The sequence below is a fragment of the Pantoea sp. RSPAM1 genome, assembly GCF_038816185.1.
Lineage (GTDB): Bacteria > Pseudomonadota > Gammaproteobacteria > Enterobacterales > Enterobacteriaceae > Pantoea > Pantoea ananatis.
This window is the reverse complement of sequence record NZ_CP046138.1, coordinates 115,343-173,013: the sequence shown is the minus strand read 5'-3', so window position 1 is coordinate 173,013 and position 57,671 is coordinate 115,343. Positions and strand designations below refer to the sequence as shown.

The 57,671-nt window shown below is 52.7% G+C and carries 46 protein-coding genes and 4 pseudogenes (2 of these 50 running past the window's edge); 25 read left to right on the top strand and 25 right to left on the bottom strand.

What is annotated here, in order from left to right; all coding sequences use genetic code 11:
- Positions 1-472, bottom strand: the 5' portion of a protein-coding gene (locus GKC68_RS22895) for a sugar dehydrogenase complex small subunit (RefSeq protein ID WP_028722672.1). It extends 32 nt beyond the left edge of the window; the window shows 472 of its 504 coding nt (coding positions 1-472); it begins with the start codon at positions 470-472; its stop codon lies beyond the left edge, outside the window.
- 465 nt (positions 473-937) lie between these two features.
- Between GKC68_RS22895 and GKC68_RS22890 the strand changes: the two genes are divergently transcribed.
- Positions 938-1,954: a lipoate--protein ligase A gene (locus GKC68_RS22890; protein WP_342656918.1), complete on the top strand. Its 1,017-nt coding sequence runs from the start codon at positions 938-940 to the stop codon at positions 1,952-1,954.
- Between the two features lie 87 nt (positions 1,955-2,041).
- Here GKC68_RS22890 and GKC68_RS22885 read toward each other — a convergent pair whose 3' ends face one another.
- Complete coding sequence (locus GKC68_RS22885; protein WP_342656951.1) at positions 2,042-2,932, bottom strand: ABC transporter six-transmembrane domain-containing protein; 891 nt, start codon at positions 2,930-2,932, stop codon at positions 2,042-2,044.
- A 94-nt stretch (positions 2,933-3,026) separates the two neighbouring features.
- Between GKC68_RS22885 and GKC68_RS22880 the strand changes: the two genes are divergently transcribed.
- From GKC68_RS22880 to GKC68_RS22860, 5 genes are all read left to right on the top strand, one after another.
- Entirely contained in the window at positions 3,027-3,611 is a 585-nt protein-coding gene (locus GKC68_RS22880; RefSeq protein WP_047713629.1) for a TetR/AcrR family transcriptional regulator, read from the top strand.
- A gap of 466 nt (positions 3,612-4,077) precedes the next feature.
- Positions 4,078-5,460: a diaminobutyrate--2-oxoglutarate transaminase gene (locus tag GKC68_RS22875; RefSeq protein ID WP_028722668.1), complete on the top strand. Its 1,383-nt coding sequence runs from the start codon at positions 4,078-4,080 to the stop codon at positions 5,458-5,460.
- 14 nt (positions 5,461-5,474) lie between these two features.
- Positions 5,475-6,941, top strand: a complete 1,467-nt coding sequence (locus GKC68_RS22870; protein ID WP_047713747.1) for an aspartate aminotransferase family protein — start codon at positions 5,475-5,477, stop codon at positions 6,939-6,941.
- A gap of 306 nt (positions 6,942-7,247) precedes the next feature.
- On the top strand, positions 7,248-7,682 hold the full coding sequence (locus GKC68_RS22865; protein ID WP_342656917.1) for a DUF1203 domain-containing protein: 435 nt from the start codon (positions 7,248-7,250) through the stop codon (positions 7,680-7,682).
- 255 nt (positions 7,683-7,937) lie between these two features.
- Complete coding sequence (locus tag GKC68_RS22860; RefSeq protein ID WP_047713750.1) at positions 7,938-8,225, top strand: VF530 family protein; 288 nt, start codon at positions 7,938-7,940, stop codon at positions 8,223-8,225.
- 78 nt (positions 8,226-8,303) lie between these two features.
- Here the strand turns inward: GKC68_RS22860 and mqo are convergent, their stop codons facing one another.
- Together mqo and GKC68_RS22850 are read right to left on the bottom strand one after the other, a co-directional pair.
- On the bottom strand, positions 8,304-9,953 hold the full coding sequence (gene mqo, locus GKC68_RS22855) for a malate dehydrogenase (quinone) (RefSeq protein ID WP_028722664.1): 1,650 nt from the start codon (positions 9,951-9,953) through the stop codon (positions 8,304-8,306).
- A 381-nt stretch (positions 9,954-10,334) separates the two neighbouring features.
- Complete coding sequence (locus tag GKC68_RS22850) at positions 10,335-11,279, bottom strand: Rpn family recombination-promoting nuclease/putative transposase (protein WP_013027946.1); 945 nt, start codon at positions 11,277-11,279, stop codon at positions 10,335-10,337.
- Positions 11,280-11,538: 259 nt separating this feature from the next.
- On the opposite strand from GKC68_RS22850, the gene GKC68_RS22845 reads away from it, so the two are divergent.
- Both GKC68_RS22845 and dcuR read left to right on the top strand, forming a co-directional pair.
- Positions 11,539-13,179, top strand: coding sequence for a sensor histidine kinase (locus GKC68_RS22845; RefSeq protein ID WP_252295158.1), 1,641 nt, complete (start codon positions 11,539-11,541; stop codon positions 13,177-13,179).
- Positions 13,176-13,894, top strand: a pseudogene (gene dcuR / locus GKC68_RS22840) (two-component system response regulator DcuR). The gene GKC68_RS22845 and the pseudogene dcuR overlap by 4 nt, the downstream one beginning before the upstream one ends.
- On the opposite strand, the gene GKC68_RS22835 reads toward dcuR, so the two are convergent.
- Together GKC68_RS22835 and GKC68_RS22830 are read right to left on the bottom strand one after the other, a co-directional pair.
- On the bottom strand, positions 13,888-14,856 hold the full coding sequence (locus GKC68_RS22835) for an FAD:protein FMN transferase (protein ID WP_047713753.1): 969 nt from the start codon (positions 14,854-14,856) through the stop codon (positions 13,888-13,890). The pseudogene dcuR and the gene GKC68_RS22835 sit on opposite strands and share 7 nt — an antisense overlap.
- A gap of 66 nt (positions 14,857-14,922) precedes the next feature.
- Complete coding sequence (locus tag GKC68_RS22830; RefSeq protein WP_028722660.1) at positions 14,923-17,700, bottom strand: flavocytochrome c; 2,778 nt, start codon at positions 17,698-17,700, stop codon at positions 14,923-14,925.
- A 589-nt stretch (positions 17,701-18,289) separates the two neighbouring features.
- Between GKC68_RS22830 and GKC68_RS22825 the strand changes: the two are divergent.
- Together GKC68_RS22825 and fumA are read left to right on the top strand one after the other, a co-directional pair.
- A pseudogene (locus tag GKC68_RS22825) lies at positions 18,290-19,797 on the top strand (DASS family sodium-coupled anion symporter).
- A 156-nt stretch (positions 19,798-19,953) separates the two neighbouring features.
- Positions 19,954-21,600, top strand: coding sequence for a class I fumarate hydratase FumA (fumA, locus tag GKC68_RS22820; RefSeq protein WP_014598272.1), 1,647 nt, complete (start codon positions 19,954-19,956; stop codon positions 21,598-21,600).
- Between the two features lie 53 nt (positions 21,601-21,653).
- On the opposite strand, the gene GKC68_RS22815 is transcribed toward fumA, so the two are convergent.
- Both GKC68_RS22815 and GKC68_RS22810 read right to left on the bottom strand, forming a co-directional pair.
- Positions 21,654-22,307, bottom strand: coding sequence for an SDR family oxidoreductase (locus GKC68_RS22815; RefSeq protein WP_342656916.1), 654 nt, complete (start codon positions 22,305-22,307; stop codon positions 21,654-21,656).
- Positions 22,308-22,394: 87 nt separating this feature from the next.
- Complete coding sequence (locus tag GKC68_RS22810; RefSeq protein ID WP_028722657.1) at positions 22,395-23,459, bottom strand: SDR family oxidoreductase; 1,065 nt, start codon at positions 23,457-23,459, stop codon at positions 22,395-22,397.
- A gap of 99 nt (positions 23,460-23,558) precedes the next feature.
- Between GKC68_RS22810 and GKC68_RS22805 the strand changes: the two genes are divergently transcribed.
- The 4 genes from GKC68_RS22805 to proP all read left to right on the top strand — a co-directional run bounded on the left by GKC68_RS22805 (position 23,559) and on the right by proP (position 28,896).
- Positions 23,559-24,461, top strand: coding sequence for a LysR family transcriptional regulator (locus GKC68_RS22805; RefSeq protein ID WP_028722656.1), 903 nt, complete (start codon positions 23,559-23,561; stop codon positions 24,459-24,461).
- Positions 24,462-24,757: 296 nt separating this feature from the next.
- Positions 24,758-25,540 carry a CDP-diacylglycerol diphosphatase gene (locus GKC68_RS22800; protein ID WP_206116433.1) on the top strand — a complete coding sequence of 261 codons (783 nt, stop codon included), beginning with the start codon at positions 24,758-24,760 and terminating at the stop codon, positions 25,538-25,540.
- A 315-nt stretch (positions 25,541-25,855) separates the two neighbouring features.
- On the top strand, positions 25,856-27,058 hold the full coding sequence (locus tag GKC68_RS22795) for an MFS transporter (protein WP_047713675.1): 1,203 nt from the start codon (positions 25,856-25,858) through the stop codon (positions 27,056-27,058).
- Between the two features lie 362 nt (positions 27,059-27,420).
- The gene (proP, locus tag GKC68_RS22790) at positions 27,421-28,896 is read left to right on the top strand and encodes a glycine betaine/L-proline transporter ProP (RefSeq protein ID WP_047713676.1); all 1,476 of its coding nucleotides are present in this window, start codon (positions 27,421-27,423) and stop codon (positions 28,894-28,896) included.
- A 60-nt stretch (positions 28,897-28,956) separates the two neighbouring features.
- Here the strand turns inward: proP and GKC68_RS22785 are convergent, their stop codons facing one another.
- Positions 28,957-29,493: a YbhB/YbcL family Raf kinase inhibitor-like protein gene (locus GKC68_RS22785; RefSeq protein WP_052177093.1), complete on the bottom strand. Its 537-nt coding sequence runs from the start codon at positions 29,491-29,493 to the stop codon at positions 28,957-28,959.
- A 366-nt stretch (positions 29,494-29,859) separates the two neighbouring features.
- Between GKC68_RS22785 and GKC68_RS22780 the strand changes: the two genes are divergently transcribed.
- On the top strand, positions 29,860-30,033 hold the full coding sequence (locus GKC68_RS22780) for a GhoT/OrtT family toxin (RefSeq protein WP_014333244.1): 174 nt from the start codon (positions 29,860-29,862) through the stop codon (positions 30,031-30,033).
- A gap of 327 nt (positions 30,034-30,360) precedes the next feature.
- Here the strand turns inward: GKC68_RS22780 and GKC68_RS22775 are convergent, their stop codons facing one another.
- From GKC68_RS22775 to clcA, 11 genes and pseudogenes are all read right to left on the bottom strand, one after another.
- Positions 30,361-31,752, bottom strand: a complete 1,392-nt coding sequence (locus GKC68_RS22775) for a VasL domain-containing protein (protein ID WP_342656915.1) — start codon at positions 31,750-31,752, stop codon at positions 30,361-30,363.
- Positions 31,753-32,091: 339 nt separating this feature from the next.
- The gene (gene tssE / locus GKC68_RS22770; protein ID WP_110146465.1) at positions 32,092-32,532 is read right to left on the bottom strand and encodes a type VI secretion system baseplate subunit TssE; all 441 of its coding nucleotides are present in this window, start codon (positions 32,530-32,532) and stop codon (positions 32,092-32,094) included.
- Positions 32,532-33,038, bottom strand: coding sequence for a type VI secretion system lipoprotein TssJ (gene tssJ / locus GKC68_RS22765; RefSeq protein WP_342656914.1), 507 nt, complete (start codon positions 33,036-33,038; stop codon positions 32,532-32,534). The genes tssE and tssJ overlap by 1 nt, the downstream gene beginning before the upstream one ends.
- A pseudogene (locus GKC68_RS22760) lies at positions 33,022-34,437 on the bottom strand (AAA family ATPase); the annotation flags it as partial. The gene tssJ and the pseudogene GKC68_RS22760, both read right to left, overlap by 17 nt.
- Before the next feature lie 173 nt (positions 34,438-34,610).
- Complete coding sequence (hcp, locus tag GKC68_RS22755) at positions 34,611-35,102, bottom strand: type VI secretion system effector Hcp (protein WP_089528446.1); 492 nt, start codon at positions 35,100-35,102, stop codon at positions 34,611-34,613.
- 4 nt (positions 35,103-35,106) lie between these two features.
- Positions 35,107-36,831, bottom strand: coding sequence for an OmpA family protein (locus tag GKC68_RS22750; protein ID WP_264238827.1), 1,725 nt, complete (start codon positions 36,829-36,831; stop codon positions 35,107-35,109).
- The gene (gene tssL / locus GKC68_RS22745; RefSeq protein WP_047713659.1) at positions 36,828-37,517 is read right to left on the bottom strand and encodes a type VI secretion system protein TssL, short form; all 690 of its coding nucleotides are present in this window, start codon (positions 37,515-37,517) and stop codon (positions 36,828-36,830) included. The genes GKC68_RS22750 and tssL overlap by 4 nt, the downstream gene beginning before the upstream one ends.
- Complete coding sequence (gene tssK / locus GKC68_RS22740) at positions 37,514-38,854, bottom strand: type VI secretion system baseplate subunit TssK (protein WP_047713658.1); 1,341 nt, start codon at positions 38,852-38,854, stop codon at positions 37,514-37,516. The genes tssL and tssK overlap by 4 nt, the downstream gene beginning before the upstream one ends.
- Positions 38,855-38,871: 17 nt before the next feature.
- On the bottom strand, positions 38,872-40,419 hold the full coding sequence (tssC, locus tag GKC68_RS22735; RefSeq protein ID WP_342656913.1) for a type VI secretion system contractile sheath large subunit: 1,548 nt from the start codon (positions 40,417-40,419) through the stop codon (positions 38,872-38,874).
- A 33-nt stretch (positions 40,420-40,452) separates the two neighbouring features.
- Positions 40,453-40,950: a type VI secretion system contractile sheath small subunit gene (gene tssB, locus GKC68_RS22730; RefSeq protein WP_047713656.1), complete on the bottom strand. Its 498-nt coding sequence runs from the start codon at positions 40,948-40,950 to the stop codon at positions 40,453-40,455.
- 1,095 nt (positions 40,951-42,045) lie between these two features.
- A pseudogene (gene clcA, locus GKC68_RS22725) lies at positions 42,046-43,451 on the bottom strand (H(+)/Cl(-) exchange transporter ClcA).
- Positions 43,452-43,718: 267 nt separating this feature from the next.
- Between clcA and glsB the strand changes: the two are divergent.
- Entirely contained in the window at positions 43,719-44,639 is a 921-nt protein-coding gene (gene glsB / locus GKC68_RS22720; RefSeq protein ID WP_342656950.1) for a glutaminase B, read from the top strand.
- 1 nt (position 44,640) lies between these two features.
- Here the strand turns inward: glsB and GKC68_RS22715 are convergent, their stop codons facing one another.
- The gene (locus tag GKC68_RS22715) at positions 44,641-45,582 is read right to left on the bottom strand and encodes a D-2-hydroxyacid dehydrogenase (RefSeq protein ID WP_028722647.1); all 942 of its coding nucleotides are present in this window, start codon (positions 45,580-45,582) and stop codon (positions 44,641-44,643) included.
- A 185-nt stretch (positions 45,583-45,767) separates the two neighbouring features.
- Here GKC68_RS22715 and GKC68_RS22710 point away from each other — a divergent pair, with 185 nt between their 5' ends.
- A complete protein-coding gene (locus tag GKC68_RS22710; RefSeq protein WP_028722646.1) occupies positions 45,768-46,196 on the top strand; it encodes a DUF2946 domain-containing protein in 429 nt (142 codons plus the stop codon).
- A 63-nt stretch (positions 46,197-46,259) separates the two neighbouring features.
- Positions 46,260-47,996 carry a DUF2534 family protein gene (locus GKC68_RS22705; RefSeq protein ID WP_221612089.1) on the top strand — a complete coding sequence of 579 codons (1,737 nt, stop codon included), beginning with the start codon at positions 46,260-46,262 and terminating at the stop codon, positions 47,994-47,996.
- A 59-nt stretch (positions 47,997-48,055) separates the two neighbouring features.
- Here GKC68_RS22705 and GKC68_RS22700 read toward each other — a convergent pair whose 3' ends face one another.
- Positions 48,056-48,274, bottom strand: a complete 219-nt coding sequence (locus GKC68_RS22700; RefSeq protein WP_028722644.1) for a helix-turn-helix domain-containing protein — start codon at positions 48,272-48,274, stop codon at positions 48,056-48,058.
- 149 nt (positions 48,275-48,423) lie between these two features.
- Here GKC68_RS22700 and GKC68_RS22695 point away from each other — a divergent pair, with 149 nt between their 5' ends.
- The 6 genes from GKC68_RS22695 (at position 48,424) to crtB (ending at position 54,978) form a co-directional block, all read left to right on the top strand.
- Entirely contained in the window at positions 48,424-48,972 is a 549-nt protein-coding gene (locus GKC68_RS22695; RefSeq protein WP_264228468.1) for a YtfJ family protein, read from the top strand.
- Between the two features lie 244 nt (positions 48,973-49,216).
- Entirely contained in the window at positions 49,217-50,125 is a 909-nt protein-coding gene (locus tag GKC68_RS22690) for a polyprenyl synthetase family protein (RefSeq protein WP_110146451.1), read from the top strand.
- A 9-nt stretch (positions 50,126-50,134) separates the two neighbouring features.
- Positions 50,135-51,430, top strand: coding sequence for a glycosyltransferase (locus tag GKC68_RS22685; RefSeq protein ID WP_110982693.1), 1,296 nt, complete (start codon positions 50,135-50,137; stop codon positions 51,428-51,430).
- Positions 51,414-52,562 (top strand): lycopene beta-cyclase CrtY, encoded by a 1,149-nt coding sequence (crtY, locus tag GKC68_RS22680; protein WP_028722640.1) that lies wholly within the window; start codon positions 51,414-51,416, stop codon positions 52,560-52,562. Before GKC68_RS22685 ends, crtY begins: the two co-directional genes overlap by 17 nt.
- A gap of 11 nt (positions 52,563-52,573) precedes the next feature.
- A complete protein-coding gene (locus GKC68_RS22675) occupies positions 52,574-54,052 on the top strand; it encodes a phytoene desaturase (RefSeq protein WP_047713651.1) in 1,479 nt (492 codons plus the stop codon).
- Complete coding sequence (gene crtB, locus GKC68_RS22670) at positions 54,049-54,978, top strand: 15-cis-phytoene synthase CrtB (RefSeq protein WP_028722638.1); 930 nt, start codon at positions 54,049-54,051, stop codon at positions 54,976-54,978. Before GKC68_RS22675 ends, crtB begins: the two co-directional genes overlap by 4 nt.
- On the opposite strand, the gene GKC68_RS22665 is transcribed toward crtB, so the two are convergent.
- The 3 genes from GKC68_RS22665 to GKC68_RS22655 all read right to left on the bottom strand — a co-directional run bounded on the left by GKC68_RS22665 (position 54,917) and on the right by GKC68_RS22655 (position 57,170).
- Positions 54,917-55,444, bottom strand: a complete 528-nt coding sequence (locus GKC68_RS22665) for a sterol desaturase family protein (RefSeq protein WP_028722637.1) — start codon at positions 55,442-55,444, stop codon at positions 54,917-54,919. The genes crtB and GKC68_RS22665 overlap by 62 nt on opposite strands.
- Positions 55,445-55,556: 112 nt before the next feature.
- A complete protein-coding gene (locus GKC68_RS22660; protein ID WP_058706797.1) occupies positions 55,557-56,573 on the bottom strand; it encodes an NAD(P)-dependent alcohol dehydrogenase in 1,017 nt (338 codons plus the stop codon).
- Between the two features lie 12 nt (positions 56,574-56,585).
- Complete coding sequence (locus GKC68_RS22655) at positions 56,586-57,170, bottom strand: flavin reductase family protein (RefSeq protein ID WP_014333259.1); 585 nt, start codon at positions 57,168-57,170, stop codon at positions 56,586-56,588.
- A gap of 343 nt (positions 57,171-57,513) precedes the next feature.
- Here GKC68_RS22655 and GKC68_RS22650 point away from each other — a divergent pair, with 343 nt between their 5' ends.
- Positions 57,514-57,671, top strand: partial view of a thioredoxin domain-containing protein gene (locus tag GKC68_RS22650; protein WP_058706795.1) — the beginning only. The gene runs 394 nt beyond the window's last position; 158 of the gene's 552 nt are visible here — the first part of the coding sequence; the start codon lies at positions 57,514-57,516; its stop codon lies beyond the right edge, outside the window.

Here is a 57,671-nt window from a genome sequence, read left to right as displayed (position 1 = left end):
CATAGGAGAAGCTCGGCGGTACCAGTTTGTCATTCACAATTTGATTCGCGAGCGTGTTGATGTAGGTGATGTAGCGTGCATTTTTGCCTTTGCCCACGACACCGGTGTACCAGCCGCTCAGGATAGTGCTCGCCAGTTTCGCACTACCTGCGTCACTCTCAGCAAACGGCAGGCGTTCCTGTTGCAACAGATCGGGCTGATGGGTCAGCAGATTGCTCAAACGCAAGAGCGCAGTGGAGAAATTCTTTTGGGTCTGGCTTAACGTGTCATACAGCGCAGCACCCACGGTTTCGTTAAGTTCATCCTGCTGGGTAAGTTGCTGAGAAACCTGCATAAAGATATCCAGTTCATCTGTCTGGGCATCGGGTTGGGCGGCGTTGAGGCGAGCAAGAGGGAGCAGATGTCCGGCAGCGCTGGTTACAGCAACCAGACCGACCATCTTCAGCACGCGTCGGCGTGAATAGTGATTCATCATATCTTCCAGTAAAAGCCACCTGTCGCTGGCAGCAAATCATCCTGCGTAATACGGATTATTATGCTGGCAGCGCGCATGATATTTGGGCCAGGATTCACAGCAATTCTCTGCCGCGTTGGCACCTGAAGCCGCGGGTTAAGCGCCAATTCACAACATAATGGTTGGTGAGTCTGCCATCTGCCGCTTTCAGTCTGCGGGATCATGAACGTCTCTTTCTCAATGATCCACTGGTAATTAACTAAATTTTAACAATCCGCTGAGGATAAACCAGATAGTTGCTTGGGTTATAAATATATTAAATCGATATTAAACAAATTTGATACAAAACGGAACTGAGAGCACGCTGCCCTATGTGGCATTTTCAGGGTAAGGAGGGCGATCATTGTCTTTGAAGTGGAGTGAAGTAAACTGCCATTCTGCCCTGCTGCAGCGGCACAGGTTCTCAAGCAAACGGAGTTGATCATGCCCCCATTACGTATACTGTTATCAGAATCGAACGATCCCTGGTTTAACCTGGCGGTAGAAGAGTGTATTTTTCGCCAGATGCCAGCTAACCAGCGCGTACTGTTTTTGTGGCGTAATGCGGAAACGGTGGTCATTGGTCGGGCGCAGAACCCGTGGAAAGAGTGCAATACACGTCGTATGGCAGAAGACGGTATTAAGCTGGCGCGACGCAGCAGTGGCGGCGGCGCGGTGTTTCACGATCTGGGCAACTGCTGCTTTACCTTTATGGCGGGCAAGCCAGGTTACGATAAAAGTGTTTCAACCGCTATCATCCTGCAGGCACTGGCAACACTGGGCGTCAATGCGCAGGCTTCAGGACGAAACGATCTGGTGATCGACACCGGTGACGGCGTGCGCAAAATATCCGGCTCGGCTTATCGCGAAACGCCTGACCGTGGCTTTCATCACGGCACAGTTCTCATCAATGCCGATCTGTCGCGGCTGGCTGATTATCTCAATCCCGACGTGAAAAAGTTACAGGCGAAAGGCATCGCCTCCGTGCGAGCACGCGTGACAAACCTGCAAACGCGGGTGCCCAATATCAGTTACGAACGCCTCTGCCATGCCATTATGGAAGCCTGTTTTGAACACTTTGCAACTCGCTGTGAACCCGACGTCATTTCTCCTGATAACCTGCCGGATCTGCCGGGCTTTGAACAACAGTTTGCCCGTCAAAGCAGTTGGGCGTGGAATTATGGCCAGGCGCCAGACTTTTCGCATCTCCTGGATCATCGCTTTATATGGGGCGGCGTGGAGATACATTTTGATGTTGAACGAGGCGCCATTAGCCGCTGTCAGATATTTAGCGACAGCCTGAATCCTGCGCCACTGGAGGTGCTGGCCTCCCGCTTACAGGGTGCTGCCTATCAGCCTGAGGTCATGGCTCAGCATGTGGAAACGTTAAAAACGGACTATCCGCTGCAGCAGCACGAACTGGATGAGCTTGCACAATGGCTGGTGACAAGTCTCCGCTGACAGTCCGGTGAGAGAGGTAGCGTTTGCCCGGCTCAGCAGCAGAAATGGGCCGCGTCAGACCATTGCCTGCGGCTGCCCACGTTCAACTTAGCTTCCCGTATTGACGCGTTTGCCGATATCTTTCAGTTGCGAATATTTTTCAAGCAATCGCGGTCCGTCATCCAGGCTCATGGCAAACATCCACAGATAGGTCATGACCGAATAGATGTGCCCTGCGTCACCCATCCCTTTACGGGTCATGGACAGGATGGTAAAGGCAAACAGCAGTGCCGCTGCTGTACCTATGGTTATAAAACCTAACGCCTCGCGATCGGATAGCCCTATGCGTAATCGCGCCAGCACGCCGTAGTGTTTCGCCAGAGCGGGAGTCTCGGCCACGGTGACCAGGCTAACCTCTTTTTCAAGCCGGTTATTCAGACGGCCAAACAGCGCTTCGTTCTTGCGTGAGAAGCCCGGCAGAAAGCAGGCAAGTATCAGCAAAATGATCAGACAGCCCACGCCCGTCCAGAACTCGATGACCAGAAGCATAATGGCTGCGCCGCTAATCGATGCCAGAGAGGTGATCAGCGTTGGCAGATGCAGCTCAAAAAAATCGACAAACTCACGTGACAAGGTCACGCGAGCGGCGATAGTGGACGCATTTTGCTTCTCGTGACGTTGTGCCATGATAACCGGCACGGCCAGTTCGGCATAAATACGGGCGAAGGTGCGGGTATCAACGCTGCGTCTTGCGGCACCTATTGCCCACATCGCAAAAACCATGACTGCATAGAGCACAGCATGCAACGCCTGCCCGGTGACAATGGCGTTAATGGCAAACCCGGCTAACAGCGGATAAAGCAGGTAGGTAACGTTTTCCGCCACCACTAACAGCAGGGTAAGCAAGAGCTTTTTACTGTGACGGCGTCCCAGCATCTTGAGGGTGGCAATGGCATTTTGCGGCGCCGTCTCCGGCGTTATTGTTTTGTGAGAACACATGATTTTCTTTTGGTAAATGGTTAAAATTGAGCGGTCGCTCAATAGCCAGCGCATCGTATTTGAGCGATTGCTCAAAGTCAATCCAGGAGTCATAATGAAAGCATCAACGGCAACATCTGGAGAAACCCGGAAAGAGACGATTATTTCGGGCGCTATCGCGCTGTTTATCGAGAAGGGAATTGAAAAAACCACGACACGTGACTTAACGGAATCGCTGGGTATTTCACGCAGCCATATTTATCACTACTTTCCTGATTGGCACACGCTCACCCTGACGGCGCTGGAGCACTTTATGCAGCGCGAGTTGGATGAGTTCACCCTTGAGCTGGCCGCGCTGGATCCTGTGCAGCAACTACACTGTATGATTGAAGGCCACATTCCTGACACATCAGATTCAGTCTGGCGGCTTTATGCTTCCTTCTGGCAAATGGCCAGCCATAATGCCGATTATGCGGAACTGGCCGACAAAATTATCGCCGGTTGGGATGCGTTGCTCTGCAAGATCATTCGCGCGGGCGTTGAACAAGGGTGCTTGCATACGGATGATGTGGCACGCAGCGCACGCCAGCTTAACGCCTTACTCAACGGCTACGCCGATCTGCTGAGTATAAAGTCTTCACCCGCGCGAATTGAGCAGGCGTTGGCCGACATTCACCACTTTGTGCAATTTATGCGTTAACGGAGCGGGAAGTCAGTAAAGCGCCGTTTTCTTCTTTATTTCCATTAATTAAATGTTAAATAGAAGTTATAAGAATGATGTGTAGTACGCTTTGAATGTGTCATTCAAATGGCGCGCGTTTTACATTTTGTAGCTTGATTAATCTCAAATTTTATCGCTTATTCGCGCAGAAACGCTTGCTAACACACTTTATTTTTCTCGCCCAGACTGATGCCGAAATGCGATAAGCAGGTGTTTTTTGGCGCTTTATTGTTTACAGGTTTTGATAAAAGTGGCTGCCCTGGCCGTTAGTTTGGGTCTAAGTCGCTGGTTTATAAAGTAAATACATTAACAAATCCTCATAAAATTAATCATTGAGTCCTGTGATAAAAACCAATATATTGGCCGCGTTTTTAACACCAGCTCTAATTTTTATTCACTTATCCAACTGCAGCGTGATGCCACGCCCGGTTGTAGGAGAGATATGATGACGGATAAAGTCCGTATTGATAGTTTGAATGCGAATACATTAAACGGTAACAATGAGTCTTATCTGGCCCGCCAGGCCGAGTTTGAATCAAATGTTCGAAGTTATCCGCGTAAATTACCATTAGCGATTGCGAAAGCTAATGGTGTCTGGATCACAGACGTCGAGAACAAACAGTATCTTGACTGTCTTGCCGGTGCCGGAACGCTTGCGTTAGGTCATAATCACCCTGACGTACTGCAAAGCATCCAAAATGTCATTACCAGCGGCTTGCCGTTACATACTCTCGATCTGACCACGCCATTGAAAGATGCGTTTTCAGAATACCTGCTCTCCCTGTTACCGGGTCAGGGCAAAGAGTACTGCCTGCAATTCACCGGTCCTTCAGGCGCAGATGCCGTTGAAGCCGCTATTAAGCTGGCGAAGAAACACACTGGCCGTTCAGGGGTGATCAGCTTCTCCGGGGGTTATCACGGTATGACGCACGGTGCGCTTTCTGTCACCGGTAATCTGTCACCGAAAGAAGCCGTAAACGGCATGATGCCTGAAGTGCAGTTTATGCCTTATCCGCACCTGTACCGTTGCCCGCTGGGCATTGGTGGTGACGCGGGCGTAAAAGCGCTGACCTACTACTTCGAAAACCTGATCAACGACGTTGAAAGTGGTGTGCGTAAACCTGCTGCCGTGATCCTTGAAGCGGTTCAGGGTGAAGGCGGCGTGAACCCAGCCCCCGCTGAATGGCTGCAGCGCATCCGTAAAGTCACCCAGGAACACGGTATTCTGCTGATTCTGGATGAAGTTCAGGCAGGTTTTGCCCGCACCGGTAAATTCTTTGCGTTCGAGCATGCCGGTATTGAGCCCGATATCATCGTCATGTCAAAAGCCGTCGGCGGCGGTTTGCCGCTTGCCGTGCTGGGGATCAAAAAGCAGTTTGATGCCTGGTCACCTGGCCACCACACCGGGACATTCCGTGGCAACCAACTGGCCATGGCAACCGGCCTGACTACCCTGAAACTGCTAAAAGAAAACAACGTCGCTGACAGCGTCGCCGAAAAAGGTGAGTGGCTGAAAGGCAAACTTGGTGAACTGCAGAAACGGTATCCTGCCATCGGTAACGTTCGTGGTCTGGGTCTGATGATCGGTATTGAAATGGTCAAGCCGAACGAAGCGCAGGACCATATGGGCTGCTACCCGGCCGATGGCGATTTATCGGCTCTGGTTCAGAAAAAATGCTTTGAAAACGGTCTAATCCTTGAGCGCGGGGGACGTCACGGTTGCGTATTGCGTCTGCTGCCTTCCCTGTTGATCAATCATGACGAAATGCAGGTTTTCCTGGATAAGTTCGAAAGCGCCCTGCTTGCCGCTGGCGTCGAAGCAGTTTGAGTGGAGTAAATTCGATGTCACGGTCAAATCCGATTCTGGCGTCCTCAGTGCAAAGCACTGAGGCTTACCAGCAGGCTATCGCACAAAGCAGTGCGGCAGTGGTTAAGTGGCTGGAACAGCCTGAAATGTATCAGGGTAAAACAGTTGCTGAACTGCGCGAACGTATCCAACTGGACTTTAATCCCGAGGGCCTGGGCAACCAGGCCGCCATTGAGCGCGCGATTGAGTATTTCCTGAAAGACAGTCTGTCGGTCCATCACCCACAGTGTGTGGCGCATTTGCACTGCCCGAGTCTGGTCATTAGTCAGGCTGCCGAGGTGCTGATTAACGCGACGAACCAGAGTATGGATTCCTGGGATCAGGCGCCTTCTGCCACCCTGATTGAAATGAAGCTGATTGAATGGCTGCGTTCACAGGTGGGTTACCAAGCAGGCGATGCCGGTGTGTTCACCAGCGGCGGCACCCAGAGCAATCTGATGGGGCTGATGCTGGCGCGTGATGCCTTCTTTGCCCGTCAGGGCCATTCTGTTCAGCAGGACGGACTGGTCGGCGATCTCAGAAAGATCAAAGTCTTTTGTTCAGAGAATGCCCACTTCTCCGTGCAGAAGAACATGGCACTGCTCGGCCTGGGCTACCAGTCCGTGACGTTAGTGAAATGCGATGAGTTTGCACGCATGGACGTGACCGATCTGGCTGACAAACTGGCACAGGCGAAAGCCAATAATGAACAGGTGCTGGCCATTGTCGCGACGGCAGGCACCACCGACGCCGGTGCAATCGATCCGCTGCGTGATATCGTCAAACTGGCCGCAGAGCAGAAAATCTGGGTGCACGTTGACGCGGCCTGGGGCGGTGCATTGCTGCTGTCAGAGAAGTATCGTCATTATCTGGACGGGCTGGACCTGGTGGATTCCGTTACGCTGGACTTCCACAAACAGTTTTTCCAGACCATCAGCTGCGGTGCTTTTCTGTTAAAAGAAGCCCGGCACTATGAGCTGATGCGCTATCAGGCGGCATATCTGAATTCTGAGTTTGACGAAGCACAGGGCGTGCCGAATCTGGTTTCGAAATCGTTGCAGACCACCCGTCGTTTTGATGCGCTGAAACTGTGGATGGGGCTGGAAGCCCTCGGTCAGAAGCAGTACGCCGCCATTATCGACCATGGCGTAACGCTGGCTCAGCAGGTGGCGCAGTTTGTTGAGCAGCACGATGCACTGGAACTGGTTATGAAACCTCAGCTGGCGAGCGTCCTGTTCCGTTATCGTCCACAACAGATGGCGGAATGGAGCGATGCCGACGTTGCGCTGTTCAATCAGCGTATTGGCGATGCTCTGCTGGAATCTGGTCGCGCCAACGTTGGCGTGACCGAGCATAACGGCGTTACCTGTCTGAAAATGACGTTGTTAAATCCAACCGTGACGCTGGACGATATTACCGTCCTGCTGGCACTGCTTGAGAAAACAGCCCAGACATTACGCTAAGTGCTTCATCATGCTGGTGACAGTGTCACCAGCATGATGCTTTTATTCCCCCCTGCTGCTGGCGCAGGAGCTCGCTGCACCCTCCCTCTGAATCCCTCCCTGCCCCTTTAATCAACAGGTTATCATCTGTTTAGACGTCACGGCGTTGCTGGACTTGCCGTTTGCAGGTCTCTGAAAGGCGAAGAAAAAGCGCAGCACCTATGGGATATCGCGCAGCACCGGCGTGATCATCTCACTGGCCGAAAACAGCAAGAACGGCTGACGCAGAAACGTTATCGTCCTTCTGTTGATAACCGGAGGATCACCATGACCTGTCAAATTTCAGGCCTGAAAGCCGATGCTTTCACTCATCTTTTCGGACAGGACGAGCGCTATTTAAAACAACATGGCGTAATGAGGCTGAAATTAGAAAACGCTCATGGCTATCCCGACAGAATTTCACTGCGTGATATCCCGGCGGGTGAAACCGCGCTGCTGATTAATCATCTCTATCAACCGGCCCGAACGCCATATTATGGTTCTCATGCGATCTACCTCTGGGAGCACTGTACCCAACAGGGCATTTACATTAATGCATTACCCCCGGTCATGACGCACCGGCTTCTTTCGTTACGGGGCTTTGATGCGCAAGATTTACTGATCCAGGCAGACGTCTGCGAAGGAAAAGCAGCAGACGAAATGATAACGCACTTTTTTAGCCACCCGACGGTGCGCTATATCCAGGTCCATAACGCCAGGTAGGGATGTTATTCCTGCCGGGTAGATCGTTGTGAGTAACAGCCCCGGCAGTGACCGGGACAAGGCGAAAGGTGCGTTTCGTCTGTTCTGTTCCCGAAGTCGGTGAGGCGCAGAGAGGGAAATGATACTGCGCGCTCATATGGCCCAGGAATGCGTGCAGCAGATTTTCAGAACGACAGCGAATATGTTCAGTCAGCGCTTGCACCCTGAGGCACCATACTGCAGGATCGGTTTTTTACTGCATCAATCGGAAAGACTATGACCGTTCACGCCTCTAAAGATCCCCTGCATGGCGTTACGCTTGAAATGCAGGTCAACAGCCTCGTCGCACAGTATGGCTGGCCTGAACTGAGTAAGCGCATCAATATTAACTGTTTTAAAAATGACCCCAGCGTGAAGTCGAGCCTGAAGTTTTTACGCCGGACGCCGTGGGCGCGGGCAGAAGTGGAAGCGCTCTATCTGGCTTCGCTGAGTGGATCTCAGCCGGATTCTGCGCCCCCTGCCAGTGATGATCCCTGGGCTAACTGGCGCGAAGATAAAACCTGAAAACGTATTAACGCCCTTCTAAATAAAAAAAACCCGCGTCACGGATGGCGCGGGCTTAGTTTCGTTCAGATGACCGTATTACAGCGCCATATCGTGCTTCGCCGAGGCTGGGGCTTTTTCGCTGTTAGCAGCGGGCGCTTCAGTTGGCTGATTGCCCATCTGAATAACCGGCGGCTTGGTCAGCTGCAGCGTTGCTGCCGTTTCATCCCAGACCTGCTGCGTGAGCGCAGGGTTGTCGTTCAGTTTCTGGCCGTAAGCAGGAACGATTTTACGGATTTTTTCCTGCCATTCTGCTGACTTGAATTGTTCAGGGAACAGTTTCTGCATCACATTAATTGCGATAGGTGCCGCCGTGGATGCGCCAGGCGATGCACCCAGCAATGCGGCAACAGTTTTCTGCTGATCGGTCACAATTTCCGTACCCAGTTTCAGCACGCCGCCTTTATCCGCATCCTTTTTGATAATCTGCACGCGCTGACCGGCCTGAATCAGTTTCCAGTCTTCTTTCTTCGCTTCAGGATAGTACTCTTTCAGCGAGGCAAAACGGTCATCATCGCTCAACATAACCTGACCGATCAGGTATTTGACCAGGTCAAAGTTATCCATGCCTACGTGGGTCATCGGCATAAAGTTGTGGGTGGTCGTTGTGCTCAGTAGATCAAACAACGAACCATTTTTCAGGAACTTGGTTGAGAACGTTGCGAAAGGTCCAAACAGCACGACACGCTTACCATCAAGATAACGGGTATCCAGATGCGGAACCGACATCGGTGGCGCACCCACGGAAGCCTGACCATACACTTTTGCCAGATGGCGATCGGCAATCGCGCTATTCTCTGTCACCAGGAAGGATCCCCCTACCGGGAAACCTGCATAGTTGTCGGCTTCCGGAATACCGGTTTTTTGCAGCAATTTAAGCGCACCGCCACCTGCACCGATAAAGACGTATTTCGCGTCTACGGTACGTTCGCCGCCATTTTTGGCGTCTTTAATGGTAACGTGCCATGAATTATCACTGTTACGTTTAAAATCGGTCACTTCCGAAGAGGTTTCCAGGCGGAAATTATCGTTCTTCTTCAGGCTGCCAATTAACTGACGGGTGATTTCACCATAGTTAACGTCGGTTCCAACTGGCGTCCAGGTAGCAGCCACTTTTTGTTGTGGATCGCGACCTTCCATAACCAGCGGCGCCCACTGCGCAATCTGCTTGTGATCGGTTGAGAACTTCATGCCCTGGAACAGCACAGTTTTCTGTAGTGCGGCATAGCGTTTCGTCAGATAATCAACGTTATCGCCCCAGACAAAGCTCATGTGGGGCGTTGAGTTAATGAACGAACGCGGATTATTTAACACGCCGTCTTTAACCTGAGAGCTCCAGAACTGACGAGAAATCATGAAGGCTTCGTTGATTTCCAGCGCTTTGGTCACGTCAATAGAACCGTCTGCACGCTCTGGCGTGTAGTTCAGTTCCATGTTGGCTGAGTGGCCGGTACCGGCGTTGTTCCAGCCGTTAGAGGATTCCAGCGCTACGCCATCAAGTTTCTCAACCATGATCTGTTTCCAGCCCGGTTGCAACTCTTCCAGCAGGGTGCCCAGAGAGGCGCTCATGATACCGCCGCCAATCAGCAGAACATCTGTTTTTTCTGGTGAATTTTCAGCGTGGGTCACTGAAGAAACGAGTAACGCTGCAAGCGACAGTGCAGGTACAAATTTAGTTGATTTAATCATTAGGGATCTACGATGTCGTGGAGAACTAGTTAAAAAAAGTTCCGAAACTTTAAAATATTGTTATTTCGTAGTTAATATGAAAATAGTTAAAAAATTAAAAGACAGGATTTTGCAGTTAATTTAGTTACAAAAGATTAACTTTGTTATCTATATATTTTAACCACACAATAAAGGGGCGTTTCGAAATATACAATGCCCTAACACAAATATTCTCTGTGCGATGAATAAACGGAAATGGCGGCGCCTGACCGGAAAGTGAGGTTATTTACTGCAGCAAACATGCATTGATATGCACGTCACAGAATGAGGCGGTTTACGGAAAAAGTATGGGCAGTACACGCAACCTGATGTCCCTGAAAGATACGCGGTCAGGGACACGGATTAGTGGCGAATCAGCGCCAGTTCGTCTTCACTCAGACCGGTCATCTTCATAACCGTCTCACGATCAAGACCACTTTGAAGCATAGTACGGGCGATTTTCAGCGTCGCCTCGCGCTCTCCCTCTGAGCGGCCTTCTTCGCGACCCAGTTGGATGCCTTTTTCCATGCCTTTTTCCATGCCTTTTTGTTCAAGCTGCTGCGCAATGGTCATCAGTGCGTCTCCGTGTTGCGGCACGCGATGTGCCAGTTCTCTTACCAATGCTTCGGCGTCGGCGGTTTCTCCCGCCTGCACGATATAGTGTATCAGCGATACGACCTGTGATGAAGAAAGATAGCCCGCCAGCAAGACCGGGACAAGTTTATCAACCAACTCCGCTAAATCGCGCTGGTGGATATGTTTCTGAAGCAGGGTTAAGGCGGCCATACTGCGGTGCTCTGCAATCTCCTCGTCAGGAATAATTGTGACATCCACCAGCGGAAAAGCCGTGCTATAGAGCCGGTTGGCCAGCGCAGGATCGGTAAATTCATCCAGCCAGCGCGTGGAATAAGGATAAGGACGACGTTTCCCGGTATAGAACAAGACAGGGATGACCAGCGGCAATTTTTTATGGCCGGCTTCAAGGTGGCGCTGCATCGCCGCCACGGCATAACGCAGCAGCCTGAATGCCATGTGCTTATCCGGTGAGGACTGATGTTCAATCAGGACGTGAACATAGCCGTCATCGCCTTGTGCAGTTTTCAGGCTGTACAACACGTCGCTGAAATATTGGCGAAGATCGTCTTCAACGAAAGATCCGGATTCGAGTTTTAACGTGCTAAGATCGCACACGGCCCGTAATTCTGCAGGCAGGTGCAATTCCATAAAATCACGCGCAATCTCTGGCTGCGTAAGAAACTGGCGGAAGGTGGCATCGTGAGGCGTGGGTGTACTGTTTTTTTTCTTCATCTGTCCTGACTCTGCAAACGCAACCTGGCGTCATGCTCACCAGCGCGAAAACGAATACGTCGATTCACACATACATTTTGTCCAGCACTCTCTGATTTACCTGCCATGCTGTCAGTGTGATCTACAGGCGTTGTCCGCCATCATGCCAGATATCCACGGTTAAAAGCACGCTAACCTGCTTAATTTGCTGGATTTCAGGCGTAAACTGTACTGGTGCGACGACTTCGCGTATGTTGCAACGCGTACCTCAACACATCTGATGCTGACTATGAATGACTCCCGGCCCCAACGATCGTTAAAGAAGCGCCCAATGAAGCTCAGCACCCTGTCGTCATTGATGATGGCGGCCGTGCTGATGACCGTAATATTAAGCGTCCATCTGCTTTATTACATCCAGATCGATAACTTCACCCGTTCGCATTTGAAAGATAAAGCGATGGCGGTGGCGCGCACGCTGGCCGACAGCCCGGAGATTCAGCAGGCCCTGACGCGGCCAGACGGAAGCACCATCATTCAGCCGATCGCTCAGGCAACGCGAAAACGTAACGATTTGCTGTTTGTCGTCGTCACCGACATGCGCGGTATTCGCTTCTCTCACCCAAACCCTGAAGTGGTTAATCAGCACTTTGTCGGCGACGATATTAAACCGGCGTTACGCGGCAAGGAGAATGTCGCGGTGAATCATGGCGTACTGGTTGAGGCACTCAGGGTATTTACGCCCGTTTTCAATCAGGCGCATCAGCAAATTGGCGTGGTGGCAATTGGGATCTCGGTGAATGACGTCGCGGCGCAAATTGCGAAAAGCCGCTGGAATATTCTCTGGACCGTGCTGTTTGGCGGGCTGGTTGGCATGCTCGGCATATTAATCTTAGTGAAACGCTTAAAGCGCATCTTACTGGGATTAGAGCCGTATGAGATTTCCAGCTTGTTTGAAGAGCGTCAGGCTATTCTCGATTCGATTAAAGAAGGCGTGATTGCGGTTGACGATCAATCCCGCGTCAGCCTGATTAATCAGGCTGCACAGCAGCTGTTAAAAGAAACTACCCGCAAAGCGTTTCTGAGCGGTGACCGCGTGCCGGAAAATGCACAGATGCTGACACATTTACGCGATGCATTGCACGAAGGCAAAGCCTCTTATGACGAAGAGCTGAACGTACGCGGCAAAATACTGATCAGTAACACCGTGCCGGTGCGCAGTCGTAACAGTATTATTGGGGCAGTGAGTACATTCAGGGATAAAACGGAAATCAGCCAGCTAATGCAGCGTCTCGACGGCATGGTAAACTATGTCGATGCACTGCGGGAGCGATCCCATGAATTCATGAACAAGCTGCATGTGATTCTTGGTCTGCTGCATATGAAAAACTATGCGCAGATGGAAGAGTACATCCTTAAAACGGCCAATAACTATCAAACGGAAATAGGTTCGCTGCTACAGAAGATTAAGTCGCCTGTTATTGCAGGCTTCCTGTTGAGCAAAATTAACCGCGTAACAGATGAAGGCCACCAGCTGATCCTGAGCGAGGCCAGCTATCTGCCCGACAACGGCAGTGAACAGCAAATCGCAGCACTTATCACGGTACTGGGCAATCTGATTGAAAACGCGCTGGAAGCGCTCGATCCGGAAATGGACGGGGAAATCCATGTCATGCTGCATTATCAAAACGGCTGGCTGTCGTGCGAGGTCAGTGACGATGGCCCCGGAATTCCTGCCGATCAGCTCGCCGCCATTTTCGAACGCGGCGTCTCTACCAAAGGTGAAGATCGTGGCGTTGGACTGTTTTTACTCAAGCAACAAACGGAAAGTCTGGGCGGTAACGTCAGCGTGGAATCAGAACCGGGCGTTTATACCCAGTTTCTGGTTCAGCTTCCGTGGGAAAGAGGGAATATTAGCGAATGATCAATGTGTTAGTCGTAGACGATGATGCCATGGTGGCCGAACTGAACCGATGCTACATCGGGCAGATTGACGGTTTTACCTGCTGTGGTACCGCGTCCACCTTACAGCAAGCCAAAGAGCGCCTGTTGCAGACAGATCCGCCCGTTGATCTTATTTTGCTGGATATCTATATGCAGCAGGAAAACGGACTGGACCTGTTGCCAGAGCTGCGCAGTGCGGGGCGTCCGGTTGACGTCATTATCATCTCATCCGCTGCCGATGCGGCGACCATTAAAACGTCGCTCAACTACGGCGTTGTGGATTATCTGATAAAACCCTTTCAGTTTTCCCGCTTTGAAGAGGCGCTGACCGGATGGCGTCAGAAAAAACGGCTGATGGATAATCATCAGTTTTACCAGCAGGCCGATGTGGATCAACTGCTGCATGGTAATCAGGCCAATGCCTGCGAGACAAAACGCCTGCCAAAAGGGCTGACGCCGCAGACATTACGTACGCTGTGTTTGTGGATTGATGCGCACCCGGTACCGAGTTTTCTACCGATGAGCTGGCCACTGAGGTGAATATTTCTCGCGTATCCTGCCGTAAATACCTGATTTGGCTGGCGCAGAGCAATATTTTGTTTACCAGTATTCACTATGGCGTCACAGGACGTCCGGTGTATCGCTATCGTCTGCAGCCGGAGTACCACACGCTTTTACGCCAGTACTGTCAGTGACGGAGCTGAAAGCGGTTATCCAGTAAGGTGAAGTGAAAGTGACGTTGTGACGAGCAAATGACCTGCTTGTCGCGCGTCACGAAGACAGCTTCAATATCAGGATGGTTTTTCAGATACGCAATGCCCTTCTCAACGCCCATGCCATAAATCAGCGTGGTATAAATATCTCCGTCGATCGACTGGTCGGAAATAATGGTCACGCTATACAGCTCATTATCCAGCGGATAGCCGGTATGTCTGTCAAGAATATGGTGATAACAGACGCCATCCTGTACGAAATAACGTTCGTAAATACCGGAGGTCACCACGGATTTGTTCACAACGTGAATGACTCCAATCAGGGCATCCTGGGCCGCAAAAGGGGTTTTCAGACCGATTGCCCATCCCTGCTGCGGCGCATCACGTGGTGCGCCTAACGTTTGCACGTTGCCGCCAAGGTTAATCAGCGCACTATCGACGCCCTGCTGCTGCAAAAAGGCCTGCACCCGATCGGCAATGTAGCCTTTGGCGATGGCGCCCAGATCAATTTCCATCCCCGTTTTGTTCAGAAACACCGAACGCGTGTCCACATCAAGCTGGACATTTTCAGGACAGGTTAAGGGCAACGTTGCCAGTATTGTCTCCCGCGCGGGAACGCAGTCACCCTTGAAGCCAATTTTCCAGCGTTTCACCAGCGGGCCAATCGTGAGATTAAAACTGCTGTCTGGTAACAGACTGACGTTAAGTGCGCGCTGAATTAAATCAAAGACGGGTTGACTGACGCTCACGGGATGCTGACCGGCAGCATGATTAATCGCCATCACTTCGGAGTGCGTCCGGTTAACCGTCAGCAGATTTTCGTACTGTTTGATTAATCTGAAAGCCTGTGCCGCAAGCTTTTCGTCGTGCTCGAATAGCTTGAGCAGAATGGGCGATCCCATCAGGACGGCGGAATAAGCACAGACTTGCGACTCAGTTTGCATAAGCGACACCGCTCTGGGAGGGAATAAAACCGGCACCTGCATGCGGGCAGATGCCGGCGGTGACGACTAGCGTTTGGCTAACGCCGCGGCGTTGGCACCTGCCAGAATACCAAAGATGATGATGTCCGCAACCGCGTTACCACCGATACGGTTCGCACCGTGGATCCCGCCGACCACTTCACCGCACGCCCACGCACCGTGGATTGGCTGTTTATGGCTGTCGAGCACGGCTGTGGTGGTATCAATGGTGACGCCACCCATTGTGTGGTGAACGCCGGGTGCAATGCGGATCGCATGGAAAGGGCCCTCGTTCAACGGATGACGCAGCGCGGTCTGACGGTCGAAGTCCGCGTCTTTCTGCTGTATCACAAAGCCGTTATAGCGATGCAGCGTTTCTTCCAGCGTCCGGTGTTCCATATTCAGTTTCACCGCCAGCTCGCCTACGGTTGGCGCGCTGATGACAAATCCTTTGGCAATATACTCATCGGCCGCTTTGTTATTCATACGAACCTGCTCATCGAAGACAATCCAGGCGCTTTTCTCCGGCAGTGCAATAATCTGCGCAGAAACTTTATCGCGAGTTTCCATCTCATTACAGAAGCGCTGTCCCGCCTGGCTGACCAGAATGGCCCCACCGCCACGAATAGACTCTGACACCAGATAGGATGTGGTTTGCTCAACCGTTGGGTGAATCTGAATCTCGCCCATATCCACGGTATCCGCACCAATTTTTTGCAGCATAGCAATGCCCGCGCCAGTGGCCCCTTTATGGTTGGTGGTGACAAAGCCATCCAGCTCAGGGCGGTATTTCACCACCATTTCCCGGTTGGCGCTGAAGCCGCCTGTTGCGACGATGACGCTTTTCGCATTGAGAATACGGCTGTCGTTGTATTCATCCACCACTTTGACACCGCTGACCGCGCCGTTGTCGAACAAAATTTCCTCTACGGCGGTTTCAAGCAGGACGTCAATATTACGGTTATTGATATTTTTCACTAACCCACTGATCAGGAAGCCGCCAACGGCCGAACGGTCGGCAGGACGGTGCGTACGATCAATGCTCATGCCGCCGGTGATGGTGATGTCATTCAGTTCGATACCGTGATCGGCCAGCCAGTCAATGGCTTCAGGTGCCAAATCAACGAACTCGCGCAGCAGGGTTGGGTTGTTTTTGTACTTACCGCCCTTGAGCGTTTCCTCATAAAACAGTTCTTTGCTGTCTTCGATACCTTTCAGTTTCTGAAAACGCGTCTCGGCGGCGTTCATCCCTACGGATGCTTTGATCGTGTTACCGCCGATAGTGGGCATTTTCTCAATGACAACCACTTTGGCACCTTCATCATGCGCCTGAATGGCCGCGGCCAGACCGGCACCGCCGCTTCCCACAACCACCACATCATACTGCTGCGGTGCATTGGGATTACCGCCCTCTTCAATCACATGGGCTTTATTTGACGTGGTCATTGCACGCGATACTGCTTTTTTCAGGGCCTCACTCTGCGTGGTCGCGCCGGTGATAGCATCAACGTGTGGGCTGTTAGCCACCAGAATACGATTACGCAGGCTTTCGAAGGTGGTAGTGAAGTCAACGTCCAGCGTGTCGTCCGGTACCAGCGAGATATCTGTAATACGGTCGGTGTCCAGCGTGACGTTGATCTTCAGCTTAAGCGCTTCGGCCTCAACTTTTTCCTGATAAACACCGGCTTTGTATTTGCGTCCCGACTCACTCATATCACGAATCATGGCGTCAACCAGCGAGAAACGCCACAGCGGTTCAGGGATCAACAACGCTTCACGCTGGTTACTGTCGATGTAAAGTTCGAGATGCTCATTATTGATAATGCGATCTGTCCAGTCGGGATAAGCGATGCAGGCTTTACCCACCGCCACCAGGTCATAGCCTTTTTCCAACGCTTTTTCGGCATCTTCTTTGTTTACCACACCGCCAACGCCAATGACCGGCACTTTCGCCAGCGTTGGGGACCGCATGTTGATAAACTTCTCAATCAGCGGGGTTGGATCGGTGGTATCAACGATAGAGGGGCGCATAAGCTGCCCAACAGAAAAGTGGACATAATCCAGCCCGCGTGCCGCCAGCTTTTCCAGTAGATACAGGGTGTCATCGAAACGGATGCCCGGGACTTCAAGTTCTTCAGGGGAAAAACGGTAACCGATGATGAACCCGTTATGCGCAAATCGCGCGGCCATTTTATGGGTAATTTCGAGGACTTCCAGCGGAAAGCGGGCACGGTTATCGCGACTGCCGCCCCATTTGTCATCGCGTTGGTTGGAATTGGGCGAGTAAAATTGTTGTATCAGATAGGTGTTTGCGCCATGAATTTCAACGCCATCAAATCCGGCTTTAATGGCGCGGTTAACGGCGTCACCAAATTTGGTGATCATGGTATCCACTTCTTCTGCCGTGAGCGCACGCGGCGTCGTGGCACCTTCACGAGGTGCGGCAATGGCGCTTGGTGCGACAGGGGTTTTTCCCCCTATCAGCTCAGGCTCAACCATGCGTCCACCGTGATAGATCTGCAAAATCGCTGTCGAACCTTCCTGCTTAATGGCGTCAGCAATTCGCTTCAGGCCCGGAATCTTGTTGTCGCTGTCGATGGCAATAGCCCCTGGAAACGCAGGACCTTTTGGATCGATAAAACAGCATTCGACAATGACCGTTCCGATGCTGCCAGCACGGGCACGATAATATTCAACCAGCTCACTGGTGACCGTTCCGTCATAAAAACCGGTACAGGTTGTCATGGGTGCCATGAGCAGGCGATTTTTTAAAACTGCGCCACGCGGCAACGTAATGGGATTGAGAATGGGGGTGAGTGTATTCATTGCGATTAACTCCAAAAATTCAAAACTCGGGAATTCTGTGCGGACGCTTTTTTATTAATAAATAAGTGGTCCGATGTCATAATGCTAATATACCAATTATTTTAGTTTCATAAGTTTTAATTTTAGTTTTTTAACTTTTAAATATTTCAGGCTTACTATTTGATCAAAGCGGAAACGTGATGTATATTTATTGTTAATCAATAGTTAAATAAAATCAATAAGAATTAATAAATTAATAATTATACATTAAAAACAAAAGGTTATCTTGATCACCTCATTACTCACCCTTGCCAGGCTGGGGCTAAAAACCGTTATTTTTGCAATTTATATATTTGCCCGGGGAGTATTAATAATTCAGTTGTTAAAAATTTAATCGTATAATTTAACTTACTTGATCTGGATCAATATTCTGTTTTTAATTAATCGCATCATATCTACATGATCTTTTAAAATGCCTCCATCGCACCAGAGGACACGTTAAAGAATTATAAGGCATCACGGTTTATTCTCATAATTTAGAATAAAAAAGTCCCTATGAGCGAATTGCCGTGGCGTTAATCGAATTATCCTTAACACGTAGAAAAATACTATGAAAACACTCTCAAACGTCAAAGAGCCTCCAAAAGCAGCCCCTGCAGCTGCGGGCAAAAATAAAGCACTTATGCTCCTTTTGCCGGTTTTGGTCGCCGTTCTGTTATTACTCGTCCCCGTACCAGCGGGTCTTGAACCTTATGCATGGCACTTCTTTGCCATCTTCGTCGGCGTCATCGTCGGGCTGATTTTTGAACCCTTGCCCGGCGCAGTGATTGGTCTGACCGGCGTCGTCGTCATCGCCCTGTTCAGCCAGTTCCTGCTCTTTAGCCCGGCAGAACTGGCCAACCCCAAATTTAAAGTGGCAAGTGAGTCCTTTAAATGGGCGGTCAGCGGCTTCGGTAACTCAACCGTCTGGCTGATTTTTGGCGCATTTATGTTCGCTGCGGGCTATGACAAGACCCAGTTCGGCCGCCGTCTGGCATTGATTCTGGTGAAATACCTGGGCCGCCGGAGCTTAACCCTCGGCTACGCCATCACCTTCGCGGATTTGCTGCTGGCCCCTTTCACCCCGTCGAATACGGCCCGCAGTGGCGGTACCATTTATCCCATCATTGCCAATCTGCCGCCGCTTTATGGTTCAAAACCCAATGACCCCAGCGCGCGTAAAATTGGATCTTATCTAATGTGGGTTGCTATCACCGCCGCCTGTATAACCAGCTCCATGTTCCTGTCCGCCCTGGCCCCCAACCTGCTCGCCCTTGCACTGGTCAAAAGCGTCATTGGTTTTGATATTTCATGGGGAATGTGGTTCCTTGCCTTTTTGCCACTGGGCCTGCTGTTGATTCTGACCATGCCGCTGCTGGCGTACTGGTTCTATCCGCCTGAAGTGAAAGTGAATGATGAAGTGCCTCGCTGGGCGATTGCTGAGCTGGAAAAACTGGGTAAGTTGACCCGCAACGAGATCCTGTTACTGGTGTTTGTTGTCTGTGCGCTGCTGATGTGGATTTTTGCCACGGCCTGGATCGAACCGGCCATGGCCGCTCTGCTGGTGATTATCCTGATGCTGTGGACCGGGTACTTAACTGGAACGACATCACCAGCAATAAAGCCGCCTGGAACACCTTTGCCTGGTTTGCCACACTGGTTGCGCTGGCCGATGGTTTAGCCCGCGTAGGCTTTATCGCCTGGCTGGGCAAAGAAGGGGGAATGTTACTGCAGGGATACGATCCTCAAGTGTCTGCTGTGGTGCTGTTGATTGCCTTCTTCCTGCTGCACTACCTGTTTGCCAGTACCACCGCGCATACGACCGCCTTGCTGCCTGCGATGTTAACCATTGCCGCTTCCATTCCAGGTATTAACATGCCCGTGTTTTGCCTGATGCTGTGTACTTCACTGGGTGTGATGGGGATTATCACCCCTTACGGTACCGGCCCAAGCCCTATTTATTACGGTAGCGGCTATTTACCTACAAAAGATTACTGGCGTCTGGGCACCATCTTTGGCGCTATCTTCCTGATTGCTATGATGCTCATCGCCTACCCCTGGATGGTGTGGATGTTCTGATTGTGTCAAATGCATTTCGACGCGTCATACGATAACATGCCAGCACTTGCCAGCCTGTGTTTAGGGCTGGCAAGCATAATAAACAACTCATTCGCCTTTGATGTTGCTCCTGTCAGCCTGCGTTAACGGAGCCAGCACGTCATTAAGTGAGATACTATGTCGAACAAACCTTTTTTTTATCAGAACCCCTTTCCTCTTGCCCACGAGGACACCGAATACTATTTGCTTAGCCCCGACCACGTTTCCGTGGCTGAGTTTGACGGCCAGTCCATATTAAAAGTGGACCCACAGGCATTGACGCTGCTGGCCCAGCAGGCCTTTCATGATGCGTCTTTTATGTTGCGTCCGGCCCACCAGCAGCAGGTTGCGTCAATTCTGGCTGACCCTGAAGCCAGCGATAACGATAAATACGTCGCACTGCAGTTCTTACGAAACTCCGAGATCGCCGCTAAAGGTGTCTTGCCAACCTGCCAGGACACCGGCACCGCCATCATCATGGGCAAAAAAGGCCAGCGAGTGTGGACCGGTGGCGGTGATGAAGCTGCACTGTCGCAAGGGATCTACAATACCTATATTGAAGATAACCTGCGTTATTCTCAGAACGCCGCGCTGGATATGTATAAAGAAGTGAACACCGGCACCAACCTTCCGGCGCAGATTGACCTCTACAGCGTGGACGGTGATGAATACAAATTCCTTTGTATTGCCAAAGGCGGCGGTTCCGCCAATAAAACCTATTTGTATCAGGAAACTAAAGCACTGCTCAGCCCAGGTAAGCTGAAAAATTATCTGGTCGATAAAATGCGTACGCTGGGTACTGCGGCTTGTCCTCCCTACCATATCGCCTTCGTCATTGGCGGCACTTCTGCCGAAAGTACGCTGAAAACCGTCAAGCTGGCATCGACTCACTATTATGATGGTTTACCTACAGAAGGTAACGAGCATGGTCAGGCCTTCCGTGATGTTCAGCTTGAGCAGGAGTTACTGGAAGCGGCGCAGCAGCTTGGCCTGGGAGCACAGTTCGGCGGCAAATATTTTGCACATGATATCCGCGTCGTGCGTTTGCCTCGCCACGGCGCGTCCTGCCCGGTTGGCATGGGGGTTTCCTGCTCCGCTGACCGCAATATCAAAGCTAAAATCAACCGCGAGGGTATCTGGATTGAAAAACTGGAAGCCAATCCTGGGCGCTATATTCCTGAGGCACTGCGCAAGCAAGGTGAAGGCGAAGTGGTTCACATCGACCTCAATCGTCCGATGAATGACATCCTTGCCCAGCTTTCGGAATACCCGGTTTCAACACGTTTGTCCCTGACCGGGACCATCATCGTTGCGCGTGACATTGCCCATGCCAAACTAAAAGAACGCATTGATAACGGTGAAGGCTTGCCGCAGTACATTAAAGATCACCCTGTCTATTATGCGGGTCCGGCCAAAACACCGGAGGGTTACGCATCTGGCTCACTGGGCCCGACGACGGCAGGCCGCATGGATTCGTATGTCGATCTTCTGCAGGCAAATGGCGGCAGCAAAGTCATGCTGGCAAAAGGTAACCGTAGCCAGCAGGTCACCGATGCCTGCCACAAGCACGGCGGTTTTTACTTAGGCAGCATTGGTGGTCCAGCTGCCGTTCTGGCGCAGCAGAGCATCAAGAGTCTGGAGTGCGTGGAGTATGCCGAACTGGGGATGGAAGCTATCTGGAAAATAGAGGTCGAAAATTTCCCGGCCTTTATCCTGGTGGATGACAAAGGCAATGACTTCTTCCAGCATATCGAACGTGAGCACTGCTCGCGCTGTGTGAAATAAACACGCGGCGGAAAACGTTATGAAACGGCCCCGTTACAGGGGCCGTTTTTTTATCATCGTTGCAGACGGAGCATAGCGTCGCTTATGCTTTCGTCGCCTTCGGTCAGCTCAATAATTTTGTGCGAAATTTGCGGTGTTTCGACCAGAGCCACCAGCGTAGCGGCCACATCCTCACGCGGGACCGCCCCGTAAGGAATGGCAAAACCTGCACGTACGGTGCCGCGGCCCGCGACATCGGTTAGCGTACCGGGACGAAGAATCACCCAGTCGAGTTGGCTTTCGACCAGGCGAACATCAGCCAGCCGCTTCACGCGCATGTAATTTTCGAAACCTTCAGATGTCTTTTCGCCACGAGCGGCATCCGGGAAAACTGAGACCAGCAAAAAACGCTTCACACCGGCCTTTTCGGCTGCGGCGACGGCCAGGGACAGCCCCTCGCCGTCAATGGCGTTGGTCAGCTCAATACCCGCGCCTCCCGCCCCAGCGCTAAAAATCACCACATCGTGGTCGGCCATTTTTTGCGCCAGTTGATCCACGGTCAGTTGCTGGAGATCCCCCGCCACGGGAACCGCTCCGGCCGATTTTAGTGCTTCAGCCTGCTCAGGTTTACGATGCAGTGCAGAAACCGCATGTTGCTTAGCGCTGAGCTGTTTCGTGAGATGAGAGCCAACGTTGCCCGCCGCGCCAATAATAAAACATGTCGTCATCTTCCTGCTCCTTTGAAAAAGTCAGATATCAGTATAGACAATAAGCACAGCGGTAATGAGCGCCCGTCGGGGCGCTCCAGGACATGATTAAGGAATGATTTTCTCATGCTTCAGCTTATCGAAAAGCTGAGTGAAGGAATCCAGAGTGCTCCGGTAGCCAGTAAAGCCCGCCTTACGACTTTTACTCATGTCGGTGAAGGCTTCCATTGGTCGCCCCAGATCCGCGTCGGTGTGCCACCATGAGGCCAGACGCGTGATATCCTGTTCAAGCAGGTTTTCACGCTGAGCAAGCGCCTGCCATACGCTGGCCGCCTCCTGCATGCGCCCGTCAAGCGGCATCATTTTTGCCGGATACGCTGCAGCCTCAAGACCAAAATACGCCGCCAGTTTTGGCCACATCCAGTTCCAGCGGAAAACGTCACCGTTTACCGCGTTGAAGTCCTGATTTGCCGCGGCCGGGCTGGTCGCCGCCCACTCAAGTTGCTCAGCCAGAAGACCGGCGTCGGTCATATCCACCACACCATTCCATTGCTCGGGTGAGCCTGGGAAGATAAACGGCCAGCCTTTTTCTTTACATAAGGTGGCGTAAACGGCCAGAGTCTGCCCCATGTTCATGGCATTTCCGAGCGCATAGCCAATGATGGTATGCGGACGGTGAACGCTCCAGCGATAGCCATATTTCTCTGCGCCAGCGAAGACTTCATCCTCCTGGGCATAATAGAAGTTGTCCACCGGCTGACGCCCCTGCTCTTCACGGAAAGGCGTGACCGGCACAGCACCTTTGCCGTAAGCTTCAAATGGTCCCAGATAGTGCTTAAGGCCCGTCACCAGCGCCACATGTGCGCCCTGAAGGCGTTCGCCAAGCGCTTCAATAACGTTGCGGATCATGCCGCCATTGACGCGGATATTCTCTTTTTCACTGTCCTGGCGCGCCCAGACGCTGAAGAACACTGCATCAGGTTTGACGGCTTTCAATGCCGTTTTTACCGCGTCAGGATCGGTTAAATCTGCGGTGAGATTGCTGCAGCCTTCAGGTACCGCGCTGCGGCCCCGTGACAACCCGCTGACCTGCCAGCCTTCGCTGTTTAGCCTTTCTGCTAACGCCCGGCCAATCACACCGCTGATTCCAACAATCAAAGCCTGTTTTTGCATGTTAATTCTCCTCTTTTTGCGTAATGCTAAGCGTAATAGAGAATTTAATTCCTATTTTTGGTAAAAATTCACATCATTATCAACCTGAGTTCATCAATCATGCACGATCAACGTCTTAAAGACATTGTTCCTTTTGTGGCCAGTGTAGAAAGCGGGAGTTTTACCGCTGCGGCTGCCCGTTTACATGTTACGGGTTCTGCCATCAGTAAGAGCGTCAGCCGACTGGAGACACGACTGGGCTCGCGCCTGCTCGAACGCACAACGCGAAAACTGCAACTAACGGATGCGGGCAGCGCCTATTACCAAACCTGCTTACGCGTCATGGAGGAGCTGGCCGAAGCAGAAGCCGTCCTGGCTGCCCAGCGGATTATTCCTTCCGGCCGTCTGAGACTGGCCGTGCCGCATACTTATGGGCGGCTGAACGTGATGCCGTTGCTGATTCCGTTTTGTCAGCAGCATCCCGAGCTTGAATTGAGAATGAGTTTTTCAGATCGCTTCATCGATCTGTTTGATGAAGGCATCGACGTTGCGGTCAGAATTGGCGGCTCCGATGATTTACCCGCATCAATGGGCTGCCGTCACATTGGTCGTGAACGCATGGTGTTTTGTGCCTCGCCAGCGTGGCTGGCACGCCAGGGACGGCCGCAAAATGAACAGGCACTCATGCAGCATCGGGCCATCCTGTATGAACGGGCCGATAACACGCCAAAACCCTGGTTATTTAGTGGTAAAGACGGTCATTCGTACTGGCGGGACGTTCCCTTTCGCATGGCACTGGCTGATGTGGATGCACAACTTCAGGCGGTAATGGCCGGATTAGGCGTTGCACAAATGCCTTCGTGGCTGGTACAGAACGCCGTTGACAGTGGCGAACTGGAAATCTTACTGCCGCAGCAGCAACCCGAGGGGCTGCCACTGAATGTGATTTGGCCCCGGCGTAAGCAGCTCCTGCCCAAAGTGGATGTTTTATTAACCACGCTCACGCAGTTAACCATTCGTTGATTGCGAGAGAATTTTATCGCTTTTTCACAGGGTGAGTAACGGGACAGGGCGCGTAACCGAGCCTCATTGTTACGTTTATGCCTGCGCTGCCCGAATCGGATGGGCAGGTTATGTCATAATATTTCAGTACTTTCTGGTCAACCCAATGGTGTTTATAATGGAGTGGCGCTAACGTAGAGGCATTTCAATCCGCTCAGACGTAGGGACAGAGGCGATATGGCAGCAAGGGCGGTAAGCGTTAAAAAAATCGAAGGTTGTGAAATGTTGCCGGAACCTGACAGTGAACGGCTGCGTTTATGCTGAGTCTGCTCTTTCGCCTGATGATACTGACCACAATGGCACTCACGCTGGCGGGATGCGCACGCTCAGATGCATTATGGGCGGTGACGGACAACGTTTGCATGGTGAACTATCACTACACGGGTCACCCTTCACCCTGTCAGCAGATCTATATTCCAGAGGGCAAACGGCAGGGTTTTAGCATTATTCAAAACCCTCGTTATCCCTATCATTTCATTCTGGTTCCCACGATTCCGGTATCCGGTATTGAAAGCCCGTGGCTATCAAGGCCTGGCCGTCCAGATTATTTCGGCTACGCCTGGCTGATGCGTTATCAGTTGATGTCTCAATACGGCAGGCCTGTGCCGGAGGAGATGCTGGGCATGGCAATCAACTCGGCCTGGGGCCGCAGTCAGAATCAGCTACATATCCACCTTACCTGCCTGCGAGAAGATGTTTACAGGCAGTTAAGGGCTGAACGCCCCTATATTCAAGATGCGTGGCATCCCCTGCCCGATAAGCTCTTAACGCATACTTACTACGCCCGGCGTGTCCTTCAACCTACAGCGATGGGCATTTACCCTATCGCGTCCGTTGCTCACCACTTTCGCCTGACGCCGCCTATGCTGGCTGAATATGGCGTCGCGTTAGTGCCTACAACGTTCTCGGGTGAAAAAGGGTTCATCCTGCTGGCAACCCGCCGCGGCTGGGATAAAGGCAATCGCGCCTCCGTTGAGTCTTTACTGGATAAGCGATGTGACATTCTGGATCCAAAAAATCATTACATTTTAAATAATTAACTCACTTATTAATGTGAAATACACCGAACCCACGCCTTCAACGGCTGATGCTCCCGAGGTGGATGAAATTAGTGTTCGGCCCCTTGCACCGTCGCCAGAGAATGTGGACAACAGTGTGGCCCTGCATGGATACCTCTCACCACAGCACGGCCTTCAGAGCTTACCGCCGCTAGACCAGATTACATAAAAAGTGAATTTTTTCATTTTGTAACTTTAACGTTATGTTACCTGGTGTTTTTGCTGCCATGATTCATGGCGTTACTTATTGAAATGTGTTGGTCACCCAAACCTTACTATTGCTACAGGGAAAATCACATGTCACAACGGTCACTTCAGGCACTGTGTCTGATGAGTTTTTTTCTGGCCGACGTCAGAGACGGTCTGGGACCATTTTTAGGCATTTTTCTGACAGAACGCCACTGGAGCCCGGATGAAATAGGCCTGGTCATGACGTCAGGCGGCATTGCAGGGCTCCTCTCAACATTGCCCGCAGGCGTGGTGGCGGATGCGACGCGCTATAAACGTCTTGTCATCCTGACAGGATGCATCGTGATTACCGTTGCGACCTTGTTACTCTGGTACAGCAACCAGTCCTGGACGGCGATCATTTCACAGATCGTTGCCGGCATTGCTGCCGCCTTTATTGGCCCGACCGTAGCAGGGATAACACTGGGCCTGACGGGGCAAAAAGGGTTCAACCACCAGATGGGGCGAAACGAGGCTTACAACCATGCCGGAAACACCCTGGCGGCTGTACTGGCTGGATTCGCTGCCTGGAAATGGGGACTCGGCGCCGTTTTCATCTTAATGATGATAATGGCCGTCTTTGCCGCCATCGCGACGCTGGCGATACGTGGAGAGGATATCAATCATGAGGTCGCGCGCGGATTAGAAGACAATCAGTCTCAAAAGCCGACTGTGAGCCTGTGGATCCTGGCGCGCAAACCCGCACTGCTGGTAACCGGTTTGACTTTACTGCTGTTTCATCTGGCCAACGCCGCACTGTTGCCCATGCTGAGTATGCGCGTGGCCTCATCAACCGGGCCGGATGCGGTCGATCCCGGTTTGTATGCTGCGGCCACGGTCGTTATTTCTCAGTTGGTGATGATCCCCGTCGCCATTTACGTTTCACGTCGTGTGGACAAAATTGGCTATCGCTATTTGATCATGACGGCCCTGTTGATGATGCCGCTACGGGCGCTTATTGCGGCAGAATTTCCAGAGACGCTATTCGTTATTCCGGTCCAGGTGCTTGATGGCATTGCGGCAGGAATACTGGGCGTTGCCGTGCCGGGCTACATCGTCTCCCTGCTGCGCGGAAGCGGGCACGTTAATGCGGGTCAGAGTGTGGTGATGCTAATGCAAGGCGTAGGCGCATCCATGAGCCCGGCGATGACGGGGCTGATTGTGGCTCGCTATTCCTACAGTATTGCCTTTAGCGCATTGGGTTGTATCGCCCTGGTGGCCTTACTGCTGTGGTGGAGTACCGGACGATCGCCGGCGGCTGAACCTGCATAATTAACACTAATCTGCCAGCAATCTCACGCTGGCGGATTCTGCTTTGCCCCTGAATACCGCATGCAACAGGCGACTCCGCCATCCTGAGTTCCGGACAAAAGGGACTCAGGCACCACCAGATGTGCCAAAATGTAAATAAAGGTAAAAAATGATTTATGGCCATCTTACTCAATAATTAGTCTTTTTTTCTGATTACTTGCAAAAAATTACATTCATGGACTATGTTTTCTCGCTGCGGTTAAGAACGCTCTATCATTAATGTCATTGGCCTCTTATAGCTTTCTCTTCCTTTATTTCCGTTAACCTCGCTGACTGGCTGCGAAAGCTATAGGTCGTCTTCATTTAAGTAGTTTGAGGAAAATATGGATACAAACCGTTCATCGTCACCCAGGCCCAAAAAACATTTCTGGAATAAAAAGCAAAAAAAACTCACGGTCGACGACATAACCGTTATCGACAATGACATGTTAAAACGCGCTGTGGGTGCCGCCGCATTAGGTAATGCCATGGAGTGGTTTGACTTTGGCGTCTACAGCTACCTGGCTGTCATCATTGGTAAGGTCTTTTTCCCCGATGCCAATACGGCAATTCAGTTGATCGCGACCTTCGGTACCTTTGCAGCGGCGTTTTTAGTACGCCCACTGGGCGGTCTGGTATTTGGTCCGCTGGGTGACCGAATCGGACGTCAGAAAGTGCTGGCCATCACCATGATCATGATGTCGATAGGCACATTTTGCATCGGCATCATTCCATCCTATGCCTCAATCGGCATCATGGCACCCATCCTGCTTCTGGTGGCCCGACTCGTTCAGGGATTCTCAACCGGTGGCGAATATGGCGGTGCAGCAACCTTTATAGCAGAGTATTCGACAGACAAACGTCGTGGTTTTATGGGAAGCTTCCTGGAGTTCGGTACTTTAGGCGGCTACCTGCTGGGTGCCTGTCTGGTGACCGTAATGACGAGCTTTATCTCATCAGAAGCCATGATGTCCTGGGGCTGGCGCGTGCCCTTCTTTATTGCCGCACCCCTTGGCTTGTTCGGCCTGTATGTGCGTTTGAAACTCGAGGAAACACCGGCTTTTAAACAACATATGCAGAAGCAGGAGGAGCTGGAGCAGAGTAAACCGCGCCTGACGCTCTTCAAAATGTTAAGTCAGCACCGCGTGCCCATGATGAAGTGTATCGGGCTGGTCTTGTTGTTTAACGTTTCCAACTACATGCTGACCTCGTATATGCCCAGCTATCTTACCGGCGTACTGGGCTTGCCCGAGCTCAGCGGGCTGCTGCTGGTGATGATTGTGATGTTTGTCATGATGCCGTTAACGCTGATGTGGGGCCGCTGGACCGATCGAATTGGTCGTCGCCCGGTGATTGGTTTCGGTGCAGTGGGCCTGATCCTGCTCGCTATCCCCTGCTTTATGTTGATCGGTTCACATAATATGTGGGCAGTCTTTGGCGGTCTGCTAGTACTGGGGATTCTGCACACCTGCTTCAGTGGCACCATGCCCTCAACGCTACCCGCGCTTTTTGCCACTGATATTCGTTACAGTGCACTGGCGATCGGCTTCAATCTTTCGGTTTCACTGTTTGGCGGCACCACACCTTTACTTACCGCATGGCTGGTTGATACCACGCAAAATACCATGATGCCGGCGTACTACATGATGGTTGCAGGGGTGGTGGGATTACTGACGATTCTGACGGTACGTGAAACGGCCCGTAAGCCCTTAACCGGCTCTTCTCCTGCTGTCGCAAGCGAAGCCGAAGCCCAAAGCCTGATTAATAAAATGGACAGAAAGGCTGAATCCGATCAACCCGCGCCCGCTGACGCGAAATAACCCGCCGTTTTCAGCCAAAACACCCTGTCTGCAGGGTGTTTTTTTATATGTAAATCCAGTTTAGTCATTACCAAACCGGGCCACCGTGCTGGCCGCACCCAGGGCATGTCCTTTGAGTTTCTTCAACAGCTCGTCATGAGTCAAACCCGGCTCAAGCGCAGAAGGTGCAAGATCCGTGGCAATCAGCACGAAGTTATAATGGTGAATGCCTGAACCGACAGGCGGACAGGGGCCGTAGTAATGGGCGGTGCCCGGTGAGTTTTTCCCACCCGTGTAACCTTTCCCCGTTGTCAGCTCACCCTGAGCAAAAGCACTGCGTTCAGAAGCAATGTTGTAAGCCACCATATGACTCACCCCGAGACCTTTAGCCCCCACGGGATCGGTCATCAGTAAGGCAAAGCTTTTGGTACCCGCCGGACTCTCTGACCAGTTAAGTTCGGGTGATACGTTTTCGCCGGTACAGGCCGCATTACTTTTATTCGCACCGGCAAATTTTTTATCTAACAAGCCATTATCGCTGAAGTCTTTCGACTGCAGGGTTAAAGCCAATGCAGCAGGGCATAAAAAGATGAACAGCAGACAAGAAAATTTTTTCACCTGATACTCCTGTGTTATCGAGAGGTTATCCTGGGACGAGAGCGAAATTCATCTAATCCACAGTGAAACAGTATATGTCTCAAAACCCGACTGAGAAGCGCGACAGGAGCCCACAGAAAAAAGGAGAAGTGAAATAAAAACGGCAGTTCGCCGGGGGGACAGGCCTTCAGGATCGGCCTGTGAAGGGGAATGAGGCTTATTTTACTGTCATTTTTCAGGGTGAAATCGCCAGTATTTAGCCCCATATTACCGGTAGCAAACCGGCATGACGCCTTTTTTTATTTACACAAAAGACTTGATACTTGATCTGAGTCACAAAAATCCGCATGATCTGCATTAAACATCTAAACAGGTATTGAGGCCAAAATGACACTTTATCAACATATGCTGGTCTTCTATGGGATTGTTGCCTCGGTAGCGGCACTCATCACCTTCTTTATCGCCAAAGACAAACTCAGCATCAAACTGTTGAGCGCTTTTCTGGTTGGTGCAACCTGGCCTATGAGTTTTCCGGTAGCATTAATGTTCGCGCTATTTTGAAATTTCTCCCCCTGTAGGTCAGATACATCGTTGCCTGCTGCACGGTCTTCACACTTCAATAAGACACTTTCACCAGACAATTTTGCATAACGTTGTCATGGCGCAACAGCTGCCCTTTACTGTTCTGTAAAACCTGCTTTTTCCTGTAACTCATGGCTGCAATCATCGCCATAGCGTGCCCTTTTGACAGACGCCTTTTGTCATGCAACGCAGTTGGTGACCTGGTGACGTCGCAAGATACCCGTTTTTAGCAGCGCGCCATCGCCCGCCACCGAAAGGCAAAATCGCAGTTAAAGTACTGATTCTAATGAATATTACTCCCCACCTTTATTCTGAACCCTGGTATTTTATTTCAGCATAACGGGCCGTCACTTGCTTCAGGTGCATTTCCAGTTGAGACCGGGCAGCGGCAGGTAACGGTTGGCCCGCAGGATGTTGTGACAATGCCCGCAGTTGCTCTTCAGCCGGTATGGATTGGTTAAAGGACTGCATAGTGGAAAAAACCACTGATTTCAGCTCGCTGACCGTCATGTATTTTCCCTTTTGTTCATCGAGTCCGTTCAGTCTGTCACTCAACTTTTGGAGTGACATCATTCCCTTATACCAGCCATTTAGCTGTTCTGCTGACAAAGCGGCAGCATGGCGTTGTTGCTGCCATTGCTGCGCCAGCGGTTTCGCCTGCTCTGGCCACAGCGCCTGAGCCTGCTCGACAAGTTGTCGGCTGTAGTCAATATTCCATCCCGGCGAAAGTTGGTCCAGGCGGGTCAGTTGTTGCTGCGTCTGTGCAATAAAGTCCTGCGGCTGGGGAATCTGCTGACGCAACCTAATCACCTGTTCAGAGGTGAGAGTGGCAGGTAAAGGCGCCAGGGAGGCGACAAGCTGAGTCTGTAACGGGTCAGGCTGGTGAAGAGAGTGCCAGCCCCACACTGCGGCTGTGCTTATTACCAGCATGGTACTCATCCCGGCAAGAAAGGGTTTCCACTTTTTTGCCGGCACCGGTATTGCTGCCAGTACGTCCACATTGGCCTGGTGTTCCGGCTGCGCAACGTACACCCACTTCACTGAGCTACCTTGCCCTGAGGAGTTTTCAAATGGCCCGCCAGCCTGAGAAACTGCTGACATTCCCGCGTCCTTTACCGAGGGGGCAGGCAGCACGTAACCTGGCTGACTCGTCGCCGTTGCAGGGATTGTGTCATCGCTGTTTTCCAGCCGGGCAGCACTGTTGTGCATCAGGCTACGCAGGGTATCCAACTGGCTGAGATGCTTAAGCTCCAGGCGCTGCAGCACCTCCCCCATAGCGCTGAGACGTTGCTCTGCCCGATACAGCTGACCGAGGTCGCTATAATTCAGCGGGAGCGAGCGCATCCGCTGCTGCAGGCGCTGGCTCAAACTGCTGATAATTTCCATACGGGCGTGAACAGGCTGCGGCCAAAGCGAGCCCCACTGATGGCTGATCAGCGCCTCCAGTATCGCCAGACCTTCATTGAGACCGAATAATCCGGCAAGTTGCATACGGGCAAGCGTATACCAGGCCGCGGTCTGCAACTCCACACCGTTCTGCTCAAACAGTGAAAGGCAGAGCTTTTCGACATAGTGCCAGTTCACATCAGGCCGCGCCGGATGTGACAGCTTGCTCAGTTCATTGCGCAGGGAAGCATAATCCGGCAGCGTGCGCGGGTCACCACCGGTTTTGATTTTACGTGAGGTAATGTCATTCATGACCAGTTATCCATTTGACGTGTCGGTAGCGGTGGAAAATATTGCGGTTTCGCTTTCTGCAGAGTCGGAAGGTTGCAGAGACTGTCGCGCGACCAAATTTGCGATATATTCCCTTTCATGCGAGGCCGCTCCATCGCGGAAAATCCCGGGGCTGTGAACGGCTACCTATTCAGCCCGGTATCTTTCAGCCACGCATCTATCGGTTTCTGAAGCTGCACCTCGCCCGGATAAAACTCAGCGAGACTGACCTGACGCCCGGGGACGACGGGAACAGATCTACCGTTTTTTTGAGGAAACGTGAGGGTAATGACAGACCGTTATCAGGCTTCACAGACGGGTTTAGTCAAGATATTGCTGTTGCTTAAGATGCCTCAACAGGACCCGCCCCTCTGGCATAAACTCGGTGCCATAGCGCACCAGCCCTATACCTTTGAGTTCAGCGTCAATGGCATAGCGCAGCTCACCGGGGACTTTTTGTTCTAGCATGACAACCGTTATTTTTTTCAGGCGTGGCTCATACCTGAGCAGAACTGCAGATAAGGTGCCCATCATTTCATGGGCCGTACCTGGCATGCCTTGCAGGATTTTGGTCATGTCTGGCAAACCGTAATCCGGCAAATGCGCCAGCGTTCCGGCGCGACAGTTGAGGATTCGCTGCATGTTATCCAGCACTGAGAGGATAACCTGGTTTTCCTCACTCACCTGATGGAGGCTCAGACCACCGGAGAAATTGCCGGCGAGTATTTCATACAGTGAGGGGGATTGATGAAACTGAGGCATTAGTCATCCTTTGGCGATAATAATTTTAGATAATGACTCCCGGCTTCAATCACTCGCGCCTCGTCAGGATCGAGTGCTTCGCGGTCAATCGTCAACTTCCAGGTATTTTTCACCGTATCCGGGTCCCGAAACAGCCCGGCAACCGCCACGTATTTCGCGTCGTCTTCCATGGGCATATTCAGCGAGACATCACCACCGGGCTTCAGCACGACATTGCGCATGGCAAGTAAATCCCCACCAAGTGTCGTTTCTCCCTCATTCAACAATTGCTGATAGACGCTGCTGTCGAAGGTTTTGATGTCTTTGAGCTGATAAATGCGTAGCACTACCGATTGAGACAAGGCGTTGTTCTCCCGCGCGTCCGTATTCAGGGCTTCACGCGCGGTGAAATCCAGATGTAGCACCTTAATCTTTTTATAAAACACCGCGCTAAAGGCCGATTTGGTCCCATCACTGACGCTTTGGGTCAGACCGCAACCGGAAAGCGCGATTGCCAGCATGGGCATCGTCCAGCAGCGCCTGCTCTTCCAGCGCCAGCGCGGTAAGTTGTGCTTTCAGGCGCACAATGGCGTCCGGAACGGTATCAAGACTCATACGTACACGTGCGGCGGCAGTATCCAGCAGATCCACGGCCTTGTCCGGCAGTTGGCGGCCGGTTAAATAACGTCGGGAAAGCGTAACGGCAGCCCGCACCGCATCGTCGGTAATGTGCACGCCGTGATGTTCGGCATAGCGGGATTTCAGGCCCCGCAGCATCAGGCAGGCGGTGTCATCGTCGGGCTCGTCCACTTTCACCATCTGGAAGCGACGTTCCAGCGCGGCATCGCGCTCGAAGTACTGCTTATATTCAGACCAGGTTGTTGCGGCAATAGTGCGCAGTTCGCCACGGGCGAGTGCGGGTTTCAGTAGGTTAGCGGCATCGGCACCGCCCGCCTGGTTGCCCGCCCCGATAATGGTGTGCGCCTCATCGATAAACAGCAGTATCGGCACCGGCAACTGCTGCACGGCATCAATGACGTTTTTGAGGCGCTGTTCGAACTCGCCTTTTACGCCCGCACCTGCCTGCAACAACCCGAGATCAAGGGTGCGCAGAACAACCGGCTTGAGAGATTCCGGGACGTTGCCCTTTGCTATACGCAGCGCCAGGCCTTCAACCAGCGCGGTTTTACCCACGCCTGGTTCACCGACCAGGATCGGGTTGTTTTTACGACGACGGGAGAGGATGTCCACCATCTGGCGGATTTCAGTGTCGCGACCAAACACCGGGTCAATTTTGCCTTCTCTGGCTTTAGCGGTGACGTCGAGAGTGAATTTATCCAGCGCGTTCTGCAGGGCCGGACTGAACTCACCCTCTTTCAGCTCTGCACCGACCGGGCGGCCAACAAACGCCACCTCACTGCCATGCTCCTGGGCCAGTTCAACCTCAAACTGCAGCTCCGGACGTTCGTCGGACTGCGCATCCAGCAGCGGTCGCAAGCGATCCAGTTGTCCCCGGCCCAGCGTCAGTAGCGGCCACAGACCATCGCAGCGGGCCAGACTCTGTTTTTCAACCAAGACCATCAACAGGTGGTGACTGCGGATCTGTTCTTCACCGTTGAGCGAAGCAATCAGCCAGGCTTCCTGCATCAACACCTGGAGAGGTTTGGAGAGTTGTGGACGTTGGCGCACTGAGCGCGGTTGTCGATCCAGCCAGCCCAGCAAATCCTGCCAGATGCTGTCCATATCCCACTCATAACGCCGCGCCAGTACCGTGAGATCACCCTCGCCCTGCTCCAGCAGTTTCAGCAGCCAGTGCTCCGGCAAAATTTCCGCGTGGGCGCGGATCTGGCAGAGCGAAGCCGCCCCTTCCATTGCACGGGCACAGTAAGGGTTCAGACGTCGCAACAGGATGGCTGGATTTTCCATGAATCTCTCTCTTTGTCGGTTCCTGGACAGGCTACCGCCCCTCGCTGTTTCCCGTGAAGGGGACCAAAGCGCATACGGTCAGGCGGGCAGTTTGTGGTTTTCTTTGCTGAAAGCCCGCTTCATACAGGCACTCAGCAAAAAACTGCGGACAGGAAACCCTGTCCGCATCGGGCTTACGCGGTAGCGCGTTCGTTCCAGGAATCGGAATGGATGATGTTGCCGTCTTTATAGGTCCAGGTGATTTTTTCGTAACGCAGTTCGATGCGCTCAAGGTGGTTGTGCTTCTCAAAAGAAGGATCCTTGATGTCATGCATCACGGGGTTCACCTTCACCACCTTCACGTTTTCCAGTTTGGTGTTGAAGTACTCCACTTCCTGACCCGCATCGTTGATTTTGTACCATTTGAATTCCGCAGACTTGAGGGTCTGACCGGTGGTTACCGCTTTGTAGAGATACGGGCTGGATGAATCGATTTCCTTGGTGAACAGGAACGGCGTATGAATACGGGTGCCGGTCAGCTTGCCGGTGTTGTTATCGGTCGGGATGTACAGGTTGTGCGCCTGCGCGACCACTTCGATGCTGCCTTCACGATCCTGAACGTCAACCGAACCCTTTATGTCCGCGCCGCCGTCGTCTTGTAGCCAGAGATAAACAGGAATTGCCATGAAATTACTCTCCATTGTGTTGTGATGCGCCATCATCCTGCGATGACGCCAGGGGGTAATCCGGTATCTGACAGGCATTCGCCTGAGGTACCAGACTGATTTCGACACGGCGGTTGAGCGCGCGCCCTTCCGGAGTGCCATTGGCAGCGACAGGGCGGCTTTCACCATAGCCCTGCACCGCGAAACAGCTTTCCGGTACGCCGCCGGTATCACGCATCCAGTTACGCACCGCTAGGGCACGCTTCAGAGACAGCGCCTGGTTTAATTGCGGATTGCCGGTGTTATCGGTATGCCCGGATACGATAATCAGCCAGCCTGGCTTCGCTTTGATGCCGACCAGTGAGTTCACCAGCATTTTGGTGGACCCGTCTTTCAGCGCCGATTTGCCGGAATCAAACAGCGACATACTGTCGAGCCGCACGATTGTCGGAACCGGAATGGATGCTGGCCGGGGTTCTGCCGGCACGGATGAAGGCACGGAGGGCGGTACATACGAACGGATAGCATCCAGCACCGGCATTCGCAGGCGCTCGCCTTGGTACAGACCGAGGCTCATCCGAACCGGTACGCCATTGCGCGCCCAGCTATCCAGTTCTGCCGCCTCGTCACGTAGAACGGCAACGGCATCGGCCTTAGCTTCAAAATCATGCATCGGGATACGGTCATAGCGGGCAATATCGAAGCTCACGCGATGCAACAGCTGGCGATTGTTCCAGCCACTGCTGAGCAGAGCAGCAAGGGCTACAAGGGTGAAAAGAGTGCATGCATAGCCTAAGGTTTTGCCACGGGGCGTCATGCCCTGCCCTTGCGGCAGCAGCGGCAGAATAAAATTCGGGAGTGGGGAGAGAACCGAACCGTTCGTTTCGGCTGGTTGCCATCCCGTCACCTGCCGCATTGCGGTGTGACGCGAAAGCCACGCCGACCAGAGCGACGTCGCCAGGCTTCCGGTAAGGATCGGCCCCATTCCCCACAGCACTGCGGCAGGTACGATGACAGGAACATCGGCGTTCTCATCCATGAAGACAGGCTGGACATGCTGACAGAACCAGCCTCTGAGGCTGTTCATTATCACCTGCTGCTGCATCGCCGGTGCCCCTCCAGTGGTGCCCCATTCAGCGATTGACGACGGTGCTGAGGACTCACGCCAGATCCTCACCCCTTCCCCCGCGATAGCCGCCTGCCAGAGCAGTTCATTTGTCATCGCGCTGCCGATCTGACAATTCAGAATCAGCGGCACAGAATGACCGGTTGCTTTACGCAGTTGGCTGATTTGCCAGCGCAGAGTCAGCAGACGCCGGGTCAGGGCTTCGCTGTCAGCCTGTTTTTGTGGGCAGATACAAACCATCACCGACAGCTGACCTCCCCAGTCAGGACGTAGCCACAGCACCTGACGGGCGGCCTGCTCCGGGTCCTGCTGGTCCTCCACGCGGATCCAGCATCCCTGCGTGACAGTGTGTACCGGTGACTGCTGCATACATGCCAGCGGCAGATCGCCACAGATCAGCACCACGGGCTGACGATAAGAGGCTTCTGGCAGATCATCCAGTTGCAGGATGACATTCTGCTCCGCACGACGACTGGCCACAGACCAGAATGCGATGATTAGCCCCAGAACGGTAAGCAGAATGAGCACAGAAACCAGTCGGGATACAGGCAGGAAACCCAGGCAGACCACTGCACTCAGCAGGGCGGCCCACAGCGCAAGTCCGCGCTGTTGAGCGGGGCTCATTTTACGGCTCCCGGCAACAGGGTAAGCAGCGTCTGATCCAACCAGTGATCCAGTCCCCACCAAAGTGCGGCCACCACGACAGCGCTCAAACCAATACGCACGGGCCATGATGCCATCCAGCCGCCCGAGCCCCGTCTGATACGGCTTTCCACCAGTAGCGGATGGGTTTGTGGATAGCTGAACGGCGCAACATGTTCGCTAAGTGCGTTGACGAGTTTTTGACGTTCCGGATCGTCCAGCGCGCGAAAACTGCCGAGAAAGCCCAGCATCATGACCCGCTGAAAGCAGGTCACAACGGCAAGGTCGGGAGCCGGTTCACGCAGGACACCGCGCATCCGATCGCACAGCGTATCTCCGGCGTCCATGGTGCCAAGAAAGTGTCCCTGCAGGGGAATGTCATACCACTGCACGCAGGCATCATCTTCCACACCGCGACCTTTGACCGCCTCATCGAGCAGCGCGCACTGCGCTGTGAGAATATGCTGACAGCTGGCTTCATCGAGTTGGCCCGCTTTCAGCTCACGCTGCACACGCTCAACATCAGCAATGCAGCGCTCCCACAACGTGCGCCCTTCGCCATCCTGAAACATCGGACCGTGACGCAGGCTGATCACCTGCAGCCAGGTGTCCTGCAGCAGGGCATCAATATCAATGGACGCGGCCGGGCCGCGTTTATGCTCACTCATGTTCTCAGTACCGCAAAGAGTTCAAGTTCAGGCTCACCGAGCATGCCAGGCACGTAAAACATACAGGTGCCGCCCTGAAGCATTTCGGTGGCAAGGGGATGAGAGACATCCAGGCTGAAATACTGGTTTTCCAGACGCAGCGGAATGGCTGCCGGCACATGGCGCAGTGGCGTCAGCGGTACGCCCACCCGTGATGAATTGACGATACTCCTGACATGATCGGGACTACCAACCTTGCACTGATGCGGGAACTGTTCCTGCAGTTGTGCCGCTGGCATCGGGGATCGCACAGAGAGATAGTAATCCGCCCCTTCGCGCAGACGTGGGTCATGCAAACGCGCCTGCCAGAAGTGAAGCCGGGCATCATGCTCAAGCTCAATCGCCACCACCCGCGACGGCAGGCTGGCTTCCAGCAGGTCGCCCAGCAGGTCAAAGAGCGGCGGGAAGACGTTATTCAGTTGCTCATGCTGCCAGACAGGAATCGCACTCACCTGGTGTTCGAGTGAGAAGGTCAGCAGGCTGCCTGCAAGCCGCGCAAGTTCCGGATACAGACGCTCCGGCGGGCTTTGCAGATGACGCTGAAACTGCCCCAGCACAGGCGCAGCGCTGTTGAGGGCATTAAGCAGCCAGAACAAGGACACGTCGGCCACGGCAAAATCAGCCATACGTTCGTTACTTTCACGGCGCATGGCCATCAGACGACTTAGACGGGCACGTAGTTGCGTCATCAGCTGTTCCAACTGACTCACCAGCCAGCGGCTGCCCCGGATGGACAGAAGGGGAGGAAGAAACGTCTCATCAAGTTGCCATGAACCCTGCGAATCCTGCTGCAGGCGGGCAACCGGGCAGGTCAGATAATCGCTGTTGTCCTGATGGGCAAACCGCAGCGTCAGCGCTGGCTGCATCACCGCAATCTGACGGATATCGTCGCCAAACGTATTGCGTACATCGCGCCAGCACTGGCGATAACGAACCGGACGCTCGGCCACCTCATCAGGTTTAAGGCAGTTGCCACCATTCGCCCGCAGCAGCGGAAGCGCCAAAACCACCACCACGTCCTGTAACTCATTTTGCAGCGCCAGCACCGGCGGTAGATCGTCAGCATTATCCGTATCGATTAGCGTCCCGTCAGGGAAACGAATGTGCAAATGGCGGGCCTGCAGACGCCCCAGCGTCAGGGTTTCCGGTTCAAATGCCACATTTATCACGCCCCAGGGCTGTGATAACCCCATTCTGGCGATACTTTCGGCAGACCAGGCCGCATACGCGACCTGTTGCTGGAAGTGTTGAGGAGAGACCATTACGCCCCTGCCCCATAACGGTTGTTCCGTTTTCATCGGCTTCCTGCCTTAGCTTATGATTTCGCCTTGGGCATCTGAGAAACCAGTGACAGGTTGACGTCCATCCCCTCTACCTGGAAATGCGGGATCGCGTACAGTTTCACGCGGAAGAAACCCGGGTTATCCTCAATATCTTCCACTGTCACTTTTGCGTCACGCAGTGGGTGAGAAGCCTGTAGCTCATCACCCGGATCGCTCATTTCCGTTACCAGACTGCGCACCCAGGTATTCAATTCCAGCTCCAGTAGACGACGATCTTTCGTCGTACCGATGTTTTCACGCTGGATAAGCTTCAGATAGTGCGCAATGCGCGACAGCAGGAAAATGTATGGCAGACGGGCATTGATACGGCTGTTGGCCGTTGCATCCGCTGTGTCATAGAGTGCCGGTTTCTGGGTCGAGTTCGCCGAGAAGAAGCACGCATAGTCACGATTGCGGTAATAGGACAAAGGAATGAATCCCAGATTGGCAAATTCAAATTCTCGTGTTTCAGGGATCATCACCTCACTCGGGATCTTCACCTGATTGCCAGTGCCCAGATCGTACAGATGGATTGGCAGGTCCTGAACGGCACCACCGGCCTGTGGGCCACGAATTTGCACGCACCAGCCGTTATTGATGAAGCTGCGCACCATATTGGAGGCAAAAGCAAACGAGGCGTTGGTCCACAGATATTTGTCGTGATCCGGGCCTTTCACTTCTTCCACGTAATTGAAGCTACGAACAGGCACGGTGTCCGGGCCATACGGCAGGCGCCCCAGTACGCGCGGCATGACCAGACCGATATAGCGGGAATCGTCTGTTTCGCGAAAAGATTTCCACTTGATGTATTCTGCGCGGTCAAAGTAATTACCAATATCCTTGATGGCCGCCACTTCCTCCATGGAGCCCTTAAGGAAGAACGCCGGGCCGGCAGAGCCGATAAACGGCATATGCGCAGCGGCAGACACTTTCGAAATGTTGCGTAGCAGAGCGACATCCTGCGCAGATGCATCAAATTCGTAAGCGGAAATCAGCGCGGCAATCGGCTCGCCACCCGGCGTATCGTATTCATCGATATAGGTATGTTTATACAGCCCGCTCTGGATAATTTCGGGGCTGTCTTCGAAGTCCTGACGCAGGTCTACTTTAGACATATCCAGCAGTTCAATTTTGACGTTCTGACGAAAATCAGTTTTGTCGACAAGGGATTTCACGCCGCGCCACAGGCTTTCTACTGCCTGAAAGTCCTCATGGTGCATAACGGCATCAAGCTGACGACTGATCTGGTCATCCAGCGCCGCGATGTGATGGTCAATCAGATGCTTGTCGAGTTTTTCAACTTTTGAGCCTGATTTTGTCAGGCATTCGATAAACACCTGCATGCCGGCAGTTAATCGTTCATCGGCAGTCGCATCCGACATCGCCTGTGCATCCTGCCAGATATCCAGCGCACTCAGCTCAGAAACCGGGTTTAGATTAATTTTTTCAAACAGGGACGCATAAACGCCACCTGCAGCAGGACGTTCTAGCACCACATTCTCGCCGCCAGTGGCATTCTCATTTTTTACAGACATCAACATCTTCCTTATTAATCCGTTAAAAGGTCGTGACCGTTATGGCTGTTTAGGCGCCAGCGCAGACAGCTCAGATCGGAGCTCTGCACTTAAGGCCGGATCGAGCAGAATTTTTTCCAGCTCTTTTCGAAAAGTCTGGTTATCCAGTAAATTTGCTTTTAAATCACGCAGCAAATTGCGCATGGAAAGCATGGCCTTCAGTTGAGGTATTTGGCGGGAAACCTGCTCTGGAGAAAAATCCTGCATGCTCTGGAATGACAGGCTGATGTTTTCTTCGCTGTCGTCATCGGCAAGCGTATTTTTAACAGTCAGGTTTAATTTTGGGGAATATTCAGAAAGCACGGCGTCAAAATTATTTTTGTTAAGATTAACTTTTTTGCGTTCAGGCAGCGGTGCAGACTCCTGACCATTACTGAAGTCGCCCGCCACAAGTAATTTCAGAGGGAGCTCAGTTTTCTTGCTTGCGCCCCCCGTATGCAGATCCAGTTTTAAATTAATACGTGCCTTTGGCACTTCACTCTGAAAACTATCCGTCATCTCATCATCCCTCGATTTATTGCTGCACACACTTTTGAGACCAAAATTATATACACGCAAAATTGGAATAATGATCGAAACAAGATCAAATTTACCGACCTTTAATCCTAAAAATTATTTTTATTAAGAATTTTCCACTGATTAACAATGTCGAACACCTGTAGCCCACCAGAAGATTGGTCTACCGCTAATACAATGAACAAACGTTAATATCGTAGTAACAAGAACGTACAGGGAATCGGGAATATAACGATCTCGAATTGACTCAAATCATTGCTCAGGAAGCGGGAATACCCATAGCCTTTCAAGGCTGACATTGGGCATAGGAAGAAGATAAAAATAGCGTATCCGATAAGCGGAAAGTCATAACCTTATTTCACGTGAGGAACATGCCAATTGTTACAGGGAAGACTTCCCAGGTTTACGTACCGAAGGCGAGCCTGTCATCAACGTTTAAAACGATAAGCCCTCAGTTCAGTCATCCTGTCACATCGGGTACAGTTACAGGCTGAAACCGGGGCATAACTGACAATGCCATTATCAGCCAGCATCGTTAGCCAGAAACACAGGCGTCTTTAGCCACGCGTAAAAACAGCCTTCCTGTTGCTCTTTCCGTCCATTTTATAGCGCCACGTGGTTTATAAGGCCGTAGCGTCATGGGTTGTCATATTCCAAAATGAATCACCAGAATGTGGGTAAATAACGCGCGAGCATGGGTCAGGAAGAAGCGCGCACAAAAATGCCCATTTACGCGTGAAAGAGACTACGCGCGATGCGCTTTAGAGCCTGTTTTGTGCCGCAGAGACGCGATAATCGGCTGAGGTGACCCTGGCCTGTGAGCGAAGCATGAAGAGAACACTGATAGCGCGTGGAGCCCGCACCAGCTATTTTTAGAATTCTGTAAGGCGTTCCCGGCGCTGCCAGCACTGCGCCGAGTCTGAATGCCACCGCCGGGCGTCAACCTAAACAATCCTGTCTTTATCAGGTGCGATCTTATCCGCCCTCCGGATAAACCGTTTCAAGAATGATTGCCGCCCGACCTCAGGCCAGATTCCCGGCGTTAATATCTTTGCCGTTTCGCCCTGCTCCTCGTACTCAGGCCCGATCGTGCGTTGCGTTGGCCTCCGCCTCACTTTGTTGCTGCTTTGCCAGTGTCCGGGCGAGAAGCGTTGAATACAACGGCGTTCCGCCGAAATATTGCGCGGACAGGGTAGCCCCAAGGCAGGTAATAATCATCGGCAAAATAAGCTGATAATTATTCGTCATCTCCAGCACCAGAATAATGCCGGTCAAGGGTGCGCGTACCGAGGCCGCAAATAACGCCCCCATGCCCGCCACCGCAAAGGTTGCCGCTTCAAGATGATACGCCGGAAACATCGCGACACAGAGTTGTCCGACGCTGATGCCGAGTAATGTGCCGAGCGTCAGCATCGGCGCGAAAATACCGCCTGGCGCCCCGGATGCGAAACACAGTAAGGTGATCAGCGCGCGAAGAAAAAACAGGGAGAGTAAAGCGGCGGAGGTGTATGTACCGGCTGAAAAGTCAGGAATTAACGTAATACCGCCAGTGACGGCCTGAGGCAGTACCAGCCCCAGCAGACCACATGATCCGCCCAACACGGCACCGCCCAGCACCCAACGCGAGGTCCGGCCCTTGTGAAGCGTTTGAAACAGATCCTGCAGCGTGAATATCAGACGATTAAAGGCCACACCGCAGCCGCCAAATAAAATCCCTAACAGCAAATATAACCACAGGGTTTGTATCGGCGCATCTTTCAGTTGCCCGATGTTAATAATGGGTTCGTTACCGTTCAGCGCGCGAAAAACAATGCTTGAGGTAATGACGCCAACAAAGACGGCTTTGATAGAAATAAGGCTAAAGCGAAACTGCAGGCGCATCTCTTCAATGATGAACAGGATGCCGGCCAGTGGGGCATTAAAGGCGGCGGCCAGGCCAGAAGCCGCACCGGTCGCCAGAATAGTGTGACGGGATTCAGAAGACCGCATGCGGAAGATATCCAGACACATGCGGCCAATGTTGCCGCCAATCTGTACTGTCGGCCCTTCTCGCCCAAGCACCATGCCAGAGCCCAGCGCGCCCAGCCCCCAACGAACTTAACCGGTAAAACTCGCCACCAGCGTACGGGCCTTAACTCCTCCAGCGCACCTTCTATTTCAGGAATGCCTGAACCACCTGCTTCAGGTGCAAATCGCCTGACAAGAAAATAGCCTGACGCTGCCAGCCCTGCGGAAAAAACAAAGCCAAAAATGCCCATTAATAAGGCATTAGTTTCAAACTGGCTCAGCCAGTGGAGGCGGGAATGTATGACCCAATTTACCGCTCTGTCGAATGCCACCGCCGTCAGGCCCGTTAATACGCCCACCAGCGCGGCGAGCAGTAATAAGGCAACCGGCGTTTTATCTCGCCGAATAAGATATTGTAACAACCGTAGCCGACGGGGGCGAAAAAGACCGGGTCGGTTTGAGACAAAAGCGCGCATGCCTGACCTCAAAATTAGCGTGCTGAACAGCACCAACAATGCAAATTAAATCCAGAGGTTATCGTATCCCCGCCATAATTCCTCGCTTTTATTTATCTCCGAATTTTACTAAATCAGCAACCTGCTGCATAAGGGATGATGTAGGGTAATCATCACGCCTGAAAAAATTTCTGGCCTCGTCTGACAATTTTATGTGCAAGCCATTGATTTGCAGCCTGAGGACGCTCATCATCCTGCGCCATCAACGATCTTTCTGGAGACGCGTGTGTGACCACTCTCAGTAATACCCTGCTCGAAGCCGTTCTTGAGCAGGTTCGTCCGTTAGTTCATCAGGGCAAAGTCGCTAATTACATTCCGGCGCTGGCTGACGTCGCGGCCGACCATCTTGGTATAGCGGTCTGTTTACGTGATGGCACAGTTTTTCAGGCGGGCGATGCTGAAACATGTTTTTCGATCCAGTCCATTTCAAAAGTGCTCTCTCTCACCGTCGCGCTGACGCGTTATGAGGATGCGGAGATATGGCGGCGAGTGGGTAAAGAACCCTCCGGTCAGCCTTTTAATTCGCTGGTTCAGCTTGAACTGGAGCAGGGAAAACCCCGCAATCCCTTTATTAACGCCGGGGCGCTGGTGATCTGCGATTTGCTTGAAACCCGGCTGACAGCACCGCGTCAGCGTATGCTGGAAATAATCCGTCAGCTCAGTCAGCAATCGGATATTCAGTACGATCGTCACGTCGCCCGTTCTGAATATGAACACTCTGCCCGCAATGCGGCTATCGCGTGGCTGATGAAGTCATTTGGTAATTTTGACAACGACGTCACCAGCGTTATGCAGACTTATTTTCACTACTGCTCATTGTCCATGAACTGTATTGAACTGGCTCGCAGTTTTATTTATCTGGCTAATCAGGGAAAAACCCTGGATGGCTCATCCCTGATTTCCTCCCGCCAGGCGCGGCAGATCAATGCGCTAATGATTACCAGCGGTATGTACGACGGGGCCGGCGAATTTGCCTGGCGGGTGGGCATGCCCGCCAAATCCGGGGTTGGCGGCGGTATCATTGCCGTCATTCCTGGGGAAATGAGCATCGCGGTCTGGTCACCCGGATTGGATAGCGCGGGCAATTCGTTAGCCGGCACCGCCGCGCTGGAGTGCCTGACTGACAAACTCGGCCGTTCGATATTCTGATTCAGCTCACGACATTCACGGGCCGGTTTTGCTCAAATCCCGCCAGGTTCACCATGATTCCCTGAAGCAGATTGTGCATGCCGCTGTTACTCGCCCAGGCAATGTGCGGTGTCAGGAGAAGATTGGGGATATCGGGCTGGAGTAGAGGGTGATCCCGCGCAGGGGGTTCACTGCTGAGAACGTCCAGCGCTGCACCGGCAAGAGTGCCCTTCCGCAGGGCATCTGCCAGTTGCGCCTCGTGAATCAGGCCGCCCCGCGCGGTGTTAATCAGCAATGCCTGGGGTTTCATCTTTTCCAGCGTCTCGCGATCGATCAGATGACGGGTTTGCTCGCTAAGAGGGCAGTGCAGTGAAATGATATCGCTGGAGGCCAGCATCGCATCAAAGCTGACATAGCCGTCACGGATCCTGCTGCTGTCTTTGCGTTCGGCGTAAAGCACACGCATTCCCAAGGCCTGTGCCAGCCTGCCGACTGCGCTGCCGATGTCGCCCTTTCCAACAATACCCAGCGTTGCGCCAGCAATGTCCTGAATCGGCGTCCGGTGCAGGCAAAAATGAGAGGAGTCAGGCCAGGAGTGACGCGTGCTGTTGGCGTATTCCACAATCTGACGCCGCAAGGCAAAAATAAACGCTATCACGCCTTCCGAAACACTTTGCGTTGAGTAACCCGGAATGTTGCTTACCACAATGCCACGCTCTTTGCAGGCTGCAATATCAATGCAGTCATAGCCCGTTGCCGTGACACAGATGTATCGCAGGTCGGGGAGCTGTGCCAGCGTCGCCGCACGTAAGGGCACCTTGTTGGTGATGGCAATGGTCGCCCCCTTTAGCGCTGTAACAATCTCGTCTTCGGCCGTGTCCTTTCGAAATTGCCAGTCACTACACCAGGCGGGCTGGGGCGGTGGCACGGGCAATGTGTCGCCATCGAGAGTTACAATTTTCATTAGATCTCCTTTATAACAATAGTACCGACAAATAATGTTATTTAAATGTACGGCATGAGTAACGATAAAGTTAATTTCAAAGCCAATTTGAGTGAAGGTGTTCAAAAGGTGCGACTTTCGATGGTTTAAATGTCATTTTTTTTAACCCTTTTATCTCCGTCGCGTTACACTGCTGCCCTGAAATTGTGAATAACTATCCTGTCCTGATGATGAAATCCACCCGCTGTAAACAACAACAACTGAGCGCCTGTATTGCGATACTGGCTGTACTGCTGTTGTTTATTGCACCTGTGGTATCAAAAAATCTTGCTGAACGCCATGATGCGATGACGATGTCAGGCATGAGCGCGGATATGCCGATGATGGATCATCACAGCGATATGGCGATGACCGATCACAGTATGATGAACGACGGCCTCGCCTGCGGTTATTGCGATCTGCTGGTGCATGTTCCGTTAATGTTGTGGGTATTTATTCCCTTCATCTGGTTGATCTGCCTGACCTGTCGCGCACCTCCGCCCCGGCACATTGCGCGCTTGGCGTTAACGCGCCTCAACGGTATTTATCGACCCCGCGCACCACCCTTGCCCCGGTTGTTTATTTCCTCGATGTGATCTTTTCTTCTTACGCCATGGCGCAGGAGGAAAAGCCCGGTATTCTGAAAATATGGAATCGCTATGACTTTTTCACGGGAAAACAATCTTCCTCAACGCGGTGCGATGTTGAATGTTCTTCGTCGTTTACATTTTTATATTGGCCTGTTTATTGCGCCCTTTATTTTTGTTGCGGCATTAACCGGCACGCTGTATGTCATCACGCCGCAGTTAGAGAACCTGATTTATAAAGATGCACTCACCACTCACGCCCAGGGCACTGCAAAGCCGCTTTCCGATCAAATTAGTGCGGCCAGGCGTTATGCCGGTAATGCCCGGATTTATGCCGTAAGGCCTGCGCCGGGTGAACACGACACGACGCGCGTGCAGTTTTCAGAGCCGCAGTCAGGCCCTTCGGAATCACGTTCTGTTTTTATCGACCCTTATACGCTCGCTGTAAAAGGGGACATGACGGTTTATGGCACCAGCGGCGTATTACCTCTGCGCATGTGGCTCGATCAGGTTCATCGCGGTCTGCTGCTGGGCGATGTTGGCCGTAATTACAGCGAACTGGCGGCGTCATGGTTATGGGTTGCGGCACTGGGTGGCATTCTGCTGTGGCTGGGTACGCGTCCGCGACGCAAGGTCAGACAGCCGCGTTCCGGCTTTATATTAACGCGTTCCTGGCATATTACGCTCGGCTTAGTACTGTCCCTTGGTCTGGTCTTTTTCTCGGTAACGGGATTAACCTGGTCACAGTGGGCAGGCAGTAATATTGATAAAATGCGCAGCGATTTTGGCTGGCTGACGCCTCAGGTCAGAACAGCGCTAAATGGCGATGCCCCGGTGGTGGCTGCCGATCCTCATGCTGAACATCATGCCACGATGGACGGTATGGTAATGGGGGGCACACTGCATGGCTTGCCAGGTCACAAGACCGACAAACCCGTTATCCTTAATCAGCCTGATGCAGACTGGGACAGGGTTGAGGCGGCCGCACGTAGCGCAGGTCTCAAGGCGGCAAAAATTGAATTACGCCAGCCGAAAAGCGCCGGTCAGGCATGGACAGTGAGTGAGATCGATCGCCGCTGGCCAACCCAGGTTGATTCGGTTTCCGTTAATCCTGGTGACTTCAATATTGTCGATCACGTGGAGTTTGCCCATTTCCCGCTGGTCGCGAAGTTGACACGCTGGGGCGTAGATGCACATATGGGCGTGCTGTTTGGCTTACCGAACCAACTCATCCTGGCGCTGTTTGGTACGGGGTTATGTGTGATGATCGTTCTGGGTTATCGCATGTGGTGGATTCGCCGTCCGGCATTACCGCAGGCCAATCCCGCGCAGACGCTGCTCGCAGCATGGCAGGTCTTACCGCGCTATCAGCAAGGGGCCAGCCTGATCCTGGCTCTCGCACTCGGTTATGCGCTGCCGTTGATGGGCGTGAGTTTACTGGCTTTCTTACTGCTTGATATCCAGCGCTGGCGAAAAGCACAGCGTGCTTCACGTCAGGAGGTTGTCACACCGCTGGATAAACAGTCTCCATTGGCGATTGTTCAATCCCGGTTTGCCGTTAAGCGTAAAGAGATGCGTTATTTCCTTCGCAGCGTGGTCATTCTGGCAATTATTGTGGGAACCGTTATGGCACGCGCCATGGTGAGTGGCGTCATTGAGCAATACAATATTCCGTTCAGCGACTGGACGATAATGATGTATATCACTCAGGCCATGATGATTCTGCTTTATACCACCGTATTTACCGGCTTGATGTCGATTCCACTCTGGTATTTTTTCCTGGGTGAAAGTGACGAGCAGGGCAAGTAATAAAAACGCCCGCATTGTGCGGGCGTTTGATGATTCAAAATGCATGCTAAGCCGTGTCTTTAATCATGATGCATATCGTGAACGCGTTGCAACGCGTGTTTTAACTGGCTGACATCCTCTTTTAACCAGTGTCGTTGCGTCAGCGGCAGGTGATCCAGTCCTTCGGGAAGCGGCACCCCCTCTAACGCGCCCTCATTACACAGCGCCCTGACCAGGGTTGCCTGTGAAACCCCTAGATAGGCTGCCATTTCAGATAATGTCATACAATCTGAGTGCATTTTTCACCTCCTGATCATCACTTTCTGATGCATTTTTGTTCAGTCCTTCCCCGGCTATATTGATCTCAAACAGGATTGGGCATAAAACAGTTGAAAGTGCATAAAGTTGCTAAGCTGGTAACTCAGATCCTAAAAACAGGGATAAGACTGTGCAACGTTATGGATTGATGGCGCTTTTGCTCGTTTCCTGCTGGGCCAGCGCGCATAACATCGTGATCGGGCAGCCCCTTCCGTCAGTTTTTATTGCGGATAAAGGTGAAATGCGGCTGGATGGCGGCAAGGTTAACTATCAAAAATGGAACAGCCTGTCTCTTCCGGGTCGGACACGTTTAGTGATTCATGTTGCAGGACGATTGTCGGCCAAAGAGCAGTCCGCCCCGCTTATTGCGGCCCTGCAGCGTGCCAACCTGCCACGAGACCGGTTCCAGACCACCACTATCGTGAATACAGATGATGCTTTGCCTGGCAGCAGTCTGTTTGTGATTAACAGTATCCGCTCCAGTAAAAAAGCTTCCCCATGGCAACAATTTATTATCGACAGTAGCGGCGTGGCACAACATCGCTGGCAGCTTAAGCCAGAAGGTGCCGCTGTCATCGTGCTGGCCCCTGATGGTCAGGTAAAGTTTGCGAAAGACTCGGTGCTCAGTACGGATGATGTTTCTCAGGTCATTGCAACATTACGGGCGCTGACGGGCTGAACCCGGGCAACCCGATAAAGATGCCGCACCGTCTGCCTATACGACGGAGGTTTATGAATTTTCCACCTTTTCCACAAGCTCAACTAGTATTAACGATGTGGATTTAGCAAAAAAAAACCTGTAACCCTAAATGTAAAATAACGGGTAAGCCTGCCAACCATGTTATGGCAGATTAAGCGTCTCTTTGAAGGGCACCGCATCTTTCGCGTTGCCGTAAATGTATCCGTTTATAAGGACAGCCCGAATGACGGTCTGCGCAAAAAAACACGTTCATCTCACTCGCGATGCTGCGGAGCAGTTACTGGCTGATATTGATCGACGCCTTGATCAGTTATTGCCCGTGGAAGGAGAACGGGATGTTGTGGGTGCCGCGATGCGTGAAGGTGCGCTGGCACCGGGAAAACGTATTCGCCCCATGTTGCTGTTGCTGACCGCCCGCGATCTGGGCTGCGCTGTCAGCCATGACGGATTACTGGATTTGGCCTGTGCGGTGGAAATGGTCCACGCGGCTTCGCTGATCCTCGACGATATGCCCTGCATGGACGATGCGAAGCTGCGACGCGGTCGCCCCACCATTCATTGTCGTTATGGAGAGCATGTGGCAATTCTGGCGGCGGTTGCCTTGCTGAGTAAAGCCTTTGGCGTGATTGCCGATGCAGATGGCCTCACGCCGCTGGCAAAAAATCGGGCGGTTTCTGAACTGTCAAACGCCATCGGCATGCAAGGATTGGTACAGGGTCAGTTCAAGGACCTGTCTGAAGGGGATAAGCCGCGCAGCGCTGACGCTATTTTGATGACGAATCACTTTAAAACCAGCACGCTGTTTTGTGCCTCCATGCAGATGGCCTCAATCGTTGCGAATGCCTCCAGCGAAGCGCGTGATTGCCTGCATCGTTTTTCACTTGACCTTGGTCAGGCATTTCAACTGCTGGACGATTTGACCGACGGCATGACCGACACCGGCAAGGATAGCAATCAGGACGCCGGTAAATCGACGCTGGTTAATCTGTTAGGCCCAAGGGCGGTTGAAGAACGTCTGAGACAACATCTTCATCTTGCCAGTGAGCATCTCTCTGCGGCCTGCCAAAACGGGCACGCCACTCAACATTTTATTCAGGCCTGGTTTGACAAAAAACTCGCTGCCGTCAGTTAAGGATGCTGCATGAGCCATTTCGCGGCGATCGCACCGCCTTTTTACAGCCATGTTCGCGCATTACAGAATCTCGCCCAGGAACTGGTCGCGCGCGGCCATCGGGTGACCTTTATTCAGCAACATGATATTAAACACTTGATCGATAGCGAAACCATTGGATTTCATGCCGTCGGGACAGACAGCCATCCCCCCGGCGCGTTAACGCGCGTGCTACACCTGGCGGCGCATCCTCTGGGGCCGTCAATGCTGAAGCTCATCAATGAAATGGCGCGCACCACCGATATGCTGTGCCGCGAACTCCCCCAGGCATTTAACGATCTGGCGATAGATGGCGTCATTGTTGATCAAATGGAACCGGCAGGCGCGCTCGTTGCTGATGCTCTGGGACTGCCCTTTGTCTCCGTCGCCTGCGCGCTGCCTCTCAATCGTGAACCGGACATGCCCCTTGCGGTAATGCCTTTCGAATACGGTACCAGCGACGCGGCTCGCGAACGTTATGCCGCCAGTGAAAAAATTTATGACTGGCTAATGCGTCGTCATGACCGTGTCATTGCCGAACACAGCCACAGAATGGGCTTAGCCCCCCGGCAAAAGCTCCACCAGTGTTTTTCGCCACTGGCGCAAATCAGCCAGCTTGTTCCTGAACTGGATTTTCCCCGCCAAGCGTTACCGGCTTGTTTTCATGCCGTCGGGCCCCTGCGCGAAACGCACGCACCGTCAACCTCTTCATCCCGTTATTTTACATCCTCAGAAAAACCCCGGATTTTCGCCTCGCTGGGCACGCTTCAGGGACACCGTTTTGGGCTGTTTAAAACGATAGTGAAAGCCTGTGAAGAAATTGACGGTCAGCTCCTGTTAGCCCACTGTGGTCGCCTTACGCCCGCTCAGTGTGAAGAGCTGGCGCGAAGCCGTTATACACAGGTGGTGGATTTTGCCGATCAGTCAGTCGCGCTGTCTCAGGCGCAGCTGGCGATCACCCACGGCGGCATGAATACGGTACTGGACGCGATTAATTACCGGACACCCCTTTTAGCGCTTCCACTGGCATTTGATCAGCCCGGCGTCGCGTCACGCATCGTTTATCACGGCATCGGCAAGCGTGCTTCCCGCTTTACCACCAGCCATGCTTTGGCCCGCCAGATGCGTGCATTGCTGACCAACGTCGACTTTCAGCAGCGCATGGCGAAAATCCAGACCGCCCTTCGTTTGGCAGGGGGCACCATGGCCGCTGCCGATATCATTGAGCAGGTTATGCGCACCGGTCAGCCTGTCTTAAGTGGGAGCGGCTATGCAACCGCATTATGATCTGATTCTCGTGGGGGCTGGACTCGCCAATGGCCTTATCGCCCTGCGTCTTCAGCAGCAGCAACCTGATATGCGTATTTTGCTTATCGACGCCGCACCGCAGGCGGGCGGGAATCATACGTGGTCATTTCACCACGATGATTTGACTGAGAGCCAACATCGTTGGATAGCCCCGCTGGTGGTTCATCACTGGCCCGACTATCAGGTGCGCTTTCCCACTCGCCGTCGTAAGCTGAACAGCAGCTATTTCTGTATAACTTCTCAGCGTTTCGCTGAGGTTTTACAGCGACAGTTTGGCCCGCACTTGTGGATGGATACCGCGGTCGCAGAAGTTAATGCGGAATCTGTTCGGTTGAAAAAGGGTCAGGTTATCGGTGCCCGCGCGGTGGTTGACGGACGGGGTTATGCGGCAAACTCAGCACTGAGCGTGGGCTTCCAGGCGTTTATTGGCCAGGAATGGCGATTGAGCCAACCGCATGGTTTATCGTCTCCGATTATCATGGATGCCACGGTCGATCAGCAAAATGGTTATCGCTTCGTGTACAGCCTGCCGCTCTCGCCGACCAGATTGTTAATTGAAGACACGCACTATATTGATAATGCGACATTAGATCCTGAACGCGCGCGGCAAAATATTTGCGACTATGCCGCGCAACAGGGTTGGCAACTTCAGACACTACTGCGTGAAGAACAGGGCGCCTTACCCATCACCCTGTCGGGCAATGCCAACGCATTCTGGCAGCAGCGCCCCCTCGCCTGTAGTGGATTACGTGCCGGTCTGTTCCATCCTACCACCGGATACTCACTGCCGCTGGCGGTTGCCGTGGCCGACCGCCTGAGCGCACTTGATGTCTTTACGTCGGCCTCAATTCACCAGGCCATTACGCATTTTGCCCGCGAGCGCTGGCAGCAGCAGCGCTTTTTCCGCATGCTGAATCGCATGCTGTTTTTAGCCGGGCCCGCCGATTCACGCTGGCGGGTTATGCAGCGTTTTTATGGTTTACCTGAAGATTTAATTGCCCGTTTTTATGCGGGAAAACTCACGCTGACCGATCGGCTACGTATTCTGAGCGGCAAGCCGCCTGTTCCGGTATTAGCAGCATTGCAAGCCATTATGACGACTCATCGTTAAAGAGCGACTACATGAAACCAACTACGGTAATTGGTGCAGGCTTTGGTGGCCTGGCACTGGCAATTCGTCTACAGGCTGCGGGGATCCCCGTCTTACTGCTTGAACAACGCGATAAACCCGGCGGTCGGGCTTATGTCTACGAGGATCAGGGGTTCACCTTTGATGCAGGCCCGACGGTTATCACCGATCCCAGTGCCATTGAAGAACTGTTTGCACTGGCAGGAAAACAGTTAAAAGAGTATGTCGAACTGCTGCCGGTTACGCCGTTTTACCGCCTGTGTTGGGAGTCAGGGAAGGTCTTTAATTATGATAACGATCAAACCCGGCTCGAAGCGCAGATTCAGCAGTTTAATCCCCGCGATGTCGAAGGTTATCGTCAGTTTCTGGACTATTCACGCGCGGTGTTTAAAGAAGGCTATCTGAAGCTCGGTACTGTCCCTTTTTTATCGTTCAGAGACATGCTTCGCGCCGCACCTCAACTGGCAAAACTGCAGGCATGGAGAAGCGTTTACAGTAAGGTTGCCGGTTACATCGAAGATGAACATCTGCGCCAGGCGTTTTCTTTCCACTCGCTGCTGGTGGGCGGCAATCCCTTCGCCACCTCATCCATTTACACGTTGATACACGCGCTGGAGCGTGAATGGGGCGTCTGGTTTCCGCGTGGCGGCACCGGCGCATTAGTTCAGGGGATGATAAAGCTGTTTCAGGATCTGGGTGGTGAAGTCGTGTTAAACGCCAGAGTCAGCCATATGGAAACGACAGGAAACAAAATTGAAGCCGTGCATTTAGAGGACGGTCGCAGGTTCCTGACGCAAGCCGTCGCGTCAAATGCTGATGTGGTTCATACCTATCGTGACCTGCTAAGACAACACCCTGCCGCGGTTAAGCAGTCCAACAAACTGCAGACTAAACGCATGAGTAACTCTCTGTTTGTGCTCTATTTTGGTTTGAATCACCATCATGATCAGCTCGCGCATCACACGGTTTGTTTCGGCCCACGTTACCGCGAACTGATTGACGAAATTTTTAATCATGATGGCCTCGCAGAAGACTTCTCACTTTATCTGCACGCGCCCTGTGTCACGGATTCGTCACTGGCGCCTGAAGGTTGCGGCAGTTACTATGTGTTGGCGCCGGTGCCGCATTTAGGCACCGCGAACCTCGATTGGACGGTTGAGGGGCCAAAACTACGCGACCGTATTTTTGAGTACCTTGAGCAGCATTACATGCCTGGCTTACGGAGTCAGCTGGTCACGCACCGGATGTTTACGCCGTTTGATTTTCGCGACCAGCTTAATGCCTATCAGGGCTCAGCCTTTTCTGTGGAGCCCGTTCTTACCCAGAGCGCCTGGTTTCGGCCGCATAACCGCGATAAAACCATTACTAATCTCTACCTGGTCGGCGCAGGCACGCATCCCGGTGCAGGCATTCCTGGCGTCATCGGCTCGGCAAAAGCGACAGCAGGTTTGATGCTGGAGGATCTGATTTGAATAATCCGTCGTTACTCAATCATGCGGTCGAAACGATGGCAGTTGGCTCGAAAAGTTTTGCGACAGCCTCAAAGTTATTTGATGCAAAAACCCGGCGCAGCGTACTGATGCTCTATGCCTGGTGCCGCCATTGTGACGATGTTATTGACGACCAGACGCTGGGCTTTCAGGCCCGGCAGCCGGCCTTACAAACGCCCGAACAACGTCTGATGCAACTTGAGATGAAAACGCGCCAGGCCTATGCAGGATCGCAGATGCACGAACCGGCGTTTGCGGCTTTTCAGGAAGTGGCTATGGCTCATGATATCGCCCCGGCTTACGCGTTTGATCATCTGGAAGGCTTCGCCATGGATGTACGCGAAGCGCACTACAGCCAGCTGGATGATACGCTGCGCTATTGCTATCACGTTGCAGGCGTTGTCGGCTTGATGATGGCGCAAATCATGGGCGTACGGGATAACGCCACGCTGGACCGCGCCTGTGACCTTGGGCTGGCATTTCAGTTGACCAATATTGCTCGCGACATTGTGGACGATGCGCATGCTGGCCGCTGTTATCTGCCGGAAAGCTGGCTTGAGCATGAAGGTCTCAACAAAGAGAATTATGCGGCACCTGAAAACCGACTGGCGCTGAGCCGTATCGCCCGTCGTTTGGTGCAGGAAGCAGAACCTTACTATTTGTCTGCCACAGCGGGCCTGGCTGGGTTGCCCCTGCGTTCCGCCTGGGCAATCGCTACGGCGAAGCAGGTTTACCGGAAAATAGGTGTAAAAGTCGAACAGGCCGGTCAGCAAGCCTGGGATCAGCGGCAGTCAACGACCACGCCCGAAAAATTAACGCTGCTGCTGGCCGCCTCTGGTCAGGCCCTTACTTCCCGGATGCGGGCTCATCCTCCCCGCCCTGCGCATCTCTGGCAGCGCCCGCTCTAGCGCCATGTCTTTCGCGGAGCGTCGCCTGAAGTTTTGACAGGGGCGGCGCATAGAGGAAGCCAAAAGAAACACAACCTTCTTTGCCCCTGACGGCGTGATGCATACGGTGCGCCATATACAACCGTTTGAGGTAGCCCTTGCGTGGAATATAGCGGAATGGCCAACGTTGATGCACCAGCCCGTCGTGCACCATAAAATAGAGTAATCCATACGCCGTCATACCTGCGCCAATCCACTGGAGCGGCCATATTCCTGCACTGCCCAGATAAATCAGCAGGATCGATAATGCAGCAAAAACCACGGCATAAAGATCGTTAACTTCAAACGCACCTTTACGCGGTTCATGATGTGAAAGATGCCATCCCCAACCCCAGCCGTGCATGATGTATTTGTGTGCCAGTGCAGCAACCACTTCCATGCCAATCACGGTAACGAAAACGATCAGGGCATTCCAAATCCACAACATAATTTCTCCGGTAGAGACGTCTGGCAGCAGGCTTAAGGATTCAATTTTAACAGAGATTAGCCGATCTGGCGGCGGGAAGGGAAAAAGGCGCGCCGGAAAGGCGCGCCAGGGATCAGAAGTCGGCTTTCAGAACCACACGGTAGTTGGCTTTACCTGCACGAACATGGTCCAGTGCATCGTTGATTTTCGACATCGGAAAGTACTCCACTGTCGGCGCAATATCTGCACGGCCAGCCAGCTTCAGCAGTGAACGTAGCTGCGCAGGTGAACCGGTTGAAGAACCCGTCACGGCGCGGTCGCCTAAAATCAGGCTGAAAGCCGGCACGTCGAACGGCTTCAGTACGGCACCAACGGTATGGAACTTACCGCGAGGCGCCAGGGCCGCAAAGTAGGGTTGCCAGTCGAGATCGACGGCGACCGTGCTGATGATCAAGTCAAACTGGCCCGCGAGGCTTTTTAACGCTTCCGGATCGCGGCTGTTCACCACATGATCGGCGCCCATATCCAGAATAGCCTGCTTCTTATTGGCCGAAGAACTGAACGCCGTCACTTCTGCGCCCATCGCGTGCAGAATCTTAATGGCGATGTGGCCCAGACCACCAATACCGATCACGCCGACGCGGCTCATTGCGGTAATGTTATGCATAAGCAAGGGCTTAAAGACGGTAATCCCACCACACAGCAGGGGACCGGCCGTGGCCGCATCCAGCTTTTCAGGCAATGGGATAACCCACTGCCAGTTGGCGCGCAATTTGTCAGCAAAACCCCCATTGTTGCCAATCGTGGTTGTGGTGCCACTGGCGCAGTTGACGTGATCGCCGCTGATGCAGGGATCGCAATGCTGGCAGCTCTTGGCTGTCCAGCCGATGCCCACGCGCTGTCCCACTTTCAGGCCTTTCGTTTTGGCACTTTCGCCAAGCGCAGCCACGCGTCCAATCACTTCATGACCGGCAACAACGGGATACGCTGAAATTCCCCATTCGTTATCGATCATCGACAGATCTGAGTGGCATACGCCGCAGTATTCAACTTCAACTTCTACATCTTCAGCGTCTAACGGGCCGGGATCATAGTCGTAACGCTCCAGTGCTTGTCCCGCCTGCATGGCTGCGTAACTCTTAATTGTCATTCTGTACCTCATTTAACGCGTTGTTTTGGCAGTCAGCGTATTTGCAACTGTCACAAACTGACCGCCGCCAAGATGATGTAAAGTGTGTAGCGCTGAGTTGCTGTCATCGAAATGCCAGCGACCGTCGTAAAAAACCCGATTGTCTGCCGCAGCGGTGACCACTTCACCAAACAGCGTGTCGTACGCCTGCTGCGCTTCGGTTTCAGGTAACAGACGGCATTCCATCCACGCTACACAGCTCTCTTCCAACAGCGGCACACCGAAGTGTTGACTCTCGCTGGCCTGAATATCAAAAGCCGCAAATTTATCCTGGTCGCGCCCGGTCGTGCTGCCAACGGCATAAGCCAGATCGACAAATTGCGCGGCAGGGACACAAATACCAAATGCACCGCTGGCTTCAATCAGCTCACGTGACCAGGTCGATTTATCCACAATAATCGCTACCCGCGGCGGCGAAAATTCGACGGGAACGGACCAGGCGGCGGCCATGATGTTGCGACGCTGTGACTGACTATCCCGACTGGTGATTAATATAGTCGGTCCGTGGTTCAGCAAACGGCTTGCGTGTTCCAGCGCGACAGGACGAAAGTGCGACATTCGAAAATCCTTAATGACTGGGCCAGGCAATGCAACGCCAGTGCACCGGGTTTGCAGGTTGATAAACCCGATACTTTAGCGGTTTTCATCTCAGATAAACTTGCCGCTTTGTGCCTTAGCTTGACAAAATAGTGTTTAATATCATGATTTAACAATCTTAAAATTTTAAACAGGTTGCAAGACAAGCGTAACCGCTGAAGGGATAATTTTAGTTCGGTTTGGTATGAAAGATGAGAAATAAGACTAATCCTTATCAGGCTGCTGGCAGGATCGCCTGGCAGAATAAGCGTAAGTTTGTCACAGTCAGTGAGGCACAATTTTAACTATCGTTACGGGAGTTGCTATGAACAATGACAAGCTACAGGCTGAACCTCTTGTCTGGGGACAAGGTTCACAGGTGTTTGAGGTTTTTATCGAACCCACCTGCCCTTTCTCTGTCCGCGCGTTTAACAAATTCGATGCGCTTTTAGAGCAGGTTGGTGAAGATAAAATGACACTCAA

Excerpts from the sequence above, each read along its gene's own strand:
- GKC68_RS22715 (WP_028722647.1), bottom strand. The coding sequence starts at position 45,582 with ATGAAAATTGTAACTCTCGATGGCGACACATTGCCCGTGCCACCGCCC.
- GKC68_RS22805 (WP_028722656.1), top strand. The coding sequence starts at position 23,559 with ATGCACGATCAACGTCTTAAAGACATTGTTCCTTTTGTGGCCAGTGTA.
- GKC68_RS22870 (WP_047713747.1), top strand. The coding sequence starts at position 5,475 with ATGTCACGGTCAAATCCGATTCTGGCGTCCTCAGTGCAAAGCACTGAG.
- GKC68_RS22780 (WP_014333244.1), top strand. The coding sequence starts at position 29,860 with ATGACACTTTATCAACATATGCTGGTCTTCTATGGGATTGTTGCCTCG.
- GKC68_RS22690 (WP_110146451.1), top strand. The coding sequence starts at position 49,217 with ATGACGGTCTGCGCAAAAAAACACGTTCATCTCACTCGCGATGCTGCG.
- GKC68_RS22810 (WP_028722657.1), bottom strand. The coding sequence starts at position 23,459 with ATGCAAAAACAGGCTTTGATTGTTGGAATCAGCGGTGTGATTGGCCGG.
- mqo (WP_028722664.1), bottom strand. The coding sequence starts at position 9,953 with ATGATTAAATCAACTAAATTTGTACCTGCACTGTCGCTTGCAGCGTTA.
- tssL (WP_047713659.1), bottom strand. The coding sequence starts at position 37,517 with ATGAGTGAGCATAAACGCGGCCCGGCCGCGTCCATTGATATTGATGCC.
- GKC68_RS22675 (WP_047713651.1), top strand. The coding sequence starts at position 52,574 with ATGAAACCAACTACGGTAATTGGTGCAGGCTTTGGTGGCCTGGCACTG.
- GKC68_RS22830 (WP_028722660.1), bottom strand. The coding sequence starts at position 17,700 with ATGAATACACTCACCCCCATTCTCAATCCCATTACGTTGCCGCGTGGC.
- GKC68_RS22795 (WP_047713675.1), top strand. The coding sequence starts at position 25,856 with ATGTCACAACGGTCACTTCAGGCACTGTGTCTGATGAGTTTTTTTCTG.
- tssE (WP_110146465.1), bottom strand. The coding sequence starts at position 32,532 with ATGCCTCAGTTTCATCAATCCCCCTCACTGTATGAAATACTCGCCGGC.
- GKC68_RS22835 (WP_047713753.1), bottom strand. The coding sequence starts at position 14,856 with ATGCAAACTGAGTCGCAAGTCTGTGCTTATTCCGCCGTCCTGATGGGA.
- tssC (WP_342656913.1), bottom strand. The coding sequence starts at position 40,419 with ATGTTGATGTCTGTAAAAAATGAGAATGCCACTGGCGGCGAGAATGTG.
- tssB (WP_047713656.1), bottom strand. The coding sequence starts at position 40,950 with ATGACGGATAGTTTTCAGAGTGAAGTGCCAAAGGCACGTATTAATTTA.
- GKC68_RS22850 (WP_013027946.1), bottom strand. The coding sequence starts at position 11,279 with ATGAAGAAAAAAAACAGTACACCCACGCCTCACGATGCCACCTTCCGC.
- GKC68_RS22700 (WP_028722644.1), bottom strand. The coding sequence starts at position 48,274 with ATGCACTCAGATTGTATGACATTATCTGAAATGGCAGCCTATCTAGGG.
- GKC68_RS22845 (WP_252295158.1), top strand. The coding sequence starts at position 11,539 with ATGCTGACTATGAATGACTCCCGGCCCCAACGATCGTTAAAGAAGCGC.
- proP (WP_047713676.1), top strand. The coding sequence starts at position 27,421 with ATGGATACAAACCGTTCATCGTCACCCAGGCCCAAAAAACATTTCTGG.
- GKC68_RS22880 (WP_047713629.1), top strand. The coding sequence starts at position 3,027 with ATGAAAGCATCAACGGCAACATCTGGAGAAACCCGGAAAGAGACGATT.
- fumA (WP_014598272.1), top strand. The coding sequence starts at position 19,954 with ATGTCGAACAAACCTTTTTTTTATCAGAACCCCTTTCCTCTTGCCCAC.
- tssK (WP_047713658.1), bottom strand. The coding sequence starts at position 38,854 with ATGAAAACGGAACAACCGTTATGGGGCAGGGGCGTAATGGTCTCTCCT.
- hcp (WP_089528446.1), bottom strand. The coding sequence starts at position 35,102 with ATGGCAATTCCTGTTTATCTCTGGCTACAAGACGACGGCGGCGCGGAC.
- GKC68_RS22865 (WP_342656917.1), top strand. The coding sequence starts at position 7,248 with ATGACCTGTCAAATTTCAGGCCTGAAAGCCGATGCTTTCACTCATCTT.
- GKC68_RS22775 (WP_342656915.1), bottom strand. The coding sequence starts at position 31,752 with ATGAATGACATTACCTCACGTAAAATCAAAACCGGTGGTGACCCGCGC.
- crtY (WP_028722640.1), top strand. The coding sequence starts at position 51,414 with ATGCAACCGCATTATGATCTGATTCTCGTGGGGGCTGGACTCGCCAAT.
- GKC68_RS22860 (WP_047713750.1), top strand. The coding sequence starts at position 7,938 with ATGACCGTTCACGCCTCTAAAGATCCCCTGCATGGCGTTACGCTTGAA.
- GKC68_RS22750 (WP_264238827.1), bottom strand. The coding sequence starts at position 36,831 with ATGAGCCCCGCTCAACAGCGCGGACTTGCGCTGTGGGCCGCCCTGCTG.
- GKC68_RS22655 (WP_014333259.1), bottom strand. The coding sequence starts at position 57,170 with ATGTCGCACTTTCGTCCTGTCGCGCTGGAACACGCAAGCCGTTTGCTG.
- GKC68_RS22885 (WP_342656951.1), bottom strand. The coding sequence starts at position 2,932 with ATGTGTTCTCACAAAACAATAACGCCGGAGACGGCGCCGCAAAATGCC.
- tssJ (WP_342656914.1), bottom strand. The coding sequence starts at position 33,038 with ATGCCCATGCTGGCAATCGCGCTTTCCGGTTGCGGTCTGACCCAAAGC.
- GKC68_RS22665 (WP_028722637.1), bottom strand. The coding sequence starts at position 55,444 with ATGTTGTGGATTTGGAATGCCCTGATCGTTTTCGTTACCGTGATTGGC.
- GKC68_RS22890 (WP_342656918.1), top strand. The coding sequence starts at position 938 with ATGCCCCCATTACGTATACTGTTATCAGAATCGAACGATCCCTGGTTT.
- GKC68_RS22875 (WP_028722668.1), top strand. The coding sequence starts at position 4,078 with ATGACGGATAAAGTCCGTATTGATAGTTTGAATGCGAATACATTAAAC.
- GKC68_RS22685 (WP_110982693.1), top strand. The coding sequence starts at position 50,135 with ATGAGCCATTTCGCGGCGATCGCACCGCCTTTTTACAGCCATGTTCGC.
- GKC68_RS22815 (WP_342656916.1), bottom strand. The coding sequence starts at position 22,307 with ATGACGACATGTTTTATTATTGGCGCGGCGGGCAACGTTGGCTCTCAT.
- GKC68_RS22800 (WP_206116433.1), top strand. The coding sequence starts at position 24,758 with ATGCTGAGTCTGCTCTTTCGCCTGATGATACTGACCACAATGGCACTC.
- GKC68_RS22660 (WP_058706797.1), bottom strand. The coding sequence starts at position 56,573 with ATGACAATTAAGAGTTACGCAGCCATGCAGGCGGGACAAGCACTGGAG.
- GKC68_RS22705 (WP_221612089.1), top strand. The coding sequence starts at position 46,260 with ATGACTTTTTCACGGGAAAACAATCTTCCTCAACGCGGTGCGATGTTG.